At 66.4% G+C, this 57671-nt stretch carries 51 protein-coding genes (2 of these 51 cut by a window edge); 19 read left to right on the top strand and 32 right to left on the bottom strand.

Going from position 1 to position 57671, the window contains the following annotated elements; translation table 11 throughout:
* The 7 genes from phoR to lpxH form a co-directional block, all read left to right on the top strand.
* Positions 1-266 carry the 3' end of a phosphate regulon sensor histidine kinase PhoR gene (gene phoR / locus ABH900_RS10105; protein ID WP_429622731.1) on the top strand. Its footprint begins 1066 nt before the window's first position, so only the last 266 of its 1332 coding nucleotides appear in the window; its start codon lies beyond the left edge, outside the window; the stop codon is at positions 264-266.
* 4 nt (positions 267-270) lie between these two features.
* Positions 271-2358, top strand: a complete 2088-nt coding sequence (gene ppk1, locus ABH900_RS10100; protein ID WP_429622730.1) for a polyphosphate kinase 1 — start codon at positions 271-273, stop codon at positions 2356-2358.
* Between the two features lie 143 nt (positions 2359-2501).
* Complete coding sequence (gene ppx / locus ABH900_RS10095; RefSeq protein ID WP_429622729.1) at positions 2502-4028, top strand: exopolyphosphatase; 1527 nt, start codon at positions 2502-2504, stop codon at positions 4026-4028.
* Positions 4029-4345: 317 nt separating this feature from the next.
* Complete coding sequence (locus tag ABH900_RS10090; RefSeq protein ID WP_429622728.1) at positions 4346-7288, top strand: TonB-dependent receptor domain-containing protein; 2943 nt, start codon at positions 4346-4348, stop codon at positions 7286-7288.
* A gap of 171 nt (positions 7289-7459) precedes the next feature.
* Entirely contained in the window at positions 7460-8605 is a 1146-nt protein-coding gene (locus tag ABH900_RS10085) for a glycosyltransferase family 4 protein (RefSeq protein WP_429622727.1), read from the top strand.
* Positions 8586-9125 (top strand): phosphatase PAP2 family protein, encoded by a 540-nt coding sequence (locus ABH900_RS10080; RefSeq protein ID WP_429622726.1) that lies wholly within the window; start codon positions 8586-8588, stop codon positions 9123-9125. Before ABH900_RS10085 ends, ABH900_RS10080 begins: the two co-directional genes overlap by 20 nt.
* Positions 9126-9184: 59 nt before the next feature.
* The gene (gene lpxH, locus ABH900_RS10075) at positions 9185-9931 is read left to right on the top strand and encodes a UDP-2,3-diacylglucosamine diphosphatase (protein ID WP_429622725.1); all 747 of its coding nucleotides are present in this window, start codon (positions 9185-9187) and stop codon (positions 9929-9931) included.
* Positions 9932-10018: 87 nt separating this feature from the next.
* On the opposite strand, the gene ABH900_RS10070 is transcribed toward lpxH, so the two are convergent.
* Positions 10019-11272, bottom strand: a complete 1254-nt coding sequence (locus tag ABH900_RS10070; RefSeq protein WP_429622724.1) for a M12 family metallo-peptidase — start codon at positions 11270-11272, stop codon at positions 10019-10021.
* A 226-nt stretch (positions 11273-11498) separates the two neighbouring features.
* Here ABH900_RS10070 and ABH900_RS10065 point away from each other — a divergent pair, with 226 nt between their 5' ends.
* Entirely contained in the window at positions 11499-12956 is a 1458-nt protein-coding gene (locus tag ABH900_RS10065; RefSeq protein WP_429622723.1) for a DUF2235 domain-containing protein, read from the top strand.
* A 71-nt stretch (positions 12957-13027) separates the two neighbouring features.
* Here the strand turns inward: ABH900_RS10065 and ABH900_RS10060 are convergent, their stop codons facing one another.
* The 7 genes from ABH900_RS10060 to ABH900_RS10030 all read right to left on the bottom strand — a co-directional run bounded on the left by ABH900_RS10060 (position 13028) and on the right by ABH900_RS10030 (position 21677).
* A complete protein-coding gene (locus ABH900_RS10060; protein WP_429622722.1) occupies positions 13028-13852 on the bottom strand; it encodes a ferritin-like domain-containing protein in 825 nt (274 codons plus the stop codon).
* Positions 13853-13862: 10 nt separating this feature from the next.
* Positions 13863-15329 (bottom strand): amidophosphoribosyltransferase, encoded by a 1467-nt coding sequence (purF, locus tag ABH900_RS10055; protein ID WP_010483938.1) that lies wholly within the window; start codon positions 15327-15329, stop codon positions 13863-13865.
* 30 nt (positions 15330-15359) lie between these two features.
* Positions 15360-16139 (bottom strand): CvpA family protein, encoded by a 780-nt coding sequence (locus ABH900_RS10050; protein WP_429622721.1) that lies wholly within the window; start codon positions 16137-16139, stop codon positions 15360-15362.
* A 46-nt stretch (positions 16140-16185) separates the two neighbouring features.
* Positions 16186-17220, bottom strand: a complete 1035-nt coding sequence (locus ABH900_RS10045; RefSeq protein ID WP_429622720.1) for an SPOR domain-containing protein — start codon at positions 17218-17220, stop codon at positions 16186-16188.
* 81 nt (positions 17221-17301) lie between these two features.
* Positions 17302-18573 (bottom strand): bifunctional tetrahydrofolate synthase/dihydrofolate synthase, encoded by a 1272-nt coding sequence (folC, locus tag ABH900_RS10040; RefSeq protein ID WP_429622719.1) that lies wholly within the window; start codon positions 18571-18573, stop codon positions 17302-17304.
* A 41-nt stretch (positions 18574-18614) separates the two neighbouring features.
* On the bottom strand, positions 18615-19259 hold the full coding sequence (locus tag ABH900_RS10035; protein WP_429622718.1) for a histidine phosphatase family protein: 645 nt from the start codon (positions 19257-19259) through the stop codon (positions 18615-18617).
* Positions 19260-19511: 252 nt separating this feature from the next.
* The gene (locus ABH900_RS10030) at positions 19512-21677 is read right to left on the bottom strand and encodes a S46 family peptidase (RefSeq protein WP_429622717.1); all 2166 of its coding nucleotides are present in this window, start codon (positions 21675-21677) and stop codon (positions 19512-19514) included.
* A gap of 289 nt (positions 21678-21966) precedes the next feature.
* Here ABH900_RS10030 and tdh point away from each other — a divergent pair, with 289 nt between their 5' ends.
* Positions 21967-22989, top strand: coding sequence for an L-threonine 3-dehydrogenase (gene tdh, locus ABH900_RS10025; protein WP_429622716.1), 1023 nt, complete (start codon positions 21967-21969; stop codon positions 22987-22989).
* A gap of 132 nt (positions 22990-23121) precedes the next feature.
* Here tdh and ABH900_RS10020 read toward each other — a convergent pair whose 3' ends face one another.
* The gene (locus ABH900_RS10020; RefSeq protein WP_429622715.1) at positions 23122-23814 is read right to left on the bottom strand and encodes a TorF family putative porin; all 693 of its coding nucleotides are present in this window, start codon (positions 23812-23814) and stop codon (positions 23122-23124) included.
* Positions 23815-24011: 197 nt separating this feature from the next.
* Between ABH900_RS10020 and kbl the strand changes: the two genes are divergently transcribed.
* Positions 24012-25220: a glycine C-acetyltransferase gene (gene kbl / locus ABH900_RS10015; RefSeq protein WP_429622714.1), complete on the top strand. Its 1209-nt coding sequence runs from the start codon at positions 24012-24014 to the stop codon at positions 25218-25220.
* Positions 25221-25339: 119 nt separating this feature from the next.
* Here kbl and ABH900_RS10010 read toward each other — a convergent pair whose 3' ends face one another.
* From ABH900_RS10010 to ABH900_RS09995, 4 genes are all read right to left on the bottom strand, one after another.
* Positions 25340-25675 carry a hypothetical protein gene (locus ABH900_RS10010; RefSeq protein ID WP_005412356.1) on the bottom strand — a complete coding sequence of 112 codons (336 nt, stop codon included), beginning with the start codon at positions 25673-25675 and terminating at the stop codon, positions 25340-25342.
* Positions 25676-25760: 85 nt separating this feature from the next.
* The gene (locus tag ABH900_RS10005; RefSeq protein ID WP_429622713.1) at positions 25761-26570 is read right to left on the bottom strand and encodes a pseudouridine synthase; all 810 of its coding nucleotides are present in this window, start codon (positions 26568-26570) and stop codon (positions 25761-25763) included.
* A 20-nt stretch (positions 26571-26590) separates the two neighbouring features.
* Positions 26591-27097: a hypothetical protein gene (locus ABH900_RS10000; protein WP_429622712.1), complete on the bottom strand. Its 507-nt coding sequence runs from the start codon at positions 27095-27097 to the stop codon at positions 26591-26593.
* A 219-nt stretch (positions 27098-27316) separates the two neighbouring features.
* Positions 27317-28408, bottom strand: a complete 1092-nt coding sequence (locus tag ABH900_RS09995) for an OmpA family protein (RefSeq protein ID WP_429622711.1) — start codon at positions 28406-28408, stop codon at positions 27317-27319.
* 357 nt (positions 28409-28765) lie between these two features.
* On the opposite strand from ABH900_RS09995, the gene ABH900_RS09990 reads away from it, so the two are divergent.
* From ABH900_RS09990 to ABH900_RS09970, 5 genes are all read left to right on the top strand, one after another.
* Complete coding sequence (locus ABH900_RS09990; protein ID WP_429622710.1) at positions 28766-29785, top strand: zinc-binding alcohol dehydrogenase family protein; 1020 nt, start codon at positions 28766-28768, stop codon at positions 29783-29785.
* 106 nt (positions 29786-29891) lie between these two features.
* Positions 29892-30524 (top strand): YczE/YyaS/YitT family protein, encoded by a 633-nt coding sequence (locus ABH900_RS09985; protein WP_429622709.1) that lies wholly within the window; start codon positions 29892-29894, stop codon positions 30522-30524.
* 102 nt (positions 30525-30626) lie between these two features.
* Complete coding sequence (locus tag ABH900_RS09980) at positions 30627-32657, top strand: FAD-dependent oxidoreductase (protein ID WP_429622708.1); 2031 nt, start codon at positions 30627-30629, stop codon at positions 32655-32657.
* Positions 32658-32954: 297 nt separating this feature from the next.
* Positions 32955-33413 (top strand): cell wall hydrolase, encoded by a 459-nt coding sequence (locus tag ABH900_RS09975; protein WP_004154513.1) that lies wholly within the window; start codon positions 32955-32957, stop codon positions 33411-33413.
* Between the two features lie 84 nt (positions 33414-33497).
* Positions 33498-34109, top strand: a complete 612-nt coding sequence (locus tag ABH900_RS09970) for a glutathione S-transferase N-terminal domain-containing protein (RefSeq protein ID WP_429622707.1) — start codon at positions 33498-33500, stop codon at positions 34107-34109.
* 78 nt (positions 34110-34187) lie between these two features.
* Here ABH900_RS09970 and ABH900_RS09965 read toward each other — a convergent pair whose 3' ends face one another.
* From ABH900_RS09965 to ABH900_RS09940, 6 genes are all read right to left on the bottom strand, one after another.
* A complete protein-coding gene (locus tag ABH900_RS09965; protein ID WP_429622706.1) occupies positions 34188-35243 on the bottom strand; it encodes a suppressor of fused domain protein in 1056 nt (351 codons plus the stop codon).
* A gap of 46 nt (positions 35244-35289) precedes the next feature.
* Complete coding sequence (locus tag ABH900_RS09960; RefSeq protein ID WP_429622705.1) at positions 35290-35793, bottom strand: hypothetical protein; 504 nt, start codon at positions 35791-35793, stop codon at positions 35290-35292.
* Positions 35794-36007: 214 nt separating this feature from the next.
* On the bottom strand, positions 36008-37888 hold the full coding sequence (gene prpE, locus ABH900_RS09955) for a propionate--CoA ligase (RefSeq protein ID WP_429622704.1): 1881 nt from the start codon (positions 37886-37888) through the stop codon (positions 36008-36010).
* A 606-nt stretch (positions 37889-38494) separates the two neighbouring features.
* Complete coding sequence (locus tag ABH900_RS09950) at positions 38495-39109, bottom strand: RluA family pseudouridine synthase (RefSeq protein WP_429622703.1); 615 nt, start codon at positions 39107-39109, stop codon at positions 38495-38497.
* A 122-nt stretch (positions 39110-39231) separates the two neighbouring features.
* Positions 39232-40218, bottom strand: coding sequence for a malate dehydrogenase (locus ABH900_RS09945; RefSeq protein WP_429622702.1), 987 nt, complete (start codon positions 40216-40218; stop codon positions 39232-39234).
* Positions 40219-40336: 118 nt separating this feature from the next.
* Positions 40337-40828, bottom strand: coding sequence for a peptidylprolyl isomerase (locus tag ABH900_RS09940; RefSeq protein ID WP_005408225.1), 492 nt, complete (start codon positions 40826-40828; stop codon positions 40337-40339).
* 273 nt (positions 40829-41101) lie between these two features.
* Here ABH900_RS09940 and typA point away from each other — a divergent pair, with 273 nt between their 5' ends.
* From typA to ABH900_RS09925, 3 genes are read left to right on the top strand one after another with little or no spacing between them, the layout of a single operon-like run.
* A complete protein-coding gene (typA, locus tag ABH900_RS09935; protein WP_429622701.1) occupies positions 41102-42949 on the top strand; it encodes a translational GTPase TypA in 1848 nt (615 codons plus the stop codon).
* An 11-nt stretch (positions 42950-42960) separates the two neighbouring features.
* A complete protein-coding gene (locus tag ABH900_RS09930; protein WP_429622700.1) occupies positions 42961-43428 on the top strand; it encodes a DUF2127 domain-containing protein in 468 nt (155 codons plus the stop codon).
* Between the two features lie 41 nt (positions 43429-43469).
* Positions 43470-45092 carry an amidase gene (locus ABH900_RS09925; protein ID WP_429622699.1) on the top strand — a complete coding sequence of 541 codons (1623 nt, stop codon included), beginning with the start codon at positions 43470-43472 and terminating at the stop codon, positions 45090-45092.
* Between the two features lie 77 nt (positions 45093-45169).
* On the opposite strand, the gene ABH900_RS09920 is transcribed toward ABH900_RS09925, so the two are convergent.
* Positions 45170-46312, bottom strand: coding sequence for a mechanosensitive ion channel family protein (locus tag ABH900_RS09920; RefSeq protein WP_429622698.1), 1143 nt, complete (start codon positions 46310-46312; stop codon positions 45170-45172).
* Between the two features lie 637 nt (positions 46313-46949).
* On the bottom strand, positions 46950-48341 hold the full coding sequence (locus tag ABH900_RS09915) for a class II 3-deoxy-7-phosphoheptulonate synthase (RefSeq protein WP_429622697.1): 1392 nt from the start codon (positions 48339-48341) through the stop codon (positions 46950-46952).
* Positions 48342-48561: 220 nt separating this feature from the next.
* Between ABH900_RS09915 and ABH900_RS09910 the strand changes: the two genes are divergently transcribed.
* Positions 48562-50688, top strand: a complete 2127-nt coding sequence (locus tag ABH900_RS09910; protein ID WP_429622696.1) for a TonB-dependent receptor — start codon at positions 48562-48564, stop codon at positions 50686-50688.
* Positions 50689-50795: 107 nt separating this feature from the next.
* On the opposite strand, the gene ABH900_RS09905 is transcribed toward ABH900_RS09910, so the two are convergent.
* The 11 genes from ABH900_RS09905 to rplR all read right to left on the bottom strand — a co-directional run.
* Positions 50796-51302, bottom strand: a complete 507-nt coding sequence (locus tag ABH900_RS09905; protein ID WP_429622695.1) for a disulfide bond formation protein B — start codon at positions 51300-51302, stop codon at positions 50796-50798.
* 232 nt (positions 51303-51534) lie between these two features.
* On the bottom strand, positions 51535-51918 hold the full coding sequence (gene rplQ / locus ABH900_RS09900) for a 50S ribosomal protein L17 (RefSeq protein ID WP_005408217.1): 384 nt from the start codon (positions 51916-51918) through the stop codon (positions 51535-51537).
* 190 nt (positions 51919-52108) lie between these two features.
* Entirely contained in the window at positions 52109-53107 is a 999-nt protein-coding gene (locus ABH900_RS09895; protein ID WP_004145453.1) for a DNA-directed RNA polymerase subunit alpha, read from the bottom strand.
* 55 nt (positions 53108-53162) lie between these two features.
* A complete protein-coding gene (gene rpsD, locus ABH900_RS09890; protein ID WP_004145446.1) occupies positions 53163-53792 on the bottom strand; it encodes a 30S ribosomal protein S4 in 630 nt (209 codons plus the stop codon).
* A gap of 15 nt (positions 53793-53807) precedes the next feature.
* Entirely contained in the window at positions 53808-54197 is a 390-nt protein-coding gene (gene rpsK / locus ABH900_RS09885) for a 30S ribosomal protein S11 (protein WP_004145443.1), read from the bottom strand.
* A gap of 11 nt (positions 54198-54208) precedes the next feature.
* Complete coding sequence (gene rpsM / locus ABH900_RS09880; protein ID WP_004145437.1) at positions 54209-54565, bottom strand: 30S ribosomal protein S13; 357 nt, start codon at positions 54563-54565, stop codon at positions 54209-54211.
* A gap of 348 nt (positions 54566-54913) precedes the next feature.
* Positions 54914-56281 (bottom strand): preprotein translocase subunit SecY, encoded by a 1368-nt coding sequence (gene secY, locus ABH900_RS09875; RefSeq protein ID WP_180850928.1) that lies wholly within the window; start codon positions 56279-56281, stop codon positions 54914-54916.
* Between the two features lie 7 nt (positions 56282-56288).
* Positions 56289-56732, bottom strand: coding sequence for a 50S ribosomal protein L15 (gene rplO / locus ABH900_RS09870; RefSeq protein WP_004154498.1), 444 nt, complete (start codon positions 56730-56732; stop codon positions 56289-56291).
* A 6-nt stretch (positions 56733-56738) separates the two neighbouring features.
* Complete coding sequence (rpmD, locus tag ABH900_RS09865; RefSeq protein WP_004145412.1) at positions 56739-56930, bottom strand: 50S ribosomal protein L30; 192 nt, start codon at positions 56928-56930, stop codon at positions 56739-56741.
* A complete protein-coding gene (gene rpsE, locus ABH900_RS09860; RefSeq protein ID WP_004145411.1) occupies positions 56923-57465 on the bottom strand; it encodes a 30S ribosomal protein S5 in 543 nt (180 codons plus the stop codon). The genes rpmD and rpsE overlap by 8 nt, the downstream gene beginning before the upstream one ends.
* Positions 57466-57626: 161 nt before the next feature.
* On the bottom strand, positions 57627-57671 hold the 3' portion of the coding sequence (gene rplR / locus ABH900_RS09855) for a 50S ribosomal protein L18 (RefSeq protein WP_107229959.1). The gene runs 309 nt beyond the window's last position; the window shows 45 of its 354 coding nt (coding positions 310-354); its start codon lies beyond the right edge, outside the window; its stop codon occupies positions 57627-57629.

Here is a 57671-nt window from a genome sequence, read left to right as displayed (position 1 = left end):
TGGCGGTGCGCGATTCCGGCTATGGCATCCCGGCCAGCCACCTGCCCCGCCTGACCGAACGCTTCTACCGTGTTTCCAGCAGCCGCTCCCGCGAGAGCGGCGGAACCGGCCTAGGCCTGTCCATCGTCAAGCACATCCTCGGCCTGCACCATGCACGGCTGGAGATCGAAAGCGAGGTCGGCAAGGGTTCGGAATTCTCCTGCCATTTCGATGCCGACCACGTGCGACCGCGCGAGTCCGCCCCCCTGACCTCCATCGAAGAATGACGCCATGAGCAGCCTCGGATCCCTCCCCCTCCCCGTGAGCCCGGACAACGATCCGTTGCGCGAGCCGTCGCTGTACATCAACCGCGAGCTGTCGCAGCTGGATTTCAACTTCCGCGTGCTGGCCCAGGCGATGGACCCGCAGGTGCCGCTGCTGGAGCGCCTGCGCTTCATGTGCATCTCCTGCACCAACCTCGACGAGTTCTTCGAGATCCGCGCTGCCGCCGTGCGCCACGCGCAGGAGTTCGGCCTGCCGCCGGCGCCGGATGGGATGAGCCCGCAGACCATCCTCACCGCCATCCATGACCGCGCTGCGGAACTGGTGGACCAGCAGTACCGCTGCTGGAACGAAACGCTGCGCCCGGCCCTGATGGAGGCCGGCATCGGCGTGCTCGGTCGCCACTCCTGGACCGATCGCCAGAAGCGCTGGCTGCGTGCGTACTTCCGCAACGAGATCATGCCGGTGCTGTCGCCGCTGGGCCTGGATCCGGTGCACCCGTTCCCGAAGATCCTCAACAAGTCGCTGAACATCGTGGTGGTGCTCAAGGGCACCGATGCGTTCGGCCGCGCCGGCCATCTGGCCATCGTGCGTGCGCCGCGCTCGCTGCCACGCATCATCCAGCTGCCGGAAAAGCTCGGCGGGCCGCAGAACTTCGTGTTCCTGTCCTCGGTGCTTTCAACGTTCGTCGATGAGCTGTTCCCGGGCATGGAAGTCCAGGGTGCCTACCAGTTCCGCGTCACCCGCAACTCCGAGCTGGTGGTGGACGAGGAGGAAGTGGAAAACCTGGCGCTGGCGCTGCGTGACGAGCTGGTCGACCGCGGCTACCGACCAGCGGTGCGGCTGGAGATCGCCCATGACATGCCGCGCGAGATCGTGCGCACCCTGCTGCAGAACTTCGGCCTGACCGAGAACGCGGTGTACCGCATCGACGGCCCGGTCAACCTCAACCGCATCATCCAGCTGTACGACCTGATCGCGCAGCCGGATCTGAAGTATCCGCCGATGACCCCGCGCACGCTGCGCGACAGCGACGGCATCTTCGAGACCGCCGCGCGCCAGGACCTGCTGCTGCACCACCCGTTCGATGCCTTCACCGCAGTGCTTGACCTGATCCGGCAGGCGGCGATCGATCCCAACGTGCTGGCGATCAAGCAGACGCTGTACCGCACCGGCAAGGATTCGCTGATCGTCGACGCCCTGATCCAGGCCGCACGCAACGGCAAGGATGTGACGGTGGTGGTCGAGCTGCGCGCGCGCTTCGACGAGGAAGCCAACCTGGGCCTGGCCGATCGCCTGCAGGAATCCGGCGTGCAGGTGGTGTACGGCGTGGTCGGCTACAAGACCCACGCCAAGATGCTGCTGATCGTCCGCCGCGAAGGCCGCAAGCTGCGTCGCTACGTGCACCTGGGCACCGGCAACTACCACAGCGGCACCGCACGCGCGTACACCGACATCAGCCTGATCACCGCCGATGCGGACATCGGCAATGATGTGCATCTGCTGTTCCAGCAGCTGTCCGGGCTGGCATCGAAGATGAAGCTCAAGCGCCTGCTGCAGTCGCCCTTCACCCTGCACACCGGCATCCTTGGCCGCATCGAACGCGAGACGCGCATCGCCGCGGCTGGGCGCCCGGCGCGCATCATCGCCAAGATGAACGCACTGAACGAACCGCAGGTGGTGCGCGCGCTGTATGCCGCCTCGCAGGCCGGCGTACAGATCGACCTGATCATCCGCGGCGCCTGCACGCTGCGCCCGGGTGTGCCCGGGGTCTCGGACAAGATCCGTGTACGCTCGATCGTGGGCCGTTTCCTCGAACACAGCCGCGTCTACTGGTTCGGCAACGATGGCGCGCCGGAACTGTACTGCGCCAGCGCCGACTGGCTGGAGCGCAACCTGCTGCGCCGGGTCGAGACCTGCTTCCCGATCCTCGATCCGGAACTGGCCAAGCGGGTTTACCGCGAGGTGCTGCAGAACTACCTGGACGACAATCTCAATGCGTGGGAGCTGGACGCCGAGGGGATCTACCACAAGCGCGCGCCTGCCCACGATGAAGCCCCGCATTCGGCGCAGATGGCATTGATGCAGGGTCTGTGATCCGGGGTGCCGGCCAACGGTCGGCACCCACCCGCCTGCTGTACGGGGTCAGATCCCTTTTCCGCAAAAAAGGGATGTGACCCCATCCCCCTGTGAAGACCGCGCGGTGACGCCGCGACCCGGCCTTCGGCTAACATTCGCCCATGCCGCATACCACCACGACTCCGCCCGCATTGCAGGATGGCGACCTGCTGGCCGCCATCGACCTTGGCTCCAACAGTTTCCACATGGTCATCGCGCGCTACACGCTTGGCCAGTTGCGGGTGATCGACCGCCTGCGCGAGACGGTACGCATGGCCGACGGTCTGGACGGCAAGGGCGGGCTCTCCGCCGCAGCCCGGCAGCGCGCGCTGGAATGCCTGGCCCGCTTCGGCCAGCGCATCCGCAACGTACCGCCGCACCAGGTCCGTGCGCTGGCCACCAACACCGTGCGCCAGCTGCGTTCACCGCAATCGTTCCTGGTCCCGGCCGAAACCGCGCTGGGGCATGCCATTGAAGTGGTCAGCGGCCGCGAAGAAGCGCGCCTGATCTATCTGGGCGTAGCCCACGCGCAACCGCCCAAACCGGGCCAGCGCCGGCTGGTGATCGACATTGGCGGTGGCTCGACCGAATTCATCATCGGCATGGGCATGCAGACCCTGGAGCGCGAGAGCCTGCAGGCCGGCTGCATCGCCAGCACCCGACGCTTCTTCCCCGGCGGCAAGCTGAGCAGGAAGCGCTGGAAGGACGCACTGGCCGAGATCGGGCGCGAGTTCCAGCCCTTCGCCAGCAAGTACCGCGCGCTGGGCTGGCAGGAGGCGCTGGGGTCGTCGGGCACGCACAAGGCGATCAGCGAGATCTGCGCGACGATGAAGCTGAGCAAGGGCGCGATCACCGCCGAAGCCCTGCCGCAGCTGCGCGATGAGCTGCTGAAGGCCCGCAAGATCGACGACATCCAGTTGCCGGGCCTGTCCAGCGATCGCCGTCCGATCATCGCCGGCGGCATCCTGGTACTGGAAGCCGCGTTCCAGGCGCTGGGCCTGCAGAAGCTGCTGGTCAGCAAGGCGGCGATGCGCGAAGGCATCCTCTATGACATCGTCGGCCGTGCCGGCGAGAATGACCTGCGCGACGAATCGGTGGCTGCACTCAGCCAGCGCTATGGCATCGATACGGCGCAGGCCGACCGCGTGCAGGACACCGCGCTGTCATTGCTGGAACAGGTGCAGGAGCGCTGGAAGCTCGACGCCGATGACGCGCGCATGCTCGGCTGGGCCGCGCGCCTGCACGAGCTGGGCCTGATGATCGCCCACAGCGGCTATCACGTGCACGGCAGCTATGTGCTGGAACATTCGGACATCGCCGGCTTTTCGCGCCAGGAGCAGCAGATGCTGGCCGCACTGGTGCGCAGCCACCGCCGCAGCGTGACCAAGACGGCCTTCGATGCCCTGCCCGAGCGCCTGCTGCTGACTGCACGCCGGTTGGCCGCCCTGCTTCGGCTGGCCGTGCTGCTCAACCGTGCCCATGAGGACGCCCCGCTGCCGGCGCTGGAACTGACCGCCGACGACAACCGGCTGTCGCTGATCGTGCCGCAGGCCTTCATCGACGCCCGCCCACTGTTGCGCGCCGACCTGATCGGCGAAACCGACGGCATCGCCGGTCTGGGCATCCAGTTCCGGCCCTTCGTGGCCTGAATACGCTGTCCTGTGCTGTCCACCGGACAGCCAGGGTGACGTGCTTCCCGATCCCACTTTGCGCAGTCTGGCGGTTTTTTGTGCTGCTTCGCAACACAGCGGGCCTCCGCCTGGGATCTTCATCATCACGTAAGCATCTGCTTTTGTTCACGTTTGGTGAAGGGAAGCGGTGCCTTGCGACATAAATTGATACGAACTCTTTACAGGGCATTAACCAACGAGACTACTATCGGGTCACCGGCTCGGTCATCGACCCTGCTGGCTCCTTCGACGCCCACTTTGGCGTCCGTTGCACGACCTGAGAGAGAGAGCTCGCCATGACTTCACGCACCACCCCACTGGGGCAGGCCATCCGCTACGCCCTGGCTACCACCGCAGCGCTGGCCGCCCTGCCCGCGTTCGCCCAGGACGGCAGCGGCGCCACCCCGACCAACCTCGATCGCATCGAGATCACCGGCTCGCGCATCCGCCAGGTGGACGTGGAAACCGCCCAGCCGGTGTTCGCGATCACCCGTACGGCCATCGAGCAGCAGGGCTTCAGCTCGGTCGCCGACATCCTGCAGAACGTCACCGCGATGGGCAGCCCGGCGATCAGCCGCGCCAACGCGCTGACCGCCGGTGAGAACGCGGGTGGTTCGTACATCGACATGCGCAACCTGGGCACCCAGCGCACGCTGGTGCTGATCAACGGCAAGCGCCTGGGCATCAGCACCTCGGGCTACCAGGACATCTCCACGATCCCGGTCTCGGCGGTGGAGCGCATCGAAGTGCTGAAGGATGGCGCGTCGGCCATCTACGGTTCCGATGCCATGTCCGGCGTGGTCAACATCATCACCCGCTCGAATGTCACCGGTGTGACCGCCAACGTCTACCACGGCCAGTTCAGCCAGGGCGACGGCGCACGCGACCGCTTCGACGTGGTGGCCGGCTGGAGCAATGACCGCATCTCGCTGACCGTGGCTGCCGAACATGCCGAGGAAAAGGCCGTATGGGCCAAGGACCGTGGCTTCAGCGCCTACGGCCTCACCGACCGCCATGCCGACAACCTGACCAACTGGACCACCCTCAGCCAGTACGGCCAGTTCACCGGCCTGAAGGGACGCCCGGGCTGCACCAACGCGAAGGACGGCTGCAACTACTCGCTCAACCGCGGTACCGACCCGACCAACCCGGCCAACTACCACATCACCGATCCGTCGGCGTTCACCGGCGACGTCAGCAACGCCAATGACCAGATGCACCTGAACTTCCCGCTCAAGCGTGATTCGGTGTACTTCGACGGTCGCTTCAAGATCACCGACAACGTCAACTTCCGCACCGAGCTGGGCTACAACAAGCGCAAGGCCGTGCGCCAGATCGCCGGCTACCCGCTGCAGTCGAGCACCGCAGGCGTGGGCTCGATGTCGATCGACAGCTACTTCAACCCGTTCGGCCGCCAGCACGGCTACGCCACCCCGACCGCCGTGGCCTGGAACCGCCGCACCTGGGAAGTGCCGCGCGTGACCACCAGCGAGCTGAAGACCTACCGCGCAGTGGCCTCGTTCGACGGTTCGTTCGAGATCGGCAGCCGCTTCTTCGACTGGGAAGCGGGCTACCAGTACAACCGCAACGAGCTGGAAACCATCGCCACCGGCAACCTGCACAAGGCCCGCGTCGCCGGCGGCGTCGGCCCGTCGTTCTACAATGCAGCCACCGGCAAGGTCCAGTGCGGCACCGCTGCTGCACCGATCTCCTATGACGTGTGCAAGCCGTGGAACCCGCTGGTGCCGTACGGCACGATCGATCCGAACGGCATCGATGGCAATGCCGCGCTGCAGGAATGGCTGTTCCCGCCGGAGGTCACCACCGGCAAGACCACCAGCAAGAACTTCTTCGCCAACATCGCCGGTTCCATCGTGACCCTGCCGGCCGGCGACCTGGGCTTCGCGTTCGGTGTGGAAAGCCGCAAGGAAACCGGTGAGTACCGTCCGGATCCGCTGGCGCAGACCGGTGCCACCACCAACCTGGCCGCTGGCCCGACCGGTGGCGGCTACAAGGTCAACGAGGCGTACCTGGAAATCAACGTGCCGGTGCTGGCGGACCTGCCGGGCGCGAAGGAACTGACCTTCAACGGCGCCACCCGCTTCTCCGATTACAACACCTTCGGCAACACGCTCAACAGCAAGTTCGGCTTCAAGTGGAAGCCGTTCGACCAGCTGCTGGTCCGTGGTACCTGGGCCGAAGGCTTCCGCGCCCCGACCATCAACGATCTGTATGGTGGTGGCTCGCAGACCTTCGCCCAGTTCAGCGATCCCTGCGACGTGCAGTTCGGCTCCTCGCGCACCAGCGCCGAAGTCCGTGCGCGCTGCGCCCGTGACATCGCCAACGCTGCAACCTTCCGCCAGCTGCGCCAGGGCAACCAGCCGGTAGCCACGTCCGTGGATGCCACGCCGGTGCCGTTCGTGTCCGGCTCCAACCCGAACCTGACCCCGGAAACCTCGACCAGCAAGACCCTGGGCCTGGTCTGGAGCCCGGGCTTCATCAAGAACTTCAACGCATCGCTGGACTGGTGGAAGATCCGCATCGACAACACCATCGTTGCCGACAGCCCCACCCAGATCCTGATCGACTGCTACGAGCAGGGCATCGATGCACGCTGCCAGCGCTTCACCCGTGACAAGTCGACCGGCCCGACCGCCGGCATCGTCGATACCCTGCAGTTCGGCAGCCGCAACGCCGGCTTCATGGAAACCGAAGGCTACGACCTGGACCTGAACTACCGCCTGGAAACCAACGTCGGCAAGTTCAACGCCGGCTGGGCCACCACCTATGTCAGCAAGAGCGAGTTCCGCTCGACCAACGACAGCACGGTGGTACCGACCGTCTCCAACGGCATCGGCAGCAACTTCCGCGTCCGCTCGAACCTGGTGGTGGGCTGGGAGCTGGGCAACTTCGGCGTCAGCTGGACCGCGCGTTACTACTCCGGCGTGAAGGAGCAGTGCGTGGACATCCGCTCGTATCCGGATGAGTGCTCCGATCCGAACGTCTACGCCCCGTGGTACAAGGGCGCACGCAACTACAACGAGCGTGGTTCGGTCACCTTCCACGACGTGCAGTTCCGTTACTCGCTGCCGTGGGATGCCACCGTCTCGGTCGGTGCCAACAACGTGTTCGAGAAGACCGGCCCGATCATGTACACCAAGCCGAACTCGGCTTTCTCGTACTACGGCGGCTACGACATCGGTCGCTTCGTCTACATGAAGTACCAGCAGCGCTTCTGATCCATCGCGCTGTGACGTAACGCACAACGACCACGGCCCTTCGGGGCCGTGGTTTTTTTTGCGAGCCGCCATTCCATACGGTGGCCGCAGCCGCCGTCATCTGCTGGTCGCAAAGCGGTCATGTCGGCTACATCGCCAGGCCCGAGCATGCCGGAAACCCGGAGGCCCGCCATGCGCTATGCCATCGTCACCGAGACCTATCCGCCGGAAGTGAACGGTGTTGCCCTTACCGTGCAGGGCCTTGAGCTGGGGCTGCGCGCAGCCGGCCACGAGATCGATCTGGTCAGGCCCCGCCAGGCCAGCGAGGCCATGGATTCGGCACCGGGTACCCTGCTGGTCCCCGGCGCGGCCCTGCCCCGCTACCCGGGCCTGCGCTTCGGCCTGCCGGCACCGATCCGGCTGGGCCGCCACTGGCAGAAACAGCGTCCGGATGCGGTCTACATCGCCACCGAAGGCCCGCTCGGCTGGTCGGCGCTGCGTACCGCGCGCCGCCTCGGCATTCCGGTCGCCAGTGGCTTCCACACCCGCTTCGACGAATACCTGCCCGACTATGGCGTGGCGTGGCTGCAGGCTGCGGCCATGCGCTGGATGCGCCGTTTCCACAACCAGGCCGATGCAACCCTGGTCCCCACCCGCGAGCTGCAGCAGTTCCTCGGCGAACAGGGCTTCGAGCGCGTGCGCCTGCTGGCCCGCGCAGTGGACAGCCAGCAGTTCGATCCGGGCCGCCGCGATCCGGCGTTGCGCGAGGAATGGGGCGTGGATGGCAACGGCCTGGTGGCGATCTACGTGGGTCGAATCGCCGCCGAGAAGAATCTCGGTCTGGCCGTGAAGGCTTTTCGCCGCCTGCAGCAGATCCGCCCGAAGGCGCGCTTCGTCTGGGTCGGCGATGGGCCGGCCCGCGAGAAACTGGCCCATGAAAACCCCGATTTCATCTTCTGCGGCATCCAGCGCGGCGACGCCCTGTCCCGCCACTTCGCCAGCGGCGACCTGTTCCTGTTCCCCAGCCGCAGCGAGACCTTTGGCAACGTGACTCTTGAAAGCATGGCCAGCGGTGTAGCGACCGTGGCGTTCGACTACGGTGCCGCGCGCGAATACCTGCGCAGCGGCGAGAACGGCGCGGCGGTGGATAGTGACGAGCAGTTCATCGAGGCGGCCGTGCAGCTGGCTGCCGATGATGCGCAACGCCGCGAACTGGGCGGCAACGCCGCGCGCGCGATGAAGCGGCTGCATCCCCAGCAGGTAGTGGCAGAGTTCGATGCCCTGCTGGCTGAACTGGCCCAGTCGCGGAGGAGCGGCCATGCGCACCACGCCGCTTGAACTGCTGGCCGGACGCGAAGCGCGGCTGTGCCGTCGGGCCAACCACTATTGCCGCCGCCGCCGCGTGCGTCGCCTGTTCTCGGTCATCAGCCGCCTCGGCGATGGCGTGTTCTGGTATGTGCTGATGGGCGCTCTGGTGGTGCTCGATGGCTTCGATGGTCTGCGCGCCTCGGTGCACATGGCGGCCACCGGCCTGGCCGCCCTGCTGCTGTACAAGGGGCTCAAGCGCTGGACCCGGCGCCCGCGGCCGTATGCCGCCGATCTGCGCATCCGCGCCTGGGTGGCACCACTGGACGAGTTCAGCTTCCCCTCCGGGCACACCCTGCATGCGGTGTCGTTCACCATCGTTGCGCTGGCCTACTACCCGTGGCTGGCACCGCTGCTGGTGCCGTTCACCGTCGGCGTCGCACTGTCGCGTGTGGTATTGGGCCTGCACTACCCCAGCGATGTACTGGCCGCCACCGGCATCGCCGCTCTGCTGGCAACGGCCAGCCTGGTCTGGCTGCCGTTGCCGGTGTGACGACCGCTGCCAGGCATGGCCCGGCGCTACCGTCATCGTTGATGCCCTAGAATGCGGGCATGACCACGTTGTTCATTTCCGACCTGCACCTGGACCCCAGCCGTCCGGAGATCACCGACCTGTTCCTGCGCTTTCTGCGCGAGCAGGCGCCCGGCGCCGACGCGCTGTACATCCTTGGCGACCTGTTCGAAGCCTGGATCGGCGACGACACGCCTTCGCCTGCCGCCGACGCGGTGGCCGATGCGCTCAAGGTGCTGTCCGACAGCGGCGTGCCGGTGTACTTCATCCGCGGCAACCGCGATTTCCTGCTCGGCGAGCACTACGCTCAGCGCGCCGGCCTGCGCATCCTGCCCGATCCGTGCGTGATCGACCTGTACGGGCAGCCGGTACTGCTGCAGCACGGCGACCTGCTGTGCACCGATGACATTCCCTACCAGCAGTTCCGCGCGCAGACGCGTGACCCGGTCTTCCAGGCGCAGTTCCTGTCGCAGCCGCTGGCCGCGCGCATCGCCTTCGCGCAGAAGGCGCGTGAAGCCAGCCAGGCCCGCCAGTCGGAAATGAAGCAGGGCGATCGGGCGCAGTTCGAAACCGTGACCGACGTGGCGCCTGCCGAAGTCGATGCCACCTTCGTGCGCCACGGCGTGGATACCATGATCCATGGGCATACCCACCGCCCGGCCATCCACACGTTGCAGGCCGGTGGGCACGACCGCACCCGCATCGTGCTCGGCGACTGGTACGAACAGGGTTCGGTGCTGCGCGTGGATGCCAGCGGCTGGTCGCTGGACACCCTCGCGCGCGAATGATGGATCGCAGGATGCCAACCAAGGTTGGCATCTACCAGAGCAGGTGCACGTGCCCGGGTAGACGCCGACCTTGGTCGGCGCTTGGGCTCAGCGGAAGGCCGCGATGGTGGCCTTGGTATTGACCAGCACGCGCTGGTTGTCGGCCGTACTGGCATTACCCATCGGAATGCCGTTGTAGCTGATGTTGGGATTGGACCAGTAGTTCAGGCGCGGGCAGCTGCGGGTGCAGTTGTAGGCCATGATCGTGCGCCAGCCGGTGCCGGTGGCCGGCTCGTAGCGGTAGCCGTGGCCATAGGCGTAGGGGGAGGTGCTGGAGTCGGTGGCGATGTCATGCCGCGCGCTCTGCAGGTGCCCGATTTCATGTGCGAACGAGTAGTAGCCGGTCGCACAATCCCAGTACACCGCCGCGAACGCGGTCGAGGCGGTCGAGCCGATGCCCGACGCCAGGCCGCAGTATGCGGTGTTGTTGATCAGCAATACGCCGACGTCGGCCGCAGTGGTGTTGCGGCTGGTGTGGATGCTGTCCATGTAGCCGTCGCTGGTGCCACGGAAGCGTGCCAGGTCGGTATCGAAGCTGCCCGACTCGGTGTAGCTGGTGGTCTCGTAACCGGCCAGCTGCATGGTGATGCCGACGTTGCTGTTGACGTAGCCCTGGTTGGACTCGGCCACCGCCAGCTGCACCAGCGACTGCATGTTGCCGCCGTACGCAGCCACTGCGGCATTGGTCGCCACCACCAGCACGCGGATGGTGGCCGGCGTGCCGGACGATGCCTGCGCGGCGCCGAGGCGATCGTTGTCGCCCATCGGGATCTTCGGCAGCTGGTTGTAGTCGGCCGGATGATCGGCCGGCATCCGCGATTCGTCCACCTCGACCAGCACGTGGCGGTTGCCCAGCGGGCGCAGGCGGTACAGCTTGCCGTCCTTGCGGATGGAGCCGGTGAGGGTGTCGCCCGAACGCACCAGGATCACCGAATTGCCCGGATCGTCCTGGCCGTTGGAGGTGGCCGCCGTCAGCTTGTCCGAAGGCGAGCGCAGCTGGCCATACCAGACGCTGCCGCCATCGGGCAGCGCTTCGAGCTTGCTGCGCACCGCCTGCACGCGCTGGCCGAGCAGCTCGAATTCCAGCTGCGGCTGCGCCGTCGCCGCCGCATCCACACGCACTTCCTGCACCGCCGCCGTGGACGGCGCGGCCAGCAGCTTGCCCAATGCGGGCTCACTGGTCGCCGATGCACGGCTGAGTACCGTCACCGGTTCAAACAACGGTGCCGCATGTGCGGCTGCCGCCACCGACAAACCCAACACCAGGCCACCTGCCGCTTTACCAATCGATCTGGACAACATTGCGTCGCTCCTTGAATGATGTGAACAGCGTTGATGCAGCACGACCCGGGAATGCCGGGTCTGGCCATCTGGCCTGCGCAGGTCGTGTGAATTCAATAGACGATGCGAATGAAAATCAGAAAATGTGATCGACTGCATCTGCGTTCAGCCAGGTCAATAGCGTCACTGCACGTCGTAAACACACAACTTTCGCGCTACCGTGACGCAGCCACGACGGGGAATGCACATGGCACCATCGCAGGACACGGACGAAGATGTCGGCTTGCTGCGGATCGGCATGTTCTTCGATGGCACGCGCAACAACGCGCACAACCTGGCGCGCGATCGCCCGCAGCTGCCGCAGCCCCGACCCGCGCAGCTGCGCGCGGATGATGATTCGACCTACCAGAGCCGGCTGACCAGCAGCTACGACAACGGCCTGACCAACATCGCGCGTCTGCAGCAGCTATACCCGGACAGCCGCCTTGAGGTGCTCGCCGCGCCTTCGTTATCGCTGTATGTGGAAGGTGTCGGTACCCGTGATGATGCCGATGATGATCTGATCGGATTGGCCTTCGGCATCGGCGCCAGTGGTGTGCGCGCGAAGGTGCAACGCGCGCTGCAGGTACTGCTGCCGGCCGCGCTGGCCGCGCTCGCCACGCACTGGCGGCAACCGTTGCGGCGCGTGCAGCTGGATCTGTTCGGTTATTCGCGCGGTGCCGCTGCAGCGCGTGATGTTGCCAACCAGCTGCAGCAGTGGGACCGCGAACGATGGCGGCAACTACTGCTGGCATCGGGCCTGGCCTGCAGCGCGGATTTTGCGCCGGCTTCGCTCCTGCTGCGCTTCATCGGCCTGTTCGACACGGTGGTCTCGGTCAATGGCGGGCGCGCCGACGAGCGACCACAGGTGCAGCTGCGTGCCGGCATCGCTGCTCAGGTCCTGCAGCTGAGCGCGCGCGACGAGCACCGCCAGCACTACCCCCTCACCAGCGTGGCGCCCCCCTTTGCCGAGATCGCCTTGCCCGGCGTGCACGCCAACATCGGCGGCGGCTACAACCAGACCGAGGAAGGCCCCAAGCTGCTGAGCCGGCCACGGCGGCAGCAGTTGCGCCGTGCTGCCGTGGCCGATTACCAGACGCCACCACTGGCGGTGCTGCAGGCGACCACCGCCTATGCCGAAGCACAGGCCGATGCCGAGCGTTGGCGCCAGCAGCTGGGTGCGGACGAGAGCGAGGTGTGGGTCGATGTCTGGCACCAGTGGCAGCAGCAGCGCCGCGCGGGAAGCCGCAGCGTGCTGCTCTCCCCGGTGCTGTACGTGACGGCTGCGGTGGTGCTGCGCCGGCGCATCGACTGGCGCTACCAGTTGATCGCGCTGCAGGTGATGCAGCGGCATGCGCGCGACGCCGGCGTGCAGTGGCGTGCCGACGCTGCCGATGTTGCCGGCTGGGAACTGCCGTCGGCCCTGCAGCCGATCGCGCGGCGGCTGGTGGCCGGGCAGGCGTTGACCCAGCCCCAGGAAGCCCTGCTGCGGCGGCGCTACCTGATGCAGTCGGCGCACTGGAATTTCGATGCACTGGGCGATACCGCGCTGACCTATGCCGCCGATGCCGGGGTCAGCGAACTGCCCTACCGGCCCGGGCCCGGACTGTTCTACATCAACCGGCCCACGGTGGACGGCAAGCGCGTGGTGTTGCCCAACGCGTGACAACGAAAAAGGGGACGGAGGGAATCAAGTCGTTCATGCATAAACGACTTGATTCCCTCCGTCCCCTTTTTTCAGCCGGCCTGTTCGAGCAGGTTGGCCAGCTCGTCGGCATCGAAACCGGCCAGCAGGCGCGCTTCCATGTTGAACGGTCCGTGCAGGTAACCGCCGGCGTACTCCACCAGCAGTTGCCGGAAACGTGCGCGTGGTTCGACGCCGGCGCGGTCGCAGTACCAGCGGTACCAGCGCGAACCGGCGGCGACGTGCGCCACTTCCTCGCGCAGGATCACCTCCAGCACGTCGGCGGTTTCGCCATCACCGACATTGCGCAGCTTGTCGATCATGCCCGGGGTCACGTCCAGGCCGCGTGCCTCCAGCACGCGTGGTACCAGCGCCATGCGTGCCAGGCCGTCATGCGCGGTCTTCTCGCACATCTCCCACAGGCCGTTGTGCGCGGGAAAATCGGCGTAATCGTGGCCATGCGCCAACAGGCGCCCGCGCAGCAGCATGAAGTGCCGCGACTCGTCGTCGGCACAGCTGACCCAGTCGGCATGGAACGCCGACGGCAGGCCGCGGAAGCGATACACCGCATCCCACGCCAGGTCGATCGCGTTGAGCTCGATATGGGCGATGGCATGGATGAAGGCGGCCCGCCCTTCCACGCCGCCCAGCCCGCGCCGCGGCACCTCGCGTGGATGCACCAGCACCAGCTGCGGCGGCCGTCCCGGCATGCGGATCGGCTCCGGCGGCGGCGCATCGACACTTGCTTTCAGGCGGCCGGCACGGAACGCGGCGGCATACGCCTGGGTCATTGCGACCTTGCGCAGCGGATCGGCTTCAGCCAGGCACTGCTGCGCAGCGCGCAGCAGATCACCCTCGACATCGGGTACCTCGACCACGACCTGGCCCTCAGGCGCGGCGCTTGTGCTTGGCGTCGTCCGAACGCAGCTGCTGGATGCGCTCGAAGTAGCCCGGCTCGATGCCGGTCGGGTAGTGGCCGTTGAAACAGGACGAATCGAAGTTGCGCAGCGCCGGATTGCCCTCGCTCACCGCCGCTTCCATGTCTTCCAGATCCTGGTAGATCAGCCAGTCGCAGCCCAGGTGGGCTTCGATCTCTTCCACGCTGCGGTTGTGCGCGACCAGCTCTTCGGCGGCCGGCATGTCGATGCCATAGATGTTCGGGTAACGCACCGGCGGTGCGGCGCTGGCCAGGTAGACCTTTCGCGCACCTGCATCGCGGGCCATCTGCACGATCTGCTGGCTGGTGGTGCCACGCACGATCGAGTCGTCCACCAGCAGCACCACGCGGTTGCGGAACTCCAGGTGGATCGGGTTGAGCTTGCGACGCACCGACTTCACGCGTTCACCCTGCCCCGGCATGATGAAGGTGCGGCCGATGTAGCGGTTCTTGATGAAGCCTTCGCGGTACTTCACCCCGAGCACGTTGGAAATTTCCAGCGCAGCATCGCGCGAGGTATCCGGGATCGGGATGATGGTGTCGATGTCGTGGTCCGGGCGCAGCCGCAGGATCTTCTCGCCCAGCTTGATGCCCATGCGCATGCGCGCCTTGTGCACCGAGACGTTGTCGATCATCGAATCCGGGCGCGCGAAGTACACGTACTCGAAGATGCACGGGGTGTGCTCGGCCGGCTCGGCGCAGATCTCCGAGAACAGCTCACCGCGCGCGGTGATCACCAGCGCTTCGCCCGGCTGCACGTCGCGCACGCGTTGGAAGCCCAGCACGTCCAGCGCGGCCGACTCGGAGGCCACGATGTACTCATCGCCCTCGGCGTGGCTGCGCTTGCCCAGCACCAGCGGGCGGATGCCGTGCGGATCGCGGAAGGCGACCAGGCCCAGCCCCAGCACCACGCTGACCACCGCATAGCCGCCCTTGCAGCGACGATGCACGCCGGCCACCGCACGGATCGCGGCCTCCGGGCTGAGCTGGCGCTGCTGCTCCAGTTCATAGGCGAACACGTTCAGCAGCACTTCGCTGTCCGAATCGGTGTTGACGTTGCGGCGGTCCTGCTCGAACACCTGCTGGCGTAGTGCCTCGGTGTTGATCAGGTTCCCGTTGTGGGCCAGCGCGATGCCGTACGGCGAATTGACGTAGAACGGCTGCGCCTCGTCCATGCCCTCCGAGCCGGCGGTCGGATAGCGCACGTGCGCGATGCCGACGCTGCCTTCCAGGGTGGACATGGTGCGGGCATCGAACACATCGCGGACCAGACCGGTGGCCTTCTGCACCCGCAGCCGGCTGCCGTTGACCGTGGCGATGCCCGCCGCGTCCTGGCCGCGATGCTGGAGGACGGTCAAGCCGTCATACAACTGCCCGGCGACGTTCTGGTTGCCGACGATTCCGACGATGCCACACATGGTGCGAGGTCTCCGCTGGGCTGTGCCCAGTTACAAGGAAGGTGGCCGTACCTGGCCGCGGTGGTCGCCGCGCCTGCGGTCGACATTGGCCGGATCGCCCGGCTCGATACTGTCCGGCAGTGCTGGGGCGTCCGGGCGCACTTCGGCCGGATCGTATGCGTCGCCCTGTTCCGCTTTCGCAGGCCGCAGCCATCCGCTGCCCGCCACTACCTGGTTGAGGATGCCATTATCGCCTGCCTCGCCTGGCTTTCCCAACCCGGCGCCTGCGTTCTTCCCCAACTCCATCAATGCAGATGGGGACAGCATGTCGGCCGGCAAGGCCTTGGGCAGCAGATCGGCACCGGGAACCTGCCAGTGCGGCAGCTTGCTGTTCATCCAGGCCACGGCCGGATTCAGCACCGGGCGTACCGCCGAGCCCCTCCAGGACGGTTCGGCGGTCAGCGGGGTGAAGCCGGCCAGCAGGACCAGGATCGCGGCGATCAGGCCGCCACGCACAGCGCCCAGCACGCCGCCCAGCAGGCGGTCCAGGCTGGTCAGCATGCTGCGATGGATCATCGCCTTGATGACCATGCCGATCACCGCGACCACGATCATCACACCGATGCCCACGCCCAGGTAGCCGCCGACAAAGTGCTCGCCGCCAGGGGCGGCAGGAGCGGCCCACCAGCGCGCGGCATCGTTGCCGAAGGCGAAGGCCGCCCACGCCGCCAGCAGCCATGACAGGGTGCCGATGACGATTCCGACGAAGCCACGCAGCATCCCCAGCAGGGTCGAGGCGGCGATCACGATCAGCAGGACCACGTCGATCATGGCGCCCCGCTCCTTCGGCGGCGCTGGCAACCGGCCTGCGCGAGGGTCATGGGTGTGGTCGGACCATGCCGGCTACGCCCACCTTGGCGGCGACCTGCGCCTTCAGCTGCTCGGCATCGGCGCGGTTGGCAACCGGTCCGACACGGACGCGGTGCAGGGTGCCCTTTTCGGTGCGCACCTGCTCGACAAAGGCACTGAAGCCGGCGGCGCGGACCTTGTCGCGCAGCGCATCTGCATCGGTGGCCTGGCCGAAGGCGCCCAGCTGCACCGCAAAGCCCACACCACCAGCTGCCGGTGCGGCCGGCGTGGCCGGTGCCGTCGCCGGCTTGCTGGCAGTGGTGTCCGGCTTCGGCTCGGGCTTGGCTTCCGGCTTCGGCGCCTCGGGCTTCGGTGCCGGCTTGGCGGTCGGCGTGGTGTTGGCGGTCGGCGTGCTCGGCGGCAGGCTTTCGCTGCGCACCGGGTTGGCACCGGCCGAGGGCGTGGTGGCCGCCGAGGGCGTACTGACGCTGGGCGTGGCCGGGGTGGCCGCCACGGGCGCGGTGTTGCCCGCCGCCGCATCCAGCGTGATGACCTCGGCCTTCACATCCGCGCGGACCTTCACCGCCTGCAGGCGGGCGGCTTCAGCCTGGGCGCGGTCGGCATACGGGCCGACCCGCACCCGCCAGGCCTGGCGTCCGTTGATGGTGGTTGTTTCGGCGAAGCCCGGCAGATGCGAACTCTTCAGATAGGCGATCACTGCGTCGGCGTCGGCCTTGCTGCCATAGGCACCGAAGGTGACCGCATAGTTGCCGGCGGCGACCGCCGGCGAGGTGTCCACGGTAGGCGGCGTGGCCGGCGTGGCGGCCTCCTGCAGCGGCTTGGCCTGCCCGGTCTGCAGGCCGGTGGCGCCGCCGGCCGGGGCCACCAGCGGCAGCTCGCGGGTTTCGAACTGGCCGTCGGCCGGTGCATTCGGCGCGGCGATCGGCACCGAGGCGACGCCGCTGTCCGGCGCAGGCCCCTTGACCAGCATGGGCAGGAAAATCACGGCCAGCGCCACCAGCACGATGGCACCAATCAGACGCTGTTTCAGAGGCGTATCCACGTGAGGCAGGCAACTGTCCGGAGGTTGCCGTCGATTATACGGGTGCCGGACCGGACGGCGTCGGCATTGGCTGAACGTGTATCAGGCGTCGTCCTGCAGCCACTGCAGGGCCGCGGCAGCCGTATGGAAGGAGCCGAACACCAGCACCCGGTCGCCACGCTCGGCGTGGGCCAGCACCTGCGTCAGTGCCTGTTCGACGCTGCCAGCCAACGCTGCCGTGCCGACAACGGTCCCGGCCAGGCGCGCCCGCAACTGGTCGGCGCTCTGCCCACGCGGGCCTTCCAGCCCGGCCAGGGTCCATTCGCCCACCACTTCGTGCAGCGCCTGCACCACGCCCACCGCATCCTTGTCCTGCAACGCGGCATACACGGCCAAGGTACGGCCCGCCGTCATTTCCGCCTTCAGCGCACGCGCCAGCTGGCCGGCCGCCTGCGGGTTGTGGCCGACATCGACACGGATCTGCACGCCATCACGCTCGATCGCCTGCAGCCGCCCGGCGATGCGCGCCGCGGCGATGCCGGCCGCCCACGCCGCGCGCGGCACCGGCTTGTCCAGCGCGCGCAGTGCAGCGATGGCGGCACCTGCGTTGGCCAGCTGGATCGGGCCGGCCAGGGCCGGGGTCGGCAGTTCCATGCGCAGGCCAACGTCACGCCAGCGCCAGCGCTGCGCATCGATCGGCTCGTAGAAGTAGTCGCTGCCACCACGGATCGCGTTGGCGCCGAGCTGGTAGGCGCGGCGCAGCACGCTCGACGGCGGATCGGTCTCGCCCAGGATCACCGGCTTCCAGCCGCGGATGATCCCGGCCTTCTCGGTACCGATCGCCTCGCGATCTTCGCCCAGCCATTCGGCATGATCGATGTCCACGGTGGTGATCACCGCGATGTCGGCGTCGACGATGTTGACTGCATCCAGGCGGCCACCCAGGCCCACTTCCAGCACAGCCAGGTCCAGCCCGCTCTCGGCGAACAGCTGCAGCGCGGCCAGCGTGCCGTATTCGAAATAGGTCAGGGTGATCGCGCCGCGCGCCGCTTCAACGGCATTGAACGCCGCAACCAGCGCGGCATCGTCCACGTCCTGGCCATCAATGCGCACACGCTCGTTGTAACGCAGCAGGTGCGGCGAGGTGTACGCGCCGACCTTCCAGCCGGCGGCACGGGCGATGGCCTCGATGAAGGCCACGGTGGAGCCTTTGCCATTGGTGCCACCGACCACGATGGTGCGCTTGGCCGGTGCAGCCAGGCCCATCGCCGTGGCCACGGCGCGTACGCGCTCCAGCCCCATGTCGATGGTCGCCGGGTGCTGGCGTTCAATGTAGTCCAGCCAATCGGCCAGGGTGGTCGGGGTGTTCGTCACGGCAGCGGTTCCAGCAGAAGCAGTTGATGCGAGGGGATGGATCAGAGTGCGCGGTGCTTGGCTTCGCCGAAGAACGGCGTGTGATGGGCGCAGTCGTTCAGGCGCACCACTTCCAGGCTGTCCACGTCGGCGCCTTCGAGCAGGTTGAGCGTGGTCGGTGCCTGGCGGAAGGTCCACAGGCGGGAGATCGGCAGGCCCAGCACCCGGCACAGGATCACGCGGTTGACTGCATCGTGCGCAACCACCAACAGGGTGTCGTGCTCGCCGAGACCTTCGGTGGCACGGGCCAGCCCACGCCAGCTGCGTTCCAGCACCAGCCGCAGCGATTCGCCACCGGGCATCAGCACGGTGTCGGGCTCGTCACGCCAGGCCTGCAGGCGCGACGGATCCTTCTCGTGGATCTCACTGGCCAGCAACCCTTCCCACTCACCGTGGGCGATTTCCTGCAGGTCCGGCTCGGTCTGCAGCATGCCGGCACGGCCAGCGCCAAGTGCCAGCTGCGCGGTGCGCTGGGCGCGCGACAGCGGTGAAGCGACGGCTCGAGCGATGTCCACCGATGCCAGGCGGGCGCCAAGCGCCTGCGCCTGGGCTTCACCGATCGGTGAAAGTGGGATGTCGATCTGGCCCTGATAGCGGCCTTCGGCGTTCCACGGGGTTTCACCGTGGCGGGCAAGCAGGATGCGCATGCGTGCAAGGGGTCCTGGGGGGAGGAGTTCCAGCGCAGTGTTCACATCCTGTGAAGTACGCGGAACAGGGATGATACCTGTTCGGCGCACCGGGCCGGGCCGGGCATGAAAAAACCCCGCGACGCAGGTCGCGGGGTTTCGGGTTTCCTGGCCATTCCCGCCGAGCATGGCTCGGCGCTACTGGAGGCAGCGACACCTGGGACAGTAGATCCACGCCATGCGTGGAGGGTCCGTCCCCGGGCCGCGACCGGCTTACTTCGCCAGGTTCAGTTCCTTCAGCAGCTGCGGCGCCGGCGCCACTTCCTGCATGATCCACTGCATGTAGCGGCTGTCGACCGCGATCATGCGGGTCATCACCGGGTCGAACACCCAGTTGGAGCTCACCGACTCCCAGTTGCCGTCGAACGCCAGGCCGACCAGCTTGCCGTTCGCATCCAGCACCGGCGAACCGGAATTGCCGCCGGTGATATCCAGGTTGGACAGGAAGTTCACCGGCACCGAGCCGACGCGCTTGTCTTCCAGGCCGCCGTAACGCTTGGCCTTGACCGCATCGAGCAGGGCCTTGGGCGCATCGAACGGATCGACGCCGGTGTCCTTGGCGACAATGCCTTCCAGCGTGGTGAACGGGGTGTAGGCCACGCCATCCTTGGGTGCATAGCCCATCACGTTGCCGAAGGTGATGCGCAGCGACAGGTTGGCATCCGGGTAGACGAACTCGCCCTGGCTCTTCTTGAAGTCAGCCAGCGCCTGCAGGTACAGCGGGCGCGCGGTCAGCGATTCGCCTTCGCGGATCTTCTTCTGTTCTTCCTGCTTCAGCAGCGACGGCATGACCGCCACCGCGTACTGGATGGCCGGGTCGGTGCTGGCCTCGAACGCGGCGCGGTCGGCCTTGAACCACTTCAAGCGTGCATCCAGGCTGCCCAGCTCGGTGCCGGACAGCTTGGCCACCAGGGTCTTGACCGCGTTGGCGTCGCTGCCGGCCAGCCACGTGTTGAGCACTTCATTGTTGCGCTGCGCGGCCGGCAGGGCGATGTACTGGTCCAGCCAGTAGGTCTGCAGCTGCTGGTCCATCTTCGCCACATAGCGGCGGTCCATCTGCTTCAGCCCGCCTTCCAGGGTCGGCAGGTCGCGCTGCTGGTAACCGACTTCACGCTCGGCGTCGGGCTTGGTGCGCTCGATCGACAGGCGGTACAGACCGATGGCAGCGTTCACGGCCGAGGTGTTGTTGAACTGGCCGACGAACAGGTCGCGCTCGCGGGTCGCCTTGCTGGTATCCAGGTGCTTGACCAGCTGAGCGTGCGCGGCCAGTGCCGGCTTGCCGGCGGCGCCCTGCTGCTTCAGCCAGGCCAGCACGGCGGCTTCTTCAGCCTGCTTCTGGCCGGCGGCGTCGATGCGCTTGAAGCCTTCCAGCTGGCCGGCATAGTTCTTGGCCACGTTGTTCATGCTGGCCGCAGTGGCGGCGTACTTCACCTTGACGTCGGCGTCGGCCTTGCCGGCTTCGTCGATCATCTTCAGCACCGCGTTGTAGTGGCGGGCGATGGTCGGATAGGTCCAGCTGGCGGTTTCATTGAATTCACCGGCCAGCGCATAGCGGTTGGTGCGACCCGGGTAGCCGGCCACCATCACGAAGTCACCGGCGCCCAGCGGCTGGTCGGTGAACTTCAGGAAGTGCTTGGGCTGGTACGGCACGTTGTCGGCCGAGAACGCGGCCGGCTTGCCATCCTTGCCGACGTAGGCGCGGTAGAACGAGAAGTCGCCGGTGTGGCGCGGCCACATCCAGTTGTCGACGTCGCCGCCGTACTTGCCGACGCTGCCCGGGGGCGCGTAGACCAGGCGCACGTCCTTGATTTCCATGTTGCGGAACAGGCGGTAGGTGTTACCGCCGGAGAACGTGTACAAGCGGCAGCGGAAGCCGTCCTCGGCTTCACAGGCGGCGACCTGGGCCTTGTCGAAAGCATCCAGCGCACGGCTGCGGGCCAGCGGATCGTTGCCGGCGGCAGCAATGGCAGCCTTCGCCTGTGCGGTGACGTCGGTGATCTGGTCGAGCACGTAGACGCGGGCGTTGGGGCCGGCGCTCAGTTCATCGCTGTGCTTCGGGGCGTTGAAGCCGTCCTTGATCAGGTTCTTCTCGGCGGTCGAGTTCAGCTGGATGGCGCCGTACGCGCAGTGGTGGTTGGTGACCACCAGGCCCTGCGGCGATACGAAGCTGGCGGTGCAGCCGCCGAGGGCGACGACGGCGCCCATCGGGTCGCCGGTGAGGTTGGACAGCTGCTCCGGGGACAGCTTCAGGCCGGCCTTCTGCAGCGGACCGGCGATTTCCGGCAGCTGCTGCGGCACCCACATGCCTTCAGCGGCATGAGCGACCTGGGCCAGCCCGAGGCTGGCGACGATGGAGAATGCAAGCAGGTTCGAGCGCATGGAGCGGCCCCTGGTAGTGGAACCCTCGATTGTAGCCCGCTGCCCTGCCCTGGCCCGAACCCCGGAAGTCATGGGCGCCGGCCCGCCGGGCATGGCCCGGCGCGACCCACACGATTTCCCGGTAGCGCCGGGCCATGCCCGGCGAGCGCAGCGGCGCCGTTCGAAACGCCCGCCGGCGCGGGTCTTTCGTTCCACCACTGCACCCGCAGCGCAACATGGGAAATCCGCGCGGCGGCCTATAATCCGCGCTTTCCCCCCTGATGAGTTCCACCCGATGGCGCAGCAAACGATGAAGGCCCTGGTCAAGCGCGAAGCGGCCAAGGGCATCTGGCTGGAAGACGTTCCGGTGCCGACCCCGGGCCCGAACGAGGTCCTGATCAAGCTCGAGAAGACCGCGATCTGCGGTACCGACCTGCACATCTACCTGTGGGACGAGTGGAGCCAGCGCACGATCAAGCCGGGCCTGACCATAGGCCATGAATTCGTCGGCCGCATTGCCGAGATCGGCCCGGGCGTGACCGGCTACGAGATCGGCCAGCGCGTGTCGGCTGAAGGCCACATCGTCTGCGGCCACTGCCGCAACTGCCGTGGCGGCCGCCCGCACCTGTGTCCGAACACCGTCGGTATCGGCGTCAACGTCAACGGCGCCTTCGCCGAATACATGGTGATGCCGGCCAGCAACCTGTGGCCGATCCCGGACCAGATCCCGTCGGAGCTGGCCGCGTTCTTCGACCCGTACGGCAACGCCGCGCACTGCGCGCTGGAGTTCGACGTGATCGGTGAGGACGTGCTGATCACCGGTGCCGGCCCGATCGGCATCATCGCCGCGGGTATCTGCAAGCACATCGGCGCGCGCAACGTGGTGGTGACCGACGTCAACGACTTCCGCCTGAAGCTGGCCGCCGACATGGGGGCTACCCGCGTGGTCAACGTCGCCAACCAGTCACTGAAGGACGTGATGAAGGAACTGCACATGGAGGGCTTCGACGTGGGCCTGGAAATGAGCGGCAACCCGCGCGCGTTCAACGACATGCTCGACTGCATGTACCACGGCGGCAAGATCGCCATGCTCGGCATCATGCCCAAGGGCGCCGGCTGCGACTGGGACAAGATCATCTTCAAGGGACTGACCGTGCAGGGCATCTACGGCCGCAAGATGTACGAGACCTGGTACAAGATGACCCAGCTGGTGCTGTCCGGCTTCCCGCTCGGCAAGGTGATGACCCACCAGTTGCCGATCGATGAATTCCAGAAGGGCTTCGACCTGATGGAAGCAGGCAAGGCCGGCAAGGTGGTATTGAGCTGGAATTGACCCATCGCCGCGCGCGATGGGTGGGTGCCGAGCTTGCTCGGCACACCCTGAAACTGAAAAAGGCGCCCTATGGGCGCCTTTTTCGTAGAGCGTGCCAGGCACGCCTGGCACCTACCGGTAACGCCTGCGGCGTTACTTGCCGACCGCCACGGTCAACAGCACGCGGCTGTGCGCCAGCTTGCCGGAATTCTCGCGGCCATTGCTGTCGGTGCCGTAGTAACCCAGGCCGACGTTGAACAGGCCGAACTGGCGGCTGACACCGACGTTCCAGTCGGTGTAGTCCTTGGCCAGGCCCTTCTCGAAGCTGCTGCGGCCGACGTTGGCATTGAGGGTGAACTCCTGTGGCAGGCCCCACTGGCCGCCGACGCCGTAGTACCAGCCGTCGGTGCCGCTGTTCCACTGGTCATTGGTGTAGGCCACGGTGAGCTTGTAGGTCTCATCCAGCGTGGTGGTGGTGACCAGCTCGTTGTAGTTCTGGTGGCTGGCACCAATGTAGGTGTAGCGGTTCAGCAGCACGTCGAAGTTGACGCGCGGGGTGACGTCCACGCCGTAACCGATCTGGTAGTCGACCTCTGTGTTCGGGTCCCCTGGGCCGAAATCCACGCCCGAACCCCAGACACCGGCGTACAGGCCGACCGGCGAGGTGTAGGTGAAACCAGCCTGCAGGGTCGGCTTCTCATCCGTCTGCGAGACACCGCGGAACAGGTAATCCGACACCGCAGTGACGTTCCAGCTGTAAGGCGATTCGTTGTCCTGGGCACTGGCCGCGAACGGCGCAAGGGTCAGGGCGGCGGCAATGGCGAGGCAGGCACGGGCGTGCTTCATGGGCGTCTCCGAGGGTGGCGGGGGCGGGAAGGGGGAGCGGGCAACCGGCGCCAGACAGGCGGGGTTCACGAATTTTTAACCCGTTTGCTATTGCGATGCAACATGTGCCGGCCGTGGCGGCGCCCCGCCCTGCCCGCTCGGCCGCCACCGTTGCCCGGTAGAATCGGCGGTTTCCCGTGCTGAGCCGTGCCCACGCCATGACCGACGCCTCCTCCGCCCTGACCCGCCACTACGCCGAGGAACTGGACGCCATCCGCGCCCAGGGCCTGTTCAAGTCCGAGCGGATCATCACCAGCCCGCAGTCGGCCGAGATCACCCTCGACGACGGCCGCAAGGTGCTGAACTTCTGTGCCAACAACTACCTGGGCCTGGCCGACCATCCGGACCTGATCCAGGCTGCCAAGGACGCTCTGGATACCCACGGCTTCGGCATGGCCTCGGTGCGCTTCATCTGCGGCACCCAGGACCTGCACAAGCAGCTGGAGAAGCAGATCGCCGACTTCTTCGGCAAGCAGGACACCATCCTGTATGCAGCCTGCTTCGACGCCAACGGCGGCCTGTTCGAGCCGCTGCTCGGCGAGAACGATGCCATCATCTCCGACGCACTGAACCACGCCTCGATCATCGACGGCGTGCGCCTGTGCAAGGCCAAGCGCTTCCGTTACGCCAACTGCGACATGGCTGACCTGGAAGCGCAGCTGCAGGCCGCCGATGCCGCCGGCTGCAAGACCAAGCTGATCACCACCGATGGCGTGTTCTCGATGGATGGCTTCATCGCTCCGCTCGACGAGATCACCGCGCTGGCGAAGAAGTACAACGCGCTGGTGCATATCGACGAGTGCCACGCCACCGGCTTCCTCGGTGCCACCGGCCGTGGCTCGGCCGAGGTCAAGGGGGTGCTGGAGAAGATCGACATCATCACCGGTACCCTGGGCAAGGCCATGGGTGGCGCACTGGGCGGCTTCACCTGCGCCAGCGCCGAGGTGATCGAGCTGCTGCGCCAGCGTTCGCGCCCGTACCTGTTCTCCAACTCGCTGCCGCCGCATGTCGTGGCCGCTGGGATCAAGGCGTTCGAAATGCTGGCGGCCGCAGACGACCTGCGCGACACGCTGGCCGGCAACACCGCCTATTTCCGCGAGAAGATGACCGCTGCAGGCTTCGACGTGAAGCCGGGCGTGCATCCGATCAGCCCGGTGATGCTGTACGACGCGCCGCTGGCGCAGACGTTCGCCGAGCGCCTGCTCGAAGAAGGCATCTACGCGATCGGCTTCTTCTTCCCGGTGGTGCCCAAGGGCCAGGCACGCATCCGCACCCAGATCAGCGCCGCGCACAGCCGCGAGCACCTGGACCGTGCCATCGACGCGTTCACCCGCATCGGCCTCGAGCTGGGCGTGATCAAGGGCTGATCACGACCGGGGTCGGATCTCCAAGGGGAGCGCCGGGCCATGCCCGGCGGTTTCCCGATAGCCGCGCCATGCGCTCGCCGGGCAAGGCCCGGCGCCACCGAAATGACGCGCGACGCGCGTCATTTCTTTTTCTTCTTGCCCTTCGGCTCGTCCTTGCTGGCCACCACCACCGGCTTGGCGGCGGCGTCCTGGCCGTTGCCCTTGGCGACGCGGATACCGTTGGCCTTCATCCAGGCATCGAATTCATCGGCGGTCATTTTCTTGTCGCCGTTGCTCATCAGGAAGCGGTAGCTGCCACGGCCATCCAGTTCCGGGGTCTTCACTTCCACCACCGGGGTCTCGGCCGGCGTTTCCGCCTTGGCCACCTTCTTGTGGCCACCGCAGGCGGTCAGCAGCACCATCGGCAGCAGCAGGCCGGCGCAGCGCAGGGTTTGGTTGAGGGTCGGGTGATACATGGGCAGGCTCCGTTCGGGAAATTCAACAACCAGACGCCCCCTACGCCTGGAACGGTGGCCGGCAACTGCCGGCCGCGGGCGGTGATCAGCCCGGTGCAGCGGCCCCCAGCCGCTGCTGGTCGCTGACCTCCAGAACCCGCCACTGACCCTTGCCGAGATCGCCGAGCGCCAGCCCACCGATCGCGACCCGGACCAGGCGCAGCACCTGCAGGTCGAAAGCCGCCAACAGGCGACGGATGTGACGATTGCGGCCCTCGTCGAGGACCACCTCCAGCCACGCGGTCTTGTCGCCGCTGCGCAGAACGCGCACGGCCTGGGCGACGAGGAACTCACCCTCGTCCTCTACGCCGGCCTGCAGGGCCGCCAGGGTGGCGTCATCGGGCAGGCGATCAACCTGCACGTGGTAGGTCTTGTGCGGCCCGGTCTGCGGATCGGTGAGGCCGGCCGCCCACTGCGGATCATTGCTGAACAGCAACAGCCCTTCGCTGGCCTTGTCCAGGCGCCCGACCGGCGCGATCCACGGCAGGCCCGCGCCATCGAAACAGCGATACACGGTGTCGCGGCCACGTTCGTCCTGCGCGGTGGTCACCACGCCGCGTGGCTTGTTGAGCATCAGGTACAGGCGTTGCGGTGCGCCCAATGGCTGGCCATCGACCTCGATCGGCGGCGCCGGCTGCGCAATAGGAAACTCGGGATCACGGACGATGCGCCCGGACACGCGCACACGGCCTTCGACTATCCAGCGCGCGGCTTCGCTGCGCGAGCAGACGCCGGCCTTGGACAGCACACGTGCCAGGCCATGGCGCACACCGGCGGGCGTGGCAGCGGGAGTCGCACGCCCACGCGAGGCGTGGGAGCGGGCAGCGGGGGCAGCAGGTGGGCGGCGCGTGCGCAAGCCTCTGCTCCCCGCGTCGATTACTTCTTGTCCACCGGCTTGGTTTCAGCCGGCGCTTCGGCTGCCGCCGGAGTGGCTGCCGGAGCCGGGCGCGCCTTGACCACACGCACGCCACGGGCCTTCATCCAGGCATCGAACTCTTCGGCGGTCATGCGCTTGCCGTTCTGGCTCATGTCGAAGCGCCACGGCGTGTTGTCGAACTCGGTCTGCGGCTTGTAGGCCGCCGGATCGTTCGGCTTCACCGCCGGTGCGCTCGGAATCGCCTTGGCGATGTTCTGGCAGCCATCGATGCGCAGTCGCTGCAGCACCTGGTCCAGCGACTGCGACGGATCGTAGCTGCTGCTCAGCACGCCGGACGGCATGCCCAGCTGGTTGCCACGGATGTACAGCTCGTCGGCCACCGGCGCGATGGTCGTGGCCGGCAACGGCAGCGGCGAGGCGCTGGTGTTGACCGAGCAATCGACCGCAGCGTGGGCGGCGGGAACCAGGGCCAGCGCCAGGACGGCGGCCGATGCAGAGCGCAGCATGAGGGGCATCCACGGAAGGAAGTGACGCGGCGAGTGTAGCAATGCCGCGACAGCTTTCAAGCGCCACTTTCAATGAATACGCCAACTCATTGGTTTTGCGGGCAAATTACCGACGAGCGGTTGCCCGGAACGCCAGCCGTTCCAGGTTTCGTACCGCAGAAACAACAAGACCCGGCCGAAGCCGGGTCCTGCTGTGTCTTACGGGCAGAGCGTCAGAAATTAGTTCTGGACGTTCAGCTCGGTACGACGGTTCTTCGCACGACCTTCCGGATTGTCCGAACCATCCGGGTTGGTGTTCGGAGCAATCGGACGGCTCTTGCCGTAGCCGATCGGACCGACCAGGCGACCGGCGTCAACGCCGTTCTTGGTCAGGTAGTTGTACACGGCGGTAGCACGACGCTCCGACAGCTTCTGGTTGTAAGCGTCGGTACCCTTCGAGTCGGTGTGACCGGCAACTTCAACGCGCAGATCCGGGTAACGCTTCAGGATCTCGGTGGCTTCACCCAGGATCGCCACGGCGTCCGGACGCAGGTTCGACTTGTCGAAGTCGAAGTTGACGCCCTTCAGGTCGATGGAGACCGGCACCGGGCAACCGTCCGGACCGATGGTCTGACCCGGCTGCGAGTTCGGGCACTTGTCGTCGCAGTTGTTGACGCCGTCACCGTCGTCGTCCAGGTCGGCGCAGCTCGGGGCAACCGGAGCCGGAGCCGGAGCAGCCGCGACCGGAGCCGGGCCCAGCGGGATCACGACGCCGACCGAAGCCAGCACGTCGCCGAACCAGCTCTTGTCCTTGGCAGCGATGCTCTGGTCGTCGAAGTCAGCGCGGTAGGCCACTTCGGCGCGGACAGCAACACGCTTCTCGAAGGTGGTCTGCAGGCCGACGCCCAGCTTGGCCGACGCGTTGCCGTCCTTACGCTTGCGCGGACCGTTGTTGTCCAGGGCGGCGTACTGCTCTTCCGACTTCTGGTAGCCCAGGCCACCCAGGATGTACGGGTTCCAGCCGCGGCCTTCCTTGATGAAGTGGCGACGCAGGTCCAGCGAGGCGCCGTACTGCGACCAGTTCAGGTCCTGGTTGCTGTCGAAGTTCGGGTTCTGGTAGTTCAGCTCACCGTCCAGCGACCAGTTCGGGCTGATGAACTTGCCCAGGCCCAGGGTCACGAACGGAGCGTCATTGGTCAGACGGTCGCTGTTCTGGAAGTTGAAGCCGGCCGAACCGGTCAGGTACCAGCGGTCATCGAACTCCTGCGCCGAAGCTGCCTGGGCAAAAGCCAGGCCGCCCAGCAGCGCGGCAGTAAGGATCTTCTTGTTCATTGAGTACAGCTCCTATTTCGGGGGTATGAAACCGGTAGAGGCATGGGCCAGCACTACTGCGTCGAAGCTCGACAGCCGATTCAGCACGCCACCGCCGCGAACATTATGCTCAGGCGGGTGAAGGTCATGTTAACAGTCCCGTAACATGTGAAGTGTTGCGCCCGACCATCCACCGGTCCGACGTTGAAACCCTATACAGGATGATGAAAATCCGCAAGACCCTCACGCTGCAAGGGTTTGACGGGATTTAGGCGGGAAAAACGACATATTGCGCGCCGCGCGGCATCACAGCGTTCAGCACGATCCGGGAAAGGTGAGGAACCTTATGATGGGGAGACGAACCCAGCTGGAGCCGTGATGAAAGCCGTCGCCCTGAGTCGTGAATACGCCCCTGCGCTGCGTGATGTCCTGCTACCCCCGCCCCTGCCTCCCAGCGGCCGCGACCTGCTGATCCGGGTCGAAGCGGTTTCAGTCAATCCGGTCGACGGCAAGCAGCGCGCGGCCACCGATCCGGCCACGCTCGACGTCCCGCGCGTGCTGGGCTGGGACGCGGCCGGCGTGGTCGAGGCAATCGGCGATGAGGCCAGCCTGTTCGCGTCCGGTGACGAGGTCTACTACGCCGGCGATGTCACCCGCCCCGGCTGCAACGCGCAGTTCCAGTGGGTGGATGAACGCTTGGTCGCGCGCAAGCCGACCACGCTGGATTTCGCCGAAGCCGCCGCACTGCCCCTGACGACGCTCACGGCCTGGGAACTGCTGTTCCAGCGGATGCCCCTGCAGCTGGATGATCGTCGTCACGCGGGCCAGCATCTGCTGGTGGTCGGTGGCGCCGGCGGCGTGGGATCGATGGCGATCCAGCTGGCCCGGCATGCCGGTTTCAACGTGATCGCCACCGCTTCGCGCGAGGCGTCCGTCGCCTGGTGCCAGCAGATGGGGGCCCAGCACGTGATCGACCATCGGCAGCCGCTGGCACCCCAGTTGCAGGCCCTGGGCATCGACGCGGTGCAGGTCGCGCTCAACCTGGCCGACACCGACCACTACTGGGATGAACTGGGCCAGGTGCTGGCGCCGCAGGGCCATGTCGGCCTGATCGTCGAACCGCGTGGTGCGCTGCGCATCGGCGATCCCTACAAAGCCAAGTGCATCGGCATCCACTGGGAATTCATGTTCGCACGCTCGCGCTTCGCCACCGCCGACCGCATCGAGCAGCACCGCATCCTCAGCCGCGCCGCCAGCATGATCGACGCCGGCCAGCTGCGCGGCACCCTCAGCGAGACACTGGGCACGATCAATGCGGTGAACCTGGACGCCGCGCACCAGCGCCTGGCCAGCGGCCGCACGCTCGGCAAGCTGGCGCTGGCGGGTTGGGACGACTGACGCTACCGATCACGCCTGTGCGGGTGGATTGACCGGCATCTGTATCTATTGAAGAAGCCCGCTCGGGACTAGGGTGGTAACAGACACCTCCTCCCCCGAGCCCCCCATGCCCACCGCCCTGCCCCTGCGCCTGTTGCAACTGATCACTGGCCTGTTCCTGTATGGCTTCGGTGCTTCACTGATGATCCGTGCCGCCGTCGGTGTCGCGCCATGGGACGTGCTCTCACAGGGCATCGCCGCACAGACGCCGTTGTCGTTCGGCCTGGCCACCAACGTGATCGGCGCGCTGGTGCTGCTGCTGTGGTGGCCGCTGCGGCAGAAGCCCGGCGTCGGCACCGTGCTCAACGTGCTGCTGATCGGCCCGTCCGCGCAGTTCGGGCTGTGGCTGCTGCCGCCGGCCCTCGGCCTCGGCTGGCAGCTGGCGACGTTCTGCGCAGGCATGCTGCTGGTCGCACTGGCCACGGGCCTGTACATCGGCGCCCGGCTCGGGCCTGGCCCGCGCGACGGCCTGATGACCGGCCTGCACGCCCGTACCGGTTGGCCGATCTGGAAGGTGCGCAGCCTGATCGAAGGCAGCGTGTTGCTGCTGGGCTGGTGGCTGGGCGGCAACATCGGCCTCGGCACCCTTGCCTTCGCACTGCTTATCGGCCCGTTGTGCGGGGTAACCCTGGGCTGGTTCGGGATCGGTCGACCGCTGCCGGTAGTGCCGGCCGCTGGCCGGCAACCGCAGGCGCCCTGACCGACCGTGGATGCCGGCCAGCGGCCGGCACTACCCCGCAGCCCTTGCCCCGGGCAAGGTTTCGGGGCACGCTTCGCGCTTCCGTACGCAAGCGTATCGACCATGTCGCCAGCCAACGAAAGCGCCTATCCCCACCTCTTCGCCCCGCTGGATCTGGGCTTCACCCAGCTGCGCAACCGCGTATTGATGGGCTCGATGCATACCGGTCTGGAAGACCGCGCGCGCGATTTCCCGCGGCTGGCGGCCTACTTCGCCGAACGCGCCGAGGGCGGCGTTGGCCTGATCGTCACCGGCGGCTTCGCGCCGAACGTGGTCGGCTGGCTCAAGCCGTTCGGCGGCAAGCTGTCCTGGCCCTGGGAGGTGCGCCCGCACCGGCAGCTCACCGCCGCCGCGCACCAGCACGGCGCGAAGATCTGCCTGCAGCTGCTGCACGCCGGACGCTATGCCTACCACCCCCTCTCAGTTGCCCCGTCTAAGCTGAAGGCCCCGATCAACCCGTTCACCCCGCGCGCCTTGTCGGCCGCTGGCGTCGAGCGTCACATCGCCGACTACGCACGCAGCGCGAAGCTGGCCCGCGAGGCCGGCTACGACGGCGTGGAAGTGATGGGCTCGGAGGGCTACCTCATCAACGAGTTCATCGCCCCGCGCACCAACAAGCGCACCGATTCCTGGGGCGGCGACGCGCGCCAGCGCATGCGCTTCGCGGTGGAGATCGTGCGCCGCATCCGCGAGGCCTGCGGCCCGGACTTCATCATCATCTACCGCCTGTCGTTGGTCGACCTGGTCGAGGACGGCAGCAACTGGGAAGAAATCGTGCAGCAGGCGCAGGCCATCGAGGCGGCCGGTGCGACGATCATCAATTCCGGCATCGGCTGGCATGAAGCGCGCATTCCGACCATCGCGACCTCGGTGCCACGTGCTGCGTTCGCCGGGGTCACCGCCAAGCTGAAGCCGCACGTAAAGGTTCCGCTGGTGGCGACCAACCGCATCAACATGCCCGAGGTTGCCGAGCGCATCCTGGCCGATGGCGGCGCCGACATGGTGTCGCTGGCGCGCCCGCTGCTGGCCGACCCGCAGTGGCCCAACAAGGCCCGTGCCGGCCGCGCCGACGCGATCAACACCTGCATCGCCTGCAACCAGGCCTGCCTGGACCACGTGTTCGAGAACAAGCTGGCCAGCTGCCTGGTCAATCCGCGCGCCGCACACGAGACCGAGCTGGTCTATCGCCCCACAAGCGCACCGAAGAAGATCGCCGTGGTCGGTGCAGGCCCGGCCGGCCTGGCCTGCGCCACGGTCGCCGCAGAGCGCGGCCACCAGGTCACCCTGTTCGATGCCGGCGAGGAGATCGGCGGCCAGTTCAACGTGGCCAAGCGCATCCCCGGCAAGGAAGAGTTCCACGAGACGCTGCGCTACTTCCGCCACAAGCTGGCCGAGACGGGTGTACAGCTGCGCCTGGGCACCCGCGCCGACGCCCCCGCATTGGCTGGCTTCGACGAGGTGGTCCTGGCCACCGGCATCACCCCACGCAAGGTCGACTTCCCCGGCGCCGACCACGCCAAAGTGGTCAGCTACCTGGACGTGTTGCTGGGCCGGGTCGAGGTCGGCGCCAATGCGGCGATCATCGGCGCCGGCGGCATCGGCTTCGATGTCGGCGAGTTCCTCAGCCACGCCGGTGAGTCGCCGTCGCTGGACCCGCAGCGCTGGATGACCGAATGGGGCGTGGACGGCACCTTCGAGGCCCGGGGTTCGCTGGCGCAGCCGCAGGCCGAGGCCTCGCCGCGCCGGCTGTGGCTGCTGCAGCGCAGCCCGGGCAAGCCGGGCGCGCGCCTGGGCAAGACCACCGGCTGGATCCACCGCGCCACGCTGAAGGCGAAGGGCGTGCGCATGCTCGGTGGCGTCGAGTACCTGGGCGTGGACGACGAGGGCCTGCGCATCCGCGTGGACGGCAGCGAACAGCTGCTGCCGGTCGACCAGGTGGTGATCTGCGCCGGGCAGGAACCCAACCGTACGCTGCAGGCCGAACTGCAGGCCGCCGGCATCAGCGCGCAGCTGATCGGCGGCGCCGATGTCGCCGCCGAATTGGATGCCAAACGCGCCATCGACCAGGGCAGTCGCGTCGCCGCTGCGCTCTGATGAGCACCTGAATGGGGGGCGGAATGTGATTTCCGTCACCCCTGCCCAACCTGAATGTCAAGCCGCGTGGTTCACGATGCGTTCGGCTTCCCCCCCCTACCTTGCGCCATCTTTCCGCTCACCAGCCAGTTTCCGGTGAGCCGGCGCGGCCCCCTCGATCGGTACTGATCGATTCTTTTGGGGCCGCCCACGGGGCGGCCCCGATGGCCGCCTCCCCATGACGCCAAGTCGTGCCCCGCTTCCTGCCGCCCCGCGGCCGGAACCGGAGAGTGCGGCCCATACGGAGCAAGGAGTTATATGAAACTGGCCTGGATTCTCTGGCTGTCGCAGTTGTTGCCGCAGCCGGCCGCCGATTCACTGTGTTTGAGCACCACCGTGTACCTGGAAGCCCGCGACCAGACCCTGCGTGGACAGCAAGCTGTCGCCGAGGTCGCCCTGCGCCGTCTCGACAGTGGCCTGTGGGGCGACTCGATGTGCCAGGTGGTCACCGCGCGCAAGCAGTTCGCCCCGACCATCGTCTCCCCCGGCACCCAGCTGGGCAACGACGCGGCCTGGAGCGAGGCCATGAACGTGGCCTTCGACGCCGAGCGCAACTGGGCGCTGCCGGCCGGCGAGCGCCGCGAGATCGTGCCCGGCGCCAGCCACTTCGCCGCACTGTCGATCGCCAGCCCGAACTGGCGCAATGCCTACCAGGTGGCCACCATCGGCGATCACACCTTCTATAAGGTGCAGAACCTCAAGCCGCGGCAGTCGTAACGATCCGTGCTGGCGGCAGCGTTGCCGCCTGCCGGCAGGCTCTGGGATAGTGGGTGTTTCCCGCCCGCATCACCTGGAGTCTCCATGAAGCTGTACAGCAAGCCCGGTGCCTGTTCCACCGCCGACCACATCGCCCTGCAGTGGACCGGCCAGCCGTTCGAGGTTGAACTGCTGAACAAGGACACCCTGAAGGGTCCGGAATTCCTCAAGATCAATCCGGCCGGTGCGGTGCCCGCACTGGTCGATGGCGATTTCGTGCTGCTGCAGAACGCCGCGATCATGGGCTATATCGCCGACAGCTTCCCGCAGGCCGGCCTCGGCGGCGACGGCAGCGCGCGCCAGCGTGCGGAAGCCACCCGCTGGCTGGCCTTCGTCAATTCCGACGTGCACCCGGCGTTCTCGCCGCTGTTCGCACCGGGCAAGTTCATCGCCGACGAAGGCCAATACGACGCCATCCGCTCCGCTGCACACAAGCGCCTGCGTGGCCTGTTCGAGACCGCCGACAAGCAGCTGGCCGACAAGCCCTGGCTGGCAGGCTTCCGCAGCTACGCCGATCCGTACTTCTACATCACCCTGCGCTGGGCCGCTGGCACCAAGGTCGACCTGTCCGGCCTGGACAACCTGGCCGCCTACAAGGCGCGCATGGACGCCGACGCCGGCGTGCAGGCCACGCTGAAGGCCGAAGGCCTGGCCTGACCTGCCCCGGGGTCGGAGGCGGGGTCGGATCCGCCTGCGCAGCAGGCGGCTCTGACCCCACCGGCGCCATCGGCGCGGTCAGCCGATCTCGCGGATGACCTCGCCCTTGGCATCGCGCAGGTACGTCGGCACCACTTCAATGCGCAGCGTGTCCGCCAGCGGATAGATCCCGCGCTCGGCACGCACGCCGGCCAGCGCCTTCAGCCCGGCCTCGTCCAGCACCCAGCGCGCGCTGTCGGCAGCCACCTCGCTGGCTGCACCGTGTCCGGCCGGGATGAATGCCCATTGCCGCTCGCGGCTCACCAGCTCCAGTGACTTGCCATGGCGCAGGCGCAGCGGCAGCAACTCGCACACGCTGGCGACCTGCCCCGCGCCCAGCACCAGCGTGGTGGTGCCCGCGTCCTGGCGCCAGTCCAGCGTCTCGATGAACAGCATGCCGGTGCTGGAGCCTTCGCCTTCGCTGCCGGCCCGCACCTGCGTTGCCAGCGCCGGATCCTCCAGCAGGTTGCCGCGGCGCAGGTCGGTGATCCACAACGGCATCGCCGGCTGCAGTACCTGCAGCACGCCCCGCGTGGACCAGCGCTTGACCGCCTCCATCTCGTCGTCGGTCAGGCCGACCAGCTGCAGGAACCGCAGATGGCCGTTGGCGGTATCGCGCGCCACCAGCTGCGGGTCTGCAATGAAGGCCAGATGGCACAGCCGGGTGTCCGTCTCCAGCGCGATCGGTCCGTTGGCATTGAGGTGATGACCGTCCTCGAACACATTGCCACTGCCAAACACATAGCGGGCCAGGTTCTGCAGCAGGTTCATCGGCCACACCGACGGCGCGCTGTCCGCGCTGTCGCCTGCACTGGCTGCCAGCCGGAAGGTCAACTCGAAACCGTAGCCGCTGGCGTCGACATCGCTGCTTTCCTTGGCGTACAGCTCGGAAAAGCCATAGGTGATGTAGTGCCAGTGCGGCACCGGTGCATCCGCCCAGTACACGCTGATGCCATCCAGCGGATCCTGGCCACCCAGCGTATAGGGCAGTGCCGTGCCGTAGTGGCGGGGTTCCTGGCCGGCGTACAGCGGCGCAAGCGCCGCGTTGATCGCGTCCCAGCCGGGGGTGTCGGTATCGTCGTGGTCGTCCTGCACGCGGGACTCCTTGAGGGGAAGGGAACCGGTCACTTTACGGGGTGACTCAGGCCTGCACGACCTCGCCGCCGCCGTTCACCAGGGCCGCCTGGGTTTCCTGCCACCAGCGCTGGGCCAGCGCCGGGCTGCGTGCCTTGCCCACTGCCGCCAGCAGTTCCGGGCACAGGCGTTCCAGTGCCAAGGCGTCGGTGCAGCGTTCGATCTTCAACTGCATGAAGTAGCCCTTCAGGCCGAGATGACGGCGCACCGCTTCGCTCATCGCGTCGTACAACTGCTGGTACAACGCCGGGTCCTGCTCACGGCCGGTGCTGATGCTGCGCGCCGGTGCCGCATCGACGCGGCCTCCGATCACTTCGATCAGGCCCAGCACAGCCAACTGCTCCAGTGCGTCCGGTGGCGCGCGCAGGCCTTCGAACAGGCCGCGCAGTTCGGTGTCATCGCGATGGCCATCGACCATCAACAGGATCGAACGCAGGGCGGCCGGCAGGCGCCGACCGCGGTCCTCGATTTCCTGACGGCCAGCGGCCGTCTTGGCGTGCAGCAATGCCATCACTCCCCCTTCCACGATGTGCGATGCCAGCGCGCCCTCACGGGCACGCTCCCCTGGGTGCCATCCCCGGGCGGCACGCGCGTTCCCCGGCGCGCGCCGCGTGTTGCAGGTCGATGACAGGCCGAGCTTAGCGCAAGTGCTGAGGGTAGTGCCGGCCGCTGGCCGGCAACCCGGGGATTGATGGGGATGCCGGCCGGCGGCCGGCACTACCGGGTCAACGCCCCAGCGCGCGGCGGATCTCCTCCAGTGCGCCGGGGTCATCCAGCGTCGACAGGTCACCTGGATCGCGCTGCTCGGCCAGCGCCTGCAGCGAGCGTCGGAGCAGCTTGCCGGAACGGGTCTTGGGCAGCGCATTGACTACGTGCACATGCGCGGGGCGTGCAACCGCACCGAGCGATGTGGTCACCGCGGCCATCATCTCGGCCACCACCGGCGCAGGGTCCTCGCCCTCCAGTCCCTGCTTGAGGGTGACGAACACCAGCGGCACCTGCCCCTTCAGCTCATCCTTGACCCCGATCACCGCCGCCTCGGCAACGCGCGGGTGGCCGGAGATGGCCTCCTCGATCTCGCGCGTCCCAAGACGATGGCCGGCCACGTTGATCACATCATCGGTGCGGCCAAGGATGAAGGTGTAACCGTCGTCGTCGCGGATCGCCCAGTCCAGCGAGCTGTACAGCAGCTCCTTGAAATGGCTGAAGTAGCTCTGCAGGAAACGGTTGTCATCGTTCCACACCGTGCTCATGCAGCCCGGCGGCAGCGGCGGCGATACCACCAGCACGCCCTTCTGCCCGGGCGCCACTTCCTCACCGGTGTTCTCGTCGATCACCTTCATCCGGTAACCGAGGTTGGGGAAGCCGGGCGAACCGAAGCGCACCGGCTTCATCTCCAGCCCGGGCAGCAGAGTCAATGCCGGCCAGCCGGTTTCGGTCTGCCAGTAGTTGTCGATGATCGGCTTGCCGAGCGCGTCGCTGATCCAGTGCGCGGTCGGTTCGTCCAACGGCTCGCCAGCCAGGAACAGGTACTTCAGCGCCCGCAGGTCATGACGATGGATGAAATCCGCGTCGTGCTTCTTCAGCACGCGGATGGCGGTGGGCGAAGAGAACATGGTGCGCACGTTGTACTGCTCGCACAGCGCCCACCAGATACCCGGGTCCGGATGTGTCGGCAGCCCTTCGTAGAGCAGCGAGGTGCAGCCACCGATCAGTGGACCGTACACGTTGTAGGAATGGCCGACGGCCCAGCCCACATCCGAGGTGGAAAACATCACCTGCCCCGGCTTGCAGTCGAACACGGTTTCCATCGACTGCGCCATCGCCACCGCATAGCCACCGACATCGCGCTGCACGCCTTTCGGCTTGCCGGTGGTGCCGGACGTGTACAGCAGATAGCTCGGTTCGCTTGCCTCCAGCCATTGCACCGGCACATCGACTTCACCAACCTGCGCACGCAGCGTGGCGTACTCCACATCGCGGCCGGGCACACGCGGCTCGGCGGCATCCAGCCCGCGCGAGACAATCAATACATGCGGTGGCGGCGCGCTGGCTTCAGCGCAGGCGGCATCGACCATCGGCTTGTAGGGAATCAGCTTGCCACCGCGCATGCCGGCATCGGCCGCGATCAGCAGCCTGGGCTTGGCATCGTCGATGCGCAGTGCCAGGTTATGTGCGGCGAAGCCGCCGAACACCACTGAATGCACCGCGCCGATGCGCGCGCAGGCCAGCATCGCGAACACCGCCTCGGCCATGTTCGGCATGTAGATCACCACCCGGTCACCATGACCGACGCCGAGGTGCTTGAGCACGGCGGCGAAGTCGTTCACTTCGCGATACAGCTGCCGGTAGGTGATCTCGCGGGTGCTGTTGGTTTCACTGGAAATGGCGACCAGCGCGAGCTGGTCAGCGCGATCGGCCAGGTGGCGATCGACAGCGTTGTAGCAGAGATTGGTTTCACCACCGACGAACCAGCGTCGGAACGGCGGATTGCTGTAATCGAGCACCTGCTGTGGTGGTTTGTGCCAGTGGATGCGCTTGGCTTCCTCGCCCCAGAAGGCCTCCGGCTCGTCGATCGAGCGACGGTAGGTTTCCTCGTAGTTCATGACGCAGCCCTCCCAGACAAAGTCATGGGTTCGAGGATAGTCCGGCGCTGCCGTGCGGGCCGCCCTACCTTGGTAGGGGGTGCGTTTGTTCTGCAGGGCTTTGGCCCCTGCACGCGCAGGGGCCAAAGCCGAAGCAACAGCAGGAGCTGGTTTCCTGAGGGTTGACGGGGGGTCCGGTTGCGGGAGACGCCGTAAACCCGTCCCTGGGGGCTTGGCCGCGGCATCCATGCCGCGGACACTCCCGCAACCGGACCCACCCCGCCTTCGACAGTTTTCTGCGAGCTGTCGGAACGGCGTATTGCCCTAGTGGGTGTCGACCTTGGTCGACACGGTAGATCCACGCCATGCGTGGATGATTCATTCGATATCTGACAGATGTGTCGACCAAGGTCGACACCTACCAACAGCCGCGGGAACCTGTCGAAGGTGGGGCGGTGTCGGAGTGCGGGGTGCCAGCCGCATGGATGCGGCTGCCAAGCCTACAGGGACGTACTTGCGGCGTCCCCGCACTCCGACACCGTCCCGCCAACCCACGGATAACCCGCTTTTGACGTTGACGTTGCTCTGGCTCGTAGCAGGTGCAGGGCTGCAAGCCCTGCCGAACCCCTAGAACGGAGTCGCGGACTCGAACGCGAGCGCCTCGCCCGTCACCGGATGGGTGAACTGCAGGTTGCGCGCATGCAGATGCACACGCTGCGCCGGCGCGGCGTCATACAGCACATCACCGACGATCGGATGGCCGAGGCTGGCCATGTGCAGGCGCAATTGATGGCTGCGGCCGGTGACCGGCTCCAACTCCACGCGGGTACGCTGCGCTTCACCGTCACGGGCAAGTACGCGCCAGCGTGTCAGCGCCGGCTTGCCGCGTTCGTGGTCGACTCTCTGCTTCGGCCGATTCGGCCAGTCCACGATCAAGGGCAGGTCCACTTCGCCGGCCTCGCCTTCGATCAGGCCCTGCACGACGGCTTCATAGCGCTTGCCGACCTGGCGTTGCTCGAACTGCATCGACAATGCTGCCTGCATGTCCTTGCCGCGCGCGTGCAGCAGCAGGCCGGACGTAACCTGGTCCAACCGGTGCACGGTCAGCGCATCGGGGTACACCGCCTGCAACCGCGCAACCACACAGTCCTGGTTCTCGGCGCTGCGGCCAGGCACGGACAGCAGGCCGGCCGGCTTCTCGGCCACCAGCAGTGCGTCATCGATGTAATGCAGGTGGATCATGCGGTTCCAGGAATTCCAAATGAAAACGGGGAAGCCGAAGCTTCCCCGCCTTCTGCGTGCCGACCAACGGTCGGCACCTGCCTTGATGGAAGACGTACCGGCCAGGGCCGATACCGCCTGCATCAGCCCAGCAGGTGGGCGACGCCGGCGCGCTCTTCTTCCAGCTCGCCCAGGGTCTTGTCGATGTACTTCTGGCTGAAGTCGTCGATCGGCAGATCCTTCACCAGGGTGTACTTGCCGTTCTCGGTGGTCACCGCGAAGCCGAAGATCACGCCTTCCGGAATGCCGTAGGAACCATCGGACGGCACGCCCATGGTGACCCACTTGCCGTTGCTGCCCAGCACCCAGTCACGCACGTGGTCGATGGCGGCGTTGGCAGCCGAAGCAGCCGAAGACGAGCCACGGGCTTCGATGATCGCTGCGCCGCGCTTGCCGACGGTCGGAATGAAGGTGTTGGCGTTCCACTCCTGGTCATTGATCGCATCGGCGATCGACGCACCATCGGCGGTGGCGAAACGGTAATCCGGGTACATGGTCGGGCTGTGGTTGCCCCACACGACCAGCTTCTCCATGCCACCGACCGGCTTGCCGAGCTTGGCCGACAGCTGGCTCAGGGCGCGGTTGTGGTCCAGGCGCAGCATGGCGGTGAAGTTTTCCGGCTTCAGGTCCGGGGCCGACTTCATGGCGATGTAGGCGTTGGTGTTGGCCGGGTTGCCGACCACCAGCACCTTCACGTCACGGCTGGCGACCTTGTTCAGCGCCGCGCCCTGGGCGGTGAAGATCTTGGCGTTTTCCAGCAGCAGGTCCTTGCGCTCCATGCCCGGGCCGCGCGGACGCGCGCCGACCAGCAGGGCGATGTCGGCGTCCTTGAACGCCACTTCGGCGTCATCGGTGCCGACCATGCCGGCCAGCAGCGGGAAGGCGCAGTCTTCCAGCTCCATCATCACGCCCTTCAGGGCGGCCTGGGCCTTGTCGACCGGCAGTTCCAGCAGCTGCAGGATGACCGGCTGGTCCTTGCCCAGCATTTCGCCGGAGGCGATGCGGAACAGCAGGGCATAACCGATCTGGCCGGCGGCGCCGGTCACGGCAACACGAACGGGTGCTTTCATGGGGGTTTCCTCTTGCTTGCGAGCGTTTGATGGGACGCCGCGGGCAGAGCCACGCAGGCCTGGCGGGCGGCGGGGAACAGGGAAACGGCCACCCGTGGGTGGCCGTTTCGAAGGGGGATCAGGCGGCGAGGTGCTTGTTCCACTCGGCGACGCGGTCGGCCTGGGCGGCCAGCACGGCGTCGACGTCGCCTTCCAGGGTGATCGAATGGATCACGTCGCCCTGCTTGACCGAATCGACGATGGCCTGGCCTTCCAGGACCTTGCCGAAGACGGTGTGGCGGCCGTCCAGCCAGTCGGTCTTGATGTGGGTGATGAAGAACTGGCTGCCATTGGTGTTCGGGCCGGCATTGGCCATCGACAGCGAGCCGACTTCGTGCTTCACGCCATTCTTCTCGTCTTCGAACTTGTAGCCCGGGCCGCCGGTGCCACGACCCTGCGGGCAGCCGCCCTGGATCATGAAGTCGGCGATCACGCGGTGGAAGATCAGGCCGTCATAGAAGCCGTGCTTGACCAGGTTCACGAAGTTGGCCACGGTCAGCGGCGCCTTGTCGGCGAACAGCTCGACCTTGATCGGGCCCTGGGTGGTGTCGAAAGTGGCGATGAGGGACATGAAGATCCTTGATGCAAAGGGGAATGCGTCTAGCCACCTAGTTTACACCCGCCTCGTGTCGGCGGCGGCTTCGACCATCGGTGAAGAGCCCGGCTTCAGCCCCCGGACGGGGAGCCGGGTCGCCGGGTCCTGGCGGCCTCGACCGGAGCCTCGGACAGCCAGCTGAATGGGCCCCACGACCTGCGTGAAATCCACCTTTTCGCGAATCGTCAAGTTCGACGTATAATGTTGGACTTCTTTTTCCAAATCCGGCGCCGACTGGCCCCCTTTCGTATGTCCATCGAAAATCTTCGCAACATCGCCATCGTCGCCCACGTCGACCATGGCAAGACCACCCTGGTCGACCAGCTGCTGAAGCAGTCCGGCACCTTGTCCGAGCGTACCGTCCTCGCCGAGCGCGTGATGGACAGCAACGACCAGGAAAAGGAACGCGGCATCACCATCCTGGCCAAGAACACCGCCATCACCTGGGAAGACAAGAAGACCGGTATCAAGAACCGGATCAACATCGTCGACACCCCCGGCCACGCCGACTTCGGCGGTGAGGTCGAGCGCGTGCTGTCGATGGTCGACACCGTGCTGATCCTGGTCGACGCCATGGACGGTCCGATGCCGCAGACCCGCTTCGTGACCCAGAAGGCCTTCGCGATGGGCTTCAAGCCGATCGTCGTGGTCAACAAGGTCGACCGCCCGGGCTCGCGTCCGGAGTGGGTGATCGACCAGGTGTTCGACCTGTTCGACAAGCTCGGCGCCACCAATGAGCAGCTGGACTTCCCGATCGTCTATGCCTCGGCCCTGAACGGCTACGCCGGCCTGGAAGACACCGTGCGCGACGGCGACATGACCGCGCTGTACGAAGCGATCATGCAGCACGCGCCGAAGCCGGAAGTGGATCCGGAAGGCCCGTTCCAGATGCGCATCAGCCAGCTGGACTACAACAACTTCGTGGGCGTGATCGGCATCGGCCGCATCCAGCGCGGCACCCTGAAGAAGAACATGCAGGTCGCGGTGATCGACCGTGAAGGCAAGAAGCGCACCGGCAAGGTACTGCAGGTACTGGGCTTCCTGGGCCTGGAGCGCATCGAGCAGGACACTGCCGAAGCCGGTGACATCGTCGCCATCTCCGGTATCCAGGAGCTGACCATCTCCGACACCGTGTGCGCCCCGGACACCCCGGAAGCACTGCCGGCACTGACCGTCGACGAGCCGACCATCTCGATGACCTTCCAGGTCAACAACTCGCCGTTCGCCGGCAACAAGGATCTGTCCGGTGGCAAGTTCCTGACCAGCCGCCAGATCAAGGACCGCCTGGACCGCGAGCAGGTCCACAACGTGGCCCTGAAGGTCGAGCAGCTGGAAGACGCGGACAAGTTCCTGGTCTCCGGCCGCGGCGAGCTGCACCTGTCGGTGCTGATCGAGAACATGCGCCGTGAAGGCTACGAGCTGGCCGTGTCGCGCCCGGAAGTGATCATCAAGCAGATCGACGGCCAGGCCATGGAGCCGATCGAGCAGCTGGTGGTGGATATCGAAGAAGTCCACCAGGGCGGCGTGATGGAAAAGCTGGGCACCCGCAAGGGCCAGCTGAAGAACATGGAATCGGACGGCAAGGGCCGCGTGCGCCTTGAGTACCAGATCCCGGCCCGTGGCCTGATCGGCTTCCAGAACGAGTTCAAGACCCTCACCCAGGGCTCGGGCCTGCTGTTCCACGTGTTCGACCATTACGGTCCGAAGGAACAGGGCGCGATCGCCAAGCGCATCAACGGCGTGATGATCGCCAATGCCCCGGGCGCCACCCCGGCCTACTCGTTGGGCCCGCTGCAGGAACGCGGCAAGCTGTTCGCTGCTGAAGGCGACAACGTGTATGAAGGTCAGCTGGTCGGTATCCACTCCAAGGACAACGACCTGACCGTCAACGCGATCAAGACCAAGCCGCTGACCAACATGCGCGCTTCGGGCAAGGACGACGCGATCCAGCTGACCCCGGCGATCAAGTACTCGCTGGAACAGGCCCTGGACTTCATCGAAGACGACGAGCTGGTCGAGATCACCCCGAAGGAGATTCGTCTGCGCAAGAAGTTCCTGACCGAAAGCGACCGCAAGAAGGCTTCGCGCGGCGGCTGAGCCAACACCCCGTGAACCCGAGCAGCTACAACCCGGATCCTCACCGGCATCCGGGTCTCCATGTCATCGCCCTGCTCGAAGCGAGCAAGGCGATGCTGGCGCTGTTGGCTGCCACCGGGCTGGAAGTGCTCGGACCGCAGCCGCTGCGGCACGGCATCATGGTCCTGATCCGGCGTTTCAGCCTGGATCCGGACCATGGCACCCTGCCCTCGCTGCTGCACATGATCAGCCCCGACGCGGTGCACCTGGCCGCGGCGGGGATGATCGGTTACGGCCTGCTGCATCTGGTCGAAGCCTGGGGCCTGTGGCGGGCCAAGGCATGGGCCTCCTGGCTGGGCTGCCTGACCGCGTCCCTGTACCTGCCCTTCGATATCTTCGCGATCATCCGCCATCCTGGCTGGCCGTCCTGGACGATCCTGGCGATCAACCTGATCGTGGTCTACGTCCTGGCCCGCGACCTGCGCAAGCGCCACCGCTGAGCACCGGCTACACTGGGGATTGGAGCCGACCAAGCCGCCCCATGCGCCCGTCCTTGACGCCTCTGCTGACCTGCCTGCTCGCCGCGCTGCCTGCGCTGCTTTCTGCTGGCTGCAGCCCGGCCGCCTCGAGCGCCCATGCCGCCGAACCGGCGAGCCGCAACGTGCCGTTCCCCTACGCTGAAACCGATGTCGCTGACCTGCAGGCGCAGATGACGTCGGGCGCATTGGACAGCACCACCCTGACCCAGGCCTATCTGCAGCGTATCGCCAGCCTGGACCGCGCCGGACCGCGCCTGCGCGCGGTGATCGAGCTCAACCCGGATGCCCTGAAGGAAGCTGCCGAGCGTGATCGCGAGCGCCGTAACGGGCGCCTGCGCGGCCCGCTGCATGGCATTCCGGTGCTGTTGAAGGACAACATCAACGCCGCGCCGATGGCCACCAGTGCCGGCTCGCTGGCCCTGCAGGGCTTCCGGCCGGACGATGCCTACCTGGTGCGGCGCCTGCGCGATGCCGGTGCGGTGGTGCTGGGCAAGACCAATCTCAGCGAATGGGCCAATTTCCGCGGCAACGATTCGGTGTCCGGCTGGAGCGCGCGCGGCGGCCAGACCCGCAACCCCTACCGCATCAGCCACTCACCCTGCGGCTCCAGCAGCGGCAGCGCGGTGGCCGTGGCCGCCAACCTGGCCAGCGTGGCGATCGGCACCGAAACCGATGGCAGCATCGTCTGCCCGGCGGCGATCAACGGTGTGGTCGGCCTGAAGCCCACGGTCGGCCTGGTCAGCCGTGAAGGCATCATCCCGATCTCCTTCAGCCAGGACACGGCCGGACCGATGGCACGCAGCGTCGCCGACGCCGCGGCCGTGCTGACCGCCATCGCTGGCCGAGACGACGCCGACCCGGCCACCGCGACCATGCCGGGCCGCGCGGTCTACGACTACACCGCACGGCTGGACCCACAGGGGCTGCGAGGCAAGCGTATCGGCCTGCTGCAGACACCGCTGCTGAAGTACCGCGGCATGCCGCCACTGGTCGACCAGGCAGCCACCGAGCTGCGCCGCGCCGGCGCGGTGGTGGTGCCGGTGGAACTGGCCAACCAGGGAGCCTGGGCCGACGCCGAGCGCACCGTGCTGCTGTATGAATTCAAGGCCGGGCTGGAGCGCTACTTCACCACCCATCGCGCGCCGCTGCGCAGCCTCGCCGAACTGATCGCTTTCAACCAGGCGCACAGCAAGCAGGAGCTGGGCCTGTTCGGCCAGGAACTGCTGGTGGAGGCCGACGCTACCGCTGGCCTGGCCGACCCCGCCTACATCCGCGCGCGCAGCGATGCACGCCGGATGGCCGGCCCAGAGGGCATCGACGCCACCCTGGCCGCCCATCAACTTGATGCACTGGTGGCACCGACCACCGGCGTGGCCTGGCCGATCCGCAGCGAAGGCGACGATTTCCCCGGCGAAAGCTACAGTGCCGCTGCCGTGGCCGGCTATCCCAGCCTCAGCGTGCCGATGGGCCAGATCGATGGCCTGCCGGTCGGCCTGTTGTTCATGGGAACCGCCTGGAGCGAGCCGAAGCTGATCGAGATGGCCTACGCCTACGAGCAGCGCACCCGTGCCCGGCGCCCCCCTCACTTCGACACCGATACGCTGATCGACGCCGGCGAGCCTTGAGCTGGCCGCCGGGGTAGTGCCGGGCCATGCCCGGCGGATGGAGCGACGCCGCTGCGCTCGCCGGGCATGGCCCGGCGCTACCGTCCGGATTCTGGCTCCACCGGCACGATCGCCGCCTCTCCATCCTCCGCACCCGGCGAGCGCACATCCGCGGCGCGCGCACGCGGTCCGCGCGGCATGTCGCGCTCATCCTCCTGCTGCAGCCGCGCGCGCACCTGCGGCAACGACTGCGGATGCTCGCGCGCCAGGAAGTCGAGCATGCGCTCGCGCACCAGGCAGCGCAGGTCGAAGGCATCGCCCGAGCTGCGCGCGCTGACAAGCAGGCGTACCTGGATCGCACGCTCGCTGGTTTCGGTCACCTGGGTCACGCAGACCCGGCCATCCCACAGCGCCTGACCACGACAGATGCGCTCCAGCTCGGCGCGGATCGCCGCGATCGGCGCGCGGTAATCCAGCCACAGGAATGCCGTACCCAGCAGGTCGGCACTACGCCGCGTCCAGTTCTGGAATGGGTTCTCGATGAACCAGGTCAGCGGCACCACCATCCGCCGCTCATCCCACACGCGCACCACCACGTAGCTGCTGCCGATCTCTTCGATGCGCCCCCACTCGCCCTCGACGATCACCACATCGTCCAGCCGGATCGGCTGGGTCAGGGCGATCTGCAGGCCGGCAATCAGGTTGCCGAACACCGGCTTGGCGGCAATGCCGGCCACCAGGCCTATCAGGCCCGCCGATGCCAGCAGCGCAGTGCCGATCTTCTGCACCATCGGGAAGGTCAGCAACACCAGCGATGCACCGAGCACGATGATGCCGCCCATCAGCACACGGCTGAGCACCCGTGTCTGGGTCTGGATGCGTCGCGCCTCCAGATTGTCGGAGACGTCGATGGGATGACTGCGCAGGATCGCCCGCTCGCCCGCCGCCACCGCTCTCACCAGCAGCCAGATGAAGCAGGCGGTCAACGCGATGTGCAGCACGTGCTGCAGGTGTGCCAGCAGCGGATCCTGCAACGGCGTGGCCTGCAGCGCAGGAATCAGCAGCAGCAGCGGCCAGGCGGTTGCCATCGGCAACCCCAGCACGCGACCGATGCGTGCACGTCGGCGATCACGCCCTTTCAGCCGATGGTAGATCCACAGGATCAACCACGCGCCGATGCCGCCCACCACCACCGCCAATCCCAGCGGCCATGCATACGCCTGTGCACTTTCCCACTGCACCGTTGCCACCTCCACTCGAACAGCAAGCGCACAGCCTCGCGCATGATGCATGAGCGTCACGTTAGCCGTTCGTAAGCAGGGTGTTGGTCGGCAGGGCTTGCAGCCCTGCACCTGCTACCAGCTGGAGCAACAGCAAAAGCAGGTTTCCTGCAGATTGGCGGGGTGGATCCGGTTGCGGGAGACGCCGTGAACCCCGCTTCGCGTTCCGGCCCAGCCGCTGGCGGCTGTGCGTTCGGCGCTTGGCCGCGGCATCCTTGCCGCGGACACTCCCGCAGCCGGACCCACCCCGCCTTCGACAGATTTCCGCGATCTGCAGTAGATCCACGCCATGCGTGGATGAATCTCCATCGGAATCGAGTGTTCCGAACTGGAATCGAAATGCATCCACGCATGGCGTGGATCTACCGCATCGACCAAGGTCGACACCTACCAACAGCCGAGTGAACCTGTCAAAGGTGGGGCGGTGTCGGAGTGCGGGGTGTCAGCCGCATGGATGCGGCTGCCAAGCCCCCAGGGATGGGTTCACGGCGTCCCCGCACTCCGACGCCGCCCCGCCCTCCCACGGAATGCCCGCATTTGACGTTGAAGTCGACGTTGATCCAGCAGGTGCAGGGCAGCAAGCCCTGCGGAATCCCCTTTACCGCACTTGCTCCTGCTTGCGCACGATCGCCATCGCAATCTCCAGCGACTGCTCGTAGTTCAACCGCGGGTCCACCGTCGAACGATACGCACGCTCCAGGTCACGCTCGGTCAACTCACGCGCGCCACCGGTGCATTCGGTCACGTCTTCACCGGTCAGCTCCAGATGCACGCCACCCAGACGCGTGCCTGCGGCCGCATGCAGATCGAACGACATCTCCACTTCGCCACGCACGTTGTCGAAACGGCGCGTCTTGAAACCGTTGGCGGTGCTTTCGGTATTGCCGTGCATCGCATCGCACACCCACAGCACGCGGCGGCCGTCCCGCTTGACCGCCTCCAGCAGCGGCGGCAGCTTCTCAGCAATCTGTGCCGCGCCCATGCGGTGGATGAAGCTCAGGCGACCCGGTTCGTCGTGTGGGTTGAGCACGTCGATCAGTCGCAGCAGCTGATCCGGTGATACCGACGGCCCGACCTTGATCGCGATCGGGTTGCGCACGCCACGCAGATACTCCACGTGCGCGCCATCGAGCGCGGCGGTGCGCATGCCGATCCACGGGTAGTGCGTGCTCAGGTTCAACCAGCCCTGCTGGCGTGGGACCTGGCGGGTCAGCGCCTGCTCATAGGGCAGCAGCAGCGCTTCGTGCGAGGTATAGAAATCGATACGGTTGAGGTTGTGCACGCGGGCCCCGGCCAGGGTCTCCATGAAGTGCACCGCATCGCCGATCGAAGCCACCATCTTCTGGTAGTCCGCGGCCAGCGGCGAATGCCGCACCCAGTCCAGGTTCCAGTACTCGGGATGATGCAGGTCGGCGAAACCACCATCGATCAGCGCACGCACGAAGTTCATCGTCATCGCCGAATGCGCGTGGGCCTGCAGCATCCGCTTCGGATCCGGCAGGCGCGCCGCCTCGGTGAAGGCCGGCGCGTTGATCACATCGCCCCGGTAGCTGGGCAGCGTCACGCCATCGCGGGTCTCGGTATCGGCCGACCGCGGCTTGGCGTACTGGCCGGCGAAGCGGCCGACCCGGATCACCGGCTGGCGCAGGCCATGCACCAGCACCAGGCTCATCTGCAGCAGCACCTTCAGCCGGTTGGAGATGGTGCCCGATTCGCAATCGCTGAAGTTCTCGGCACAGTCGCCGCCCTGCAGCAGGAAGCGCTTGCCCTCCTGGGCCTCGGCCAGCTGCTGCTTCAGCGCCAGGATCTCCCATGAGGTGACCAGCGGCGGCAGCCGCTTCAGCTCATGCAGGGCAGCATCCAGCGCCACCGGATCGGGATAGGTCGGCATCTGCAGCGCAGTCTTGCCGCGCCAGCTCTCCGGCGCCCAGGCAGCGCCAGCGGCGGTCGCGGCAGGATCGGGAACAGGCGGAACGGCGGACAGGCTCATTGCAGACTTCCGGGGTGGGGGGCGGTCATGGTCGCAGAGCCAGGCGCTGTCGCAAAGGGCCACCGGCGTTGCCCGCGAGCCTGAACGGCAGGAAAAGAGCAACGCCAGCAGCCAGACATGGCATGGCCACGACCGCCGGGACAGGCGCATGATTTGTTACGGAGTAACACTCATACGTCATGGATCGGCCCCTTCCACGCCCCAGGCTCCGTCCCTCCCCATGAAGCCCTCGCCGCTCGCTACCGGCATCACCTTCGCCCTGGCCCTGGCCAGCCTCCCCGCCTTCGCCGCAACGGCCGACGACGCGTCCCCTGCGGTCAAGGAACTGGACGCCGTCACCGTCCACGCCCAGCTCGACCAGGCCCGGAACGCGCTGTCGCCGGATATCGGCAGCAGCCAGTACCAGATCACGGCCGAGGACATCCAGAAGCAGCCGCTGGGCGCCTCCGCGCCGCTCAGCCAGATACTGCTGCAGGCCCCCGGCGTGGTCCAGGATTCCTATGGCGGCGTGCACGTGCGCGGCGACCACGCCAATCTGCAGTACCGCATCAATGGCGTGCTGCTGCCCGAGTCGATCTCCGGCTTTGGCCAGACTCTGGATGCGCGCACCATCAAGAGCATCCGGCTGATGGACGGCGCGCTGCCGGCACAGTTCGGTGAACGCACCGCCGCCGTGGTTGACATCACCACACGCAGTGGTGCCGAGCTTGGCAACGGCGGCAGCGCCGGCCTCACCGCCGGCTCGTTCGGCAAGGTCAATCCGAATGCCTCCTGGTGGGGCAACCAGGGTCGTTGGAGCTGGTTCCTGACCGGCAATTACGACCAGAACGAGGTCGGCCTGGAAAATCCCACCAATACGCGCAAGCCCCTGCATGACGATACCCATCAGGGCAAGGCATTCGCCGACCTGACCTACCTGGTCAACGAGAACACCCGCCTGAGCGTGCTCGCCGGCTTCGCCAACAACCGCTTCCAGATCCCGGTCAATCCGGGGCAGACCCCGCAGTTCGGTTACCTGGACACCACCACGTTCGACTCCAGCCAGCTGGATGAAACCCAGCGGGAGGCCACGCGCTTCGGCATGCTGGTGCTGCAGGGCACGCTGGGCACCACCAGCTATCAGCTCTCGGCCGGGCAGCGCTACAGCGATGTGGCGTTCAACCCGGATGTTGTCGGCGACCTGGTGTTCAGCGGCGTCGCCTCGCAGGTCCAGCGCAGCAACCGCGCCAACACACTGCAGGCGGACTTCTCCACGCCACTGGGCAACGACCACACGCTGCGCTACGGCCTGTACGGCAACTACGAGAACGCGCGGGCCAGCAACAACAGCTGGGTGTTCCCGGTCGATGATGCCGGCCAGCAATCCAGCACCACACCGCTGTTGATTCCCGACCGCAGCGCTTTCCACGCCAGCACGCTGGCACTGTATGTGCAGGACGAATGGAAGATCGGCGACGACTGGACCGTCAACTACGGCCTGCGCGGTGACCGCTTCAAAGCCTTCGGCCATACCGAGGGCCAGCTCAGCCCCCGCGTCGGCGTGGTCTGGAATGCCAGCGCAAGCACCACCGTGCATGCCGGCTACTCGCGCTACTTCACGCCGCCTGCCAGTGAACTGATCGCCAGCAGCGACATCGCGCTGTACGACGGCACCACCAACCAGCAGCCCAGCGGCGGCAACAACACGCCGCTGGCCGAGCGCAGCGACTACTACGACATCGGTGTCTCCCAACTGCTCGGCGACCACCTGACGCTCGGCCTGGATGCCTACGACCGTCGCGTCGCGCGCCTGCAGGACGAAGGCCAGTTCGGCGCCGCCTACATCTATTCGACGTTCAACTACCGGCGCGGGCACATCCGCGGCCTGGAGTTCAGTGCCGACTACAGCAACGGCCCGTTCAGCGCCTACCTCAATGCCGCCTACAACAAGGCGATCGGCACCCAGGTCATCACCAGCCAGTACAACCTCGATCCGGACGCACTGGCCTACGTGGCCGAGCACTGGATCCACCTTGATCACGACCAGAAGCTGACTTCATCGGGCGGTTTCAGCTATTCCTTCGCCGGCCACAACCGGATCGGTGCCAACTACGTGTTCGGCAGCGGCCTGCGTTCGGATATCGAGGGTGTCCCCAATGGCGGCGAGCTGCCGTCGTATCTGCAGGTCAACGTCAGCGCCGGCCACGACTTCAATGCCGATAGCGGCCACCCGCTTCACGTGCAGCTGGCGCTGATCAACGCGCTGGACCGCAGCTACCAGCTGCGTGACGGCGGCGGCGTCGGCGTGTTCGCCCCCCAGTGGGGGCCACGCCGCGGCGCGTATCTGAGCCTGCAGCAGGACTTCTGAGGTAGTGCCGGCCGCTGGCCGGCATTCGCACGGGGCTGCGCCGGCCCAAGGGTTGCCGGCCAGCGGCCGGCACTACCCAGTAGAGCCACGCCATGCGTGGCTGCGCTTCAGCGCCTGACCTTGCGCAGCGACACCACCAGCGCCCACAGCGCCAGCAACACGAACCACACGCCAGACCACATCGGCATGGTCAAGCCCAGGAACGTCCAATCGATGTTGCCGCAGTTGCCGGTACCGGTCAGCACCGTGCGGAACACTTCCAGCGGCCCCATGGTCTCGCGCAGGAAGCTCAACGGCGGGCCGCAGGTCGCGCCCATTTCCGGCGGCAGCATCTGCACGTAGACATGGCGCGCGGCAATGCCGACGCCCACCGCAGCGGCAATGAAGGCGAGCACGCCGTAGGTGGCACGGCCGGGGCGGTTGGACGGCCCATGCAGCGCACCGATCAGGAACAGCAGACCAAGCGCAGCGAACGCCAGGCGCTGGAAGATGCACAGCGGGCACGGTTCCAGGCCCATCTTCAGCTGCAGGAAGATCGCGTAGCCCAGCAGGCCCACGCAGATCAGGAAGCCCAGGAAGAACTGGGCTCGGAAAGGCCAACGCAGAGGATTCATCGCCAACGCTCGAATGGATCAGGCGCCAAGCGTAACCGAGAGTGCGCGCCATTCGAACCGCCACAGGTGACGCCTGTCGGAACGGTGCGGGTTGCAGGTAGCACTAGGCCATGCCCGGCGAGCGCAGCGGAAAGACCCGGAAACGGAAACGCCGGGCATGGCCCGGCGCTACCAGAAACGCAAAAGCCCGGCGGTTGCCGGGCTTTCGCTGTGTCGCGTTGGAGCGGTCCGATTACTCGGCCACTTCCTCGGCCACGACCGGACGGTCAACCAGCTCGACGTAGGCCATCGGCGCGTTGTCGCCGGCGCGGAAGCCGCACTTCAGCAGACGCAGGTAGCCGCCCGGACGGTTCGCATAGCGCGGGCCCAGGATGGTGAACAGGTTGCCCACGGCTTCGTTGTCGCGCAGGCGGGCGAAGGCCAGACGACGGTTGGCGACGGAGTCGACCTTGGCCAGGGTGATCAGCGGCTCGGCAACGCGACGCAGTTCCTTGGCCTTCGGCAGGGTGGTCTTGATCAGCTCGTGCTTGAACAGCGAGGCGGCCATGTTCTTGAACATCGCTTCGCGGTGGGCGCTGGTGCGGCTGAACTTACGGCCAGACTTCTGGTGACGCATGGTGATATTCCTTGGTTAATGATGAGGCTGTGCGGATCGTTGTCGCCATCCTGGCGTTGCTACGCGGACTGCGGTTGGTCCTGGCCGCCCATCCTGGACGACCTGCCCGCGAACCTTCGGTTCGTCATGGCATGTTTCGTTGCGTTGAAGGCTCCACCGCGAGCGGTGGAGCCTTCAGGCAGTACCGATATCAGCCCAGCATGCCGTGGCTGGCGACGCCGGCCGGCGGCCAGTTCTCCAGCTTCATGCCAAGCGACAGGCCACGCTGGGCCAGCACTTCCTTGATTTCGGTGAGCGACTTCTTGCCCAGGTTCGGGGTCTTCAGCAGCTCCACTTCGGTCTTCTGGATCAGATCGCCGATGTAGTAGATGCTTTCAGCCTTCAGGCAGTTGGCCGAACGCACGGTCAGCTCCAGATCGTCGATCGGGCGCAGCAGCACCGGATCCACGCCGTTGTTGGCCGGCTTGGCCGCACCGCGGTCGCGGTGGGTGAAGTCACCGAACACCGACAGCTGGTCGCTGAGGATGTCGGCGGCGGTGCGCACAGCTTCCTCGGCATCGATGGTGCCGTTGGTCTCGATATCGATGACCAGCTTGTCCAGGTCGGTACGCTGTTCGACACGAGCCGCTTCCACGGCATAGGCGACGCGGCGGACCGGCGAGAACGAGGCATCCAGGACCAGGCGGCCGATGGCACGGGTTTCTTCGTCCGGACGACGACGCGCGGCAGCCGGCTGATAGCCGAAACCACGTTCGATCTTCAGACGCATGTTGACTGCCGTATCCTTGGTCAGGTGGCAGATCACATGGTCGCCGTTCAAGATTTCCACATTGTGGTCGACCTTGATGTCGGCAGCGGTGACAACGCCCGGGCCCTGCTTGGACAGGGACAGGGTGGCGCTGTCGCCGGAGTGCATACGGATGGCCACGTCCTTCAGGTTCAGCAGGACTTCGAGCACGTCCTCCTGCAGACCTTCGACCGTGGTGTACTCATGCAACACGCCGTCGATTTCGACTTCCGTGATGGCGAAGCCCGGGATGGACGACAGCAGCACGCGACGCAGGGCATTGCCCAGCGTATGCCCGTAACCCCGCTCCAAAGGTTCGATAACGACCTTTGCACGGGTGTCGGTAAGGCGTTCGATCTGCGGACCGCGAGGACGCAGAACCTGGTTGGCGGTAACCGTCATGTTGCGGGTTCTCCTAGTGAACCCCCGGCCGTCGCCGGGGGCTCTCCAATGTGAATTACTTCGAATACAGCTCGACGATCAGCGCTTCGTTGATGTCCGCAGGCAGATCCGAACGATCCGGAACAGCCTTGAAGATACCGGTGAACTTGCCGGAATCCACTTCAACCCACGACGGGCTCAGGTCATGCTGGGCGGCGACGGTCAGGGCTTCCTGGACGCGCAGCTGCTTGGCAGCCTTTTCAGACAGAGCGATGGCGTCGCCAGCCTTGACCTGGTACGAAGCCAGGTTGACCGACTTGCCATTCACGGTGACGCCGCGGTGCGACACCAGCTGACGGGCAGCCGGACGGGTCACGGCGAAGCCCATGCGGTAGACGACGTTGTCCAGGCGGGTTTCCAGCAGCTGCAGCAGGTTCTCGCCGGTGTTGCCCTTCTTGGTCGAGGCCTTCTTGTAGTAGTTGCGGAACTGACGCTCCAGCAGGCCGTAGATACGCTTGACCTTCTGCTTTTCACGCAGCTGGGTGGCGTAGTCGGACAGCTTGCCCTTACGGGCAGTGGCGCCGTGCTGGCCGGGCTTCTGCTCCAGCTTGCACTTGGAGTCCAGCGCACGCGCCGGGCTCTTCAGGGACAGGTCGGCGCCTTCGCGACGGGCGAGCTTACAGGTAGGACCGATATAACGAGCCATTTCTTATCGCTCCCTTTAGACGCGACGCTTCTTCGGCGGACGGCACCCGTTGTGCGGGATAGGCGTCACGTCGATGATGTTGGTGATCTTGTAGCCGACGTTGTTCAACGAACGCACGGCCGACTCACGACCCGGACCCGGGCCCTTGATGCGGACTTCCAGCGACTTCACGCCGTAGTCCAGCGCAGCGCGACCGGCCTTTTCAGCGGCCACCTGGGCAGCGAACGGGGTCGACTTGCGCGAACCGCGGAAGCCAGCGCCACCGGAGGTTGCCCACGACAGAGCGTTGCCCTGGCGGTCGGTGATGGTGACGATGGTGTTGTTGAACGAAGCGTGGACGTGGGCGACGCCGTCGGTGACGACGCGCTTGATCTTCTTCTTGGTCTTAGCAGCGGGCTTAGCCATTTATAGGTCCCTTACTTCCTGATCGCCTTGCGCGGGCCCTTGCGGGTGCGGGCGTTGGTACGGGTGCGCTGGCCACGCAGCGGGAGGCCACGACGGTGACGCAGGCCGCGGTAGCAGCCCAGGTCCATCAGGCGCTTGATCGCGATGCCGATCTCACGGCGCAGATCGCCTTCCACGATGTACTTGCCGACTTCGGCGCGCAGGCGCTCGATTTCCGGCTCCGACAGATCGCGGATCTTGGTGGTCGAAGCAACGCCTGCGACTTCGCAGACCTTCTTCGAACGGGTACGGCCGATGCCGTAAATGCTTTGCAACCCGACCCAGACGTGCTTCTGGGCTGGCAGGTTGACGCCTGCAATACGCGCCATGACGCGGTTCTCCAGCTGAGTGATGGCCGACAGCGCGCCTCGGGCACGCCAATCCGGCAGGATGGATCAAAAAAGTGAACTAGCGATACTAACAAGGTTCCGGTTTACATGGAAGCCCGTGAAACCATTGGTTTCATGAACCCGGCCTGGGGAGTGTGCCCAGGCTCCGGCGCCGGATGGGGTTGGACCAGGGGTTCCCCCCCAGGGCCGCCCGCGCTACTCCAGCGCAGGACCACCTCATCACACCCCCACCCGGAACCGCTGCGGGGGCCGCCCTTCGTTTGTGTGGCCGGAGTCCGCGAAGCGGAGGGACCATCACGTCAGGAAGACGAAAGTATAACAGGCCTATCAGCCGCGAGCAAAACCGCCGCGGTTGCCACCCTTCAGGTTGGCCTTCTTCAACAGGCTCTCGTACTGGTGCGACATCAGGTGCGCCTGCACCTGGGCGATGAAGTCCATCACCACCACCACCACGATCAGCAGCGACGTACCACCGAAGTAGAACGAGGCGTTCAGCTGCGTGCGCATCAGTTCCGGCAGCAGGCAGACGATCACCAGATAAGCCGAGCCGGCGGCAGTCAGGCGGGTCAGCACACCGTCGATGTAATCGGCAGTGGCCTTGCCCGGACGGATGCCCGGAATCAGCGCGCCCGACTTCTTCAGGTTGTCGGCGGTTTCCTGCGAGTTGAACACCAGCGCGGTATAGAAGAACGCGAAACCGGTGATCAGCGCAGCGAACACGATCATGTGCAGCGGCTCGCCCGGGCCCAGCGCGTTGGCGACCTTCTGCAGGATCTGGCCGAAGTTGCTCTGGTTGGCCGCCTGGCCGGACCACATGGCCAGGGTTGCCGGGAAGGCCAGCAGGCTCGAGGCGAAGATCGCCGGGATGACGCCGGCCATGTTGAGCTTCAGCGGCAGGAACGAGGTCTGGTTCATGTACGCGTTGCGACCGCCCTGGCGGCGCGCGTAATTGACCGTGATCCGGCGCTGGCCACGCTCGACGAACACCACGAAGAAGGTGAAGGCGAGCACGACGATGGCGATCAGCAGCAGCTGGATGAACTGGATGTTGCCGTCGCGGTAGGCGTCAAAGGTGTGGATGACCGCACCCGGCAGGCCCGCCACGATACCGGCGAAGATGATCAGCGACACGCCGTTGCCGATGCCGCGCTCGGTGACCTGCTCACCGACCCACATCAGGAACATGGTGCCGGCGGTCAGCGCGACCACGGCGGTGAGCACGAAGCCCATGCCTGGTGCGTACACAACCGGAGCGCCCGACGGCGAAACCTGGCCCTGCAGGGCCAGCGCGATCGAACCGCCCTGCACCACTGCCAGCAGCACGGCGCCGATGCGCGAATACTGGGTGATCTTGCGGCGACCGGACTCACCTTCCTTCTGCATCGCCTTCAGGGCGGGGAAGATGTGCACGGCCAGCTGCATCACGATCGATGCCGAGATGTACGGCATCACGTTCAGCGCGAAGATGCTGAAACGGTGCAGGGCGCCGCCCGAGAACATGTTGAACATGTCCACGATGCCGCCGCCCTGCTGTTGCATCATGGCAAGCATGGCATCGGGATTGACGCCCGGCACCGGCACATAGCAGCCGATGCGATAGACGATCAAAGCCCCGACGACGAACAGCAAACGTTGGCGAAGTTCAGTGAACTTGCCCATTCCGCCCGCGAGGTTACCGATGCCAGCTTGCGCCATGATTTTCTTACTCCGTCACGCTGCCGCCGGCAGCTTCGATCGCGGCCTTGGCACCAGCCGTGGCAGCAATACCCTTCAGGGTGAACGCCTTGGTCACTTCGCCCTTGACGACGACCTTGGCCTTCTTTGCAGTGCTCGGGACCAGCTTGGCAGCACGCAGGGCGGCGAAGTCGATCTCACCGGCCGGCAGCTTGTCCAGCGCGTACAGCAGCACTTCAGCGGTGTCCTTGGCGATCGGCGAACGGAAGCCGATCTTCGGCAGACGACGCTGCATGGGGGTCTGGCCGCCTTCGAAGCCAGCCTTGATCTTGCCGCCACCCTTACGGGCGAACGAACCCTTGTGGCCGCGGCCGGCAGTCTTGCCCAGGCCCGAGCCGATACCGCGACCGACGCGGGTGCGCTCGGTGCGGGCGCCCGGTGCCGGGCTCAGTTCATTGAGACGCAGAGTCATGATCGATTACTCCTCAACCTTGACGAGGTAGTGAACGGTATTGATCAGGCCGCGAACCTGCGGGCTGTCCTTCAGTTCACGAACATCGTTGAGCTTGTTCAGGCCCAGAGCACGCACCGACAGGCGGTGACGCGACTGAGCACCACGCAGGCCGCGCACCAGGCGCACCTTCACAGTCTTGTTGGACTCATTAGCCATGGTTGAGTTCCTCCACCTTCTTGCCGCGCTTGGCCGCGATGCGAGCCGGCGACTGCGCAGCAGACAGGCCCTTCACGGTGGCACGCACCAGGTTGATCGGGTTGCGCGAACCGGTGGCCTTGGCCAGCACGTTCTTCACGCCAACCGCTTCCAGCACGGCGCGCATGGCACCGCCGGCGATGACGCCCGTACCTTCCGAAGCCGGCTGCATGAACACGCGGGCTGCGCCGTGACCATCCTTGATGGTGTGCCACAGGGTGCCGTTGTTCAGGTCGACGCTGACCAGGTTCTTGCGAGCCTGCTCCATCGACTTCTGGATGGCGACCGGCACTTCACGGGCCTTGCCATAACCGAAACCGACCTTGCCTTCGCCGTCGCCGACGACGGTCAGGGCGGTGAAGGTGAACTGACGACCACCCTTCACGGTCTTGCTGACGCGGTTGACCGCGACCAGCTTTTCGATCATGCCGTCGTCGACTTTCTCTTCGCGGTTACGGTCGCGATCGCGACCCCGCTGCTGACGCTCTTCTGCCATCTTGATTCCTTGGTAGTTTGGGTATGTACGGCTCGAGGCCGCTTATGGTTGTGGAGCGGTGCGTTGTTGCGGTGGGCCGCTGCAGAAGAGCGGCGCCGCCCAGCCTCACTCAGGCTGGCGAGCAGGCGGGCAGGAGGCGATGAGCCCCCTGCCCTTATCCCTTAGAACTGCAGGCCGGCTTCGCGGGCGGCTTCTGCCAGGGCCTT

Source organism: Stenotrophomonas sp. AN71 (genome assembly GCF_050435725.1).
GTDB lineage: Bacteria > Pseudomonadota > Gammaproteobacteria > Xanthomonadales > Xanthomonadaceae > Stenotrophomonas.
The sequence above is the reverse complement of the archived record's forward strand: the minus strand, read 5'-3'. Positions and strand labels throughout refer to the sequence as shown.

Bases quoted from the DNA above. Each gene is read 5' to 3' on its own strand.
- ppk1 (WP_429622730.1), top strand. From the start codon at position 271: ATGAGCAGCCTCGGATCCCTCCCCCTCCCCGTGAGCCCGGACAACGAT.
- ppx (WP_429622729.1), top strand. From the start codon at position 2,502: ATGCCGCATACCACCACGACTCCGCCCGCATTGCAGGATGGCGACCTG.
- ABH900_RS10090 (WP_429622728.1), top strand. From the start codon at position 4,346: ATGACTTCACGCACCACCCCACTGGGGCAGGCCATCCGCTACGCCCTG.
- ABH900_RS10085 (WP_429622727.1), top strand. From the start codon at position 7,460: ATGCGCTATGCCATCGTCACCGAGACCTATCCGCCGGAAGTGAACGGT.
- ABH900_RS10080 (WP_429622726.1), top strand. From the start codon at position 8,586: ATGCGCACCACGCCGCTTGAACTGCTGGCCGGACGCGAAGCGCGGCTG.
- lpxH (WP_429622725.1), top strand. From the start codon at position 9,185: ATGACCACGTTGTTCATTTCCGACCTGCACCTGGACCCCAGCCGTCCG.
- ABH900_RS10070 (WP_429622724.1), bottom strand. From the start codon at position 11,272: ATGTTGTCCAGATCGATTGGTAAAGCGGCAGGTGGCCTGGTGTTGGGT.
- ABH900_RS10065 (WP_429622723.1), top strand. From the start codon at position 11,499: ATGGCACCATCGCAGGACACGGACGAAGATGTCGGCTTGCTGCGGATC.
- purF (WP_010483938.1), bottom strand. From the start codon at position 15,329: ATGTGTGGCATCGTCGGAATCGTCGGCAACCAGAACGTCGCCGGGCAG.
- ABH900_RS10050 (WP_429622721.1), bottom strand. From the start codon at position 16,139: ATGATCGACGTGGTCCTGCTGATCGTGATCGCCGCCTCGACCCTGCTG.
- ABH900_RS10035 (WP_429622718.1), bottom strand. From the start codon at position 19,259: ATGCGCATCCTGCTTGCCCGCCACGGTGAAACCCCGTGGAACGCCGAA.
- ABH900_RS10030 (WP_429622717.1), bottom strand. From the start codon at position 21,677: ATGCGCTCGAACCTGCTTGCATTCTCCATCGTCGCCAGCCTCGGGCTG.
- tdh (WP_429622716.1), top strand. From the start codon at position 21,967: ATGAAGGCCCTGGTCAAGCGCGAAGCGGCCAAGGGCATCTGGCTGGAA.
- ABH900_RS10020 (WP_429622715.1), bottom strand. From the start codon at position 23,814: ATGAAGCACGCCCGTGCCTGCCTCGCCATTGCCGCCGCCCTGACCCTT.
- kbl (WP_429622714.1), top strand. From the start codon at position 24,012: ATGACCGACGCCTCCTCCGCCCTGACCCGCCACTACGCCGAGGAACTG.
- ABH900_RS10010 (WP_005412356.1), bottom strand. From the start codon at position 25,675: ATGTATCACCCGACCCTCAACCAAACCCTGCGCTGCGCCGGCCTGCTG.
- ABH900_RS10000 (WP_429622712.1), bottom strand. From the start codon at position 27,097: ATGCTGCGCTCTGCATCGGCCGCCGTCCTGGCGCTGGCCCTGGTTCCC.
- ABH900_RS09995 (WP_429622711.1), bottom strand. From the start codon at position 28,408: ATGAACAAGAAGATCCTTACTGCCGCGCTGCTGGGCGGCCTGGCTTTT.
- ABH900_RS09990 (WP_429622710.1), top strand. From the start codon at position 28,766: ATGAAAGCCGTCGCCCTGAGTCGTGAATACGCCCCTGCGCTGCGTGAT.
- ABH900_RS09985 (WP_429622709.1), top strand. From the start codon at position 29,892: ATGCCCACCGCCCTGCCCCTGCGCCTGTTGCAACTGATCACTGGCCTG.
- ABH900_RS09980 (WP_429622708.1), top strand. From the start codon at position 30,627: ATGTCGCCAGCCAACGAAAGCGCCTATCCCCACCTCTTCGCCCCGCTG.
- ABH900_RS09975 (WP_004154513.1), top strand. From the start codon at position 32,955: ATGAAACTGGCCTGGATTCTCTGGCTGTCGCAGTTGTTGCCGCAGCCG.
- ABH900_RS09970 (WP_429622707.1), top strand. From the start codon at position 33,498: ATGAAGCTGTACAGCAAGCCCGGTGCCTGTTCCACCGCCGACCACATC.
- ABH900_RS09960 (WP_429622705.1), bottom strand. From the start codon at position 35,793: ATGGCATTGCTGCACGCCAAGACGGCCGCTGGCCGTCAGGAAATCGAG.
- prpE (WP_429622704.1), bottom strand. From the start codon at position 37,888: ATGAACTACGAGGAAACCTACCGTCGCTCGATCGACGAGCCGGAGGCC.
- ABH900_RS09950 (WP_429622703.1), bottom strand. From the start codon at position 39,109: ATGATCCACCTGCATTACATCGATGACGCACTGCTGGTGGCCGAGAAG.
- ABH900_RS09945 (WP_429622702.1), bottom strand. From the start codon at position 40,218: ATGAAAGCACCCGTTCGTGTTGCCGTGACCGGCGCCGCCGGCCAGATC.
- ABH900_RS09940 (WP_005408225.1), bottom strand. From the start codon at position 40,828: ATGTCCCTCATCGCCACTTTCGACACCACCCAGGGCCCGATCAAGGTC.
- typA (WP_429622701.1), top strand. From the start codon at position 41,102: ATGTCCATCGAAAATCTTCGCAACATCGCCATCGTCGCCCACGTCGAC.
- ABH900_RS09925 (WP_429622699.1), top strand. From the start codon at position 43,470: ATGCGCCCGTCCTTGACGCCTCTGCTGACCTGCCTGCTCGCCGCGCTG.
- ABH900_RS09915 (WP_429622697.1), bottom strand. From the start codon at position 48,341: ATGAGCCTGTCCGCCGTTCCGCCTGTTCCCGATCCTGCCGCGACCGCC.
- ABH900_RS09910 (WP_429622696.1), top strand. From the start codon at position 48,562: ATGAAGCCCTCGCCGCTCGCTACCGGCATCACCTTCGCCCTGGCCCTG.
- ABH900_RS09905 (WP_429622695.1), bottom strand. From the start codon at position 51,302: ATGAATCCTCTGCGTTGGCCTTTCCGAGCCCAGTTCTTCCTGGGCTTC.
- rplQ (WP_005408217.1), bottom strand. From the start codon at position 51,918: ATGCGTCACCAGAAGTCTGGCCGTAAGTTCAGCCGCACCAGCGCCCAC.
- ABH900_RS09895 (WP_004145453.1), bottom strand. From the start codon at position 53,107: ATGACGGTTACCGCCAACCAGGTTCTGCGTCCTCGCGGTCCGCAGATC.
- rpsD (WP_004145446.1), bottom strand. From the start codon at position 53,792: ATGGCTCGTTATATCGGTCCTACCTGTAAGCTCGCCCGTCGCGAAGGC.
- rpsK (WP_004145443.1), bottom strand. From the start codon at position 54,197: ATGGCTAAGCCCGCTGCTAAGACCAAGAAGAAGATCAAGCGCGTCGTC.
- rpsM (WP_004145437.1), bottom strand. From the start codon at position 54,565: ATGGCGCGTATTGCAGGCGTCAACCTGCCAGCCCAGAAGCACGTCTGG.
- secY (WP_180850928.1), bottom strand. From the start codon at position 56,281: ATGGCGCAAGCTGGCATCGGTAACCTCGCGGGCGGAATGGGCAAGTTC.
- rplO (WP_004154498.1), bottom strand. From the start codon at position 56,732: ATGACTCTGCGTCTCAATGAACTGAGCCCGGCACCGGGCGCCCGCACC.
- rpmD (WP_004145412.1), bottom strand. From the start codon at position 56,930: ATGGCTAATGAGTCCAACAAGACTGTGAAGGTGCGCCTGGTGCGCGGC.
- rpsE (WP_004145411.1), bottom strand. From the start codon at position 57,465: ATGGCAGAAGAGCGTCAGCAGCGGGGTCGCGATCGCGACCGTAACCGC.